The 57,671-nt window shown below is 38.7% G+C and carries 41 protein-coding genes, 2 tRNA genes and 1 pseudogene (2 of these 44 cut by a window edge); 13 read left to right on the top strand and 31 right to left on the bottom strand.

The features are described 5' to 3' along the window. Both H8Z77_RS11285 and H8Z77_RS11280 read right to left on the bottom strand, forming a co-directional pair. Positions 1–87, bottom strand: the start of a protein-coding gene (locus H8Z77_RS11285) for a fumarate hydratase (protein ID WP_186997059.1). The gene continues 756 nt to the left of window position 1, outside the view; the window shows 87 of its 843 coding nt (coding positions 1–87); the start codon lies at positions 85–87; its stop codon lies beyond the left edge, outside the window. A gap of 2 nt (positions 88–89) precedes the next feature. Then, positions 90–1,256 (bottom strand): amidohydrolase, encoded by a 1,167-nt coding sequence (locus H8Z77_RS11280; RefSeq protein WP_186997058.1) that lies wholly within the window; start codon positions 1,254–1,256, stop codon positions 90–92. A 146-nt stretch (positions 1,257–1,402) separates the two neighbouring features. Here H8Z77_RS11280 and cysK point away from each other — a divergent pair, with 146 nt between their 5' ends. The 3 genes from cysK to H8Z77_RS11265 are packed head-to-tail and all read left to right on the top strand — an operon-like array spanning position 1,403 to position 3,652. Next, positions 1,403–2,335, top strand: coding sequence for a cysteine synthase A (gene cysK, locus H8Z77_RS11275; protein WP_069987108.1), 933 nt, complete (start codon positions 1,403–1,405; stop codon positions 2,333–2,335). 23 nt (positions 2,336–2,358) lie between these two features. Further along, entirely contained in the window at positions 2,359–3,435 is a 1,077-nt protein-coding gene (gene mnmA, locus H8Z77_RS11270; protein ID WP_286165607.1) for a tRNA 2-thiouridine(34) synthase MnmA, read from the top strand. Next, positions 3,428–3,652 (top strand): Z-ring associated ZapG family protein, encoded by a 225-nt coding sequence (locus tag H8Z77_RS11265; RefSeq protein WP_186997057.1) that lies wholly within the window; start codon positions 3,428–3,430, stop codon positions 3,650–3,652. Before mnmA ends, H8Z77_RS11265 begins: the two co-directional genes overlap by 8 nt. A gap of 60 nt (positions 3,653–3,712) precedes the next feature. On the opposite strand, the gene H8Z77_RS11260 is transcribed toward H8Z77_RS11265, so the two are convergent. Further along, on the bottom strand, positions 3,713–4,828 hold the full coding sequence (locus tag H8Z77_RS11260; RefSeq protein WP_186997056.1) for an AraC family transcriptional regulator: 1,116 nt from the start codon (positions 4,826–4,828) through the stop codon (positions 3,713–3,715). Between the two features lie 171 nt (positions 4,829–4,999). Between H8Z77_RS11260 and H8Z77_RS11255 the strand changes: the two genes are divergently transcribed. Further along, the gene (locus H8Z77_RS11255; RefSeq protein WP_186997055.1) at positions 5,000–8,896 is read left to right on the top strand and encodes a glycosyl hydrolase; all 3,897 of its coding nucleotides are present in this window, start codon (positions 5,000–5,002) and stop codon (positions 8,894–8,896) included. An 82-nt stretch (positions 8,897–8,978) separates the two neighbouring features. On the opposite strand, the gene H8Z77_RS11250 is transcribed toward H8Z77_RS11255, so the two are convergent. The 15 genes from H8Z77_RS11250 to H8Z77_RS11180 form a co-directional block, all read right to left on the bottom strand. Next, positions 8,979–9,203 (bottom strand): helix-turn-helix domain-containing protein, encoded by a 225-nt coding sequence (locus H8Z77_RS11250; protein WP_186997054.1) that lies wholly within the window; start codon positions 9,201–9,203, stop codon positions 8,979–8,981. Positions 9,204–9,530: 327 nt separating this feature from the next. Beyond that, positions 9,531–10,838, bottom strand: coding sequence for a uracil permease (gene uraA, locus H8Z77_RS11245; protein WP_069987152.1), 1,308 nt, complete (start codon positions 10,836–10,838; stop codon positions 9,531–9,533). A 385-nt stretch (positions 10,839–11,223) separates the two neighbouring features. Further along, positions 11,224–12,720, bottom strand: coding sequence for a lysine--tRNA ligase (lysS, locus tag H8Z77_RS11240; protein ID WP_186997053.1), 1,497 nt, complete (start codon positions 12,718–12,720; stop codon positions 11,224–11,226). Positions 12,721–12,803: 83 nt separating this feature from the next. Beyond that, on the bottom strand, positions 12,804–13,283 hold the full coding sequence (gene greA, locus H8Z77_RS11235; protein ID WP_069987151.1) for a transcription elongation factor GreA: 480 nt from the start codon (positions 13,281–13,283) through the stop codon (positions 12,804–12,806). A gap of 112 nt (positions 13,284–13,395) precedes the next feature. Continuing rightward, positions 13,396–14,256 (bottom strand): DNA-3-methyladenine glycosylase family protein, encoded by an 861-nt coding sequence (locus H8Z77_RS11230; protein WP_186997052.1) that lies wholly within the window; start codon positions 14,254–14,256, stop codon positions 13,396–13,398. A gap of 63 nt (positions 14,257–14,319) precedes the next feature. Continuing rightward, the gene (locus tag H8Z77_RS11225) at positions 14,320–14,820 is read right to left on the bottom strand and encodes a GNAT family N-acetyltransferase (RefSeq protein WP_083256328.1); all 501 of its coding nucleotides are present in this window, start codon (positions 14,818–14,820) and stop codon (positions 14,320–14,322) included. Positions 14,821–14,843: 23 nt separating this feature from the next. Continuing rightward, positions 14,844–16,571: a glycosyltransferase family 2 protein gene (locus tag H8Z77_RS11220; RefSeq protein ID WP_286165604.1), complete on the bottom strand. Its 1,728-nt coding sequence runs from the start codon at positions 16,569–16,571 to the stop codon at positions 14,844–14,846. A gap of 189 nt (positions 16,572–16,760) precedes the next feature. Further along, entirely contained in the window at positions 16,761–17,456 is a 696-nt protein-coding gene (locus H8Z77_RS11215) for an ABC transporter ATP-binding protein (RefSeq protein WP_069987149.1), read from the bottom strand. Positions 17,457–17,512: 56 nt separating this feature from the next. Continuing rightward, a complete protein-coding gene (locus H8Z77_RS11210; RefSeq protein WP_186997050.1) occupies positions 17,513–18,331 on the bottom strand; it encodes an ABC transporter permease in 819 nt (272 codons plus the stop codon). Between the two features lie 18 nt (positions 18,332–18,349). Further along, positions 18,350–18,898, bottom strand: a complete 549-nt coding sequence (gene rfbC, locus H8Z77_RS11205; protein ID WP_069987100.1) for a dTDP-4-dehydrorhamnose 3,5-epimerase — start codon at positions 18,896–18,898, stop codon at positions 18,350–18,352. A gap of 59 nt (positions 18,899–18,957) precedes the next feature. Further along, the gene (gene rfbB / locus H8Z77_RS11200; protein ID WP_069987099.1) at positions 18,958–20,016 is read right to left on the bottom strand and encodes a dTDP-glucose 4,6-dehydratase; all 1,059 of its coding nucleotides are present in this window, start codon (positions 20,014–20,016) and stop codon (positions 18,958–18,960) included. A gap of 6 nt (positions 20,017–20,022) precedes the next feature. Further along, positions 20,023–20,910, bottom strand: a complete 888-nt coding sequence (rfbD, locus tag H8Z77_RS11195; protein WP_069987098.1) for a dTDP-4-dehydrorhamnose reductase — start codon at positions 20,908–20,910, stop codon at positions 20,023–20,025. Between the two features lie 12 nt (positions 20,911–20,922). Further along, positions 20,923–21,807: a glucose-1-phosphate thymidylyltransferase RfbA gene (rfbA, locus tag H8Z77_RS11190; protein ID WP_069987097.1), complete on the bottom strand. Its 885-nt coding sequence runs from the start codon at positions 21,805–21,807 to the stop codon at positions 20,923–20,925. Between the two features lie 50 nt (positions 21,808–21,857). Then, on the bottom strand, positions 21,858–22,784 hold the full coding sequence (locus H8Z77_RS11185) for a glycosyltransferase family 2 protein (RefSeq protein WP_186997049.1): 927 nt from the start codon (positions 22,782–22,784) through the stop codon (positions 21,858–21,860). Next, positions 22,777–23,643: a glycosyltransferase family 2 protein gene (locus H8Z77_RS11180; protein ID WP_186997048.1), complete on the bottom strand. Its 867-nt coding sequence runs from the start codon at positions 23,641–23,643 to the stop codon at positions 22,777–22,779. Before H8Z77_RS11180 ends, H8Z77_RS11185 begins: the two co-directional genes overlap by 8 nt. Before the next feature lie 509 nt (positions 23,644–24,152). Here H8Z77_RS11180 and gltX point away from each other — a divergent pair. Then, positions 24,153–25,601: a glutamate--tRNA ligase gene (gltX, locus tag H8Z77_RS11175; RefSeq protein WP_186997047.1), complete on the top strand. Its 1,449-nt coding sequence runs from the start codon at positions 24,153–24,155 to the stop codon at positions 25,599–25,601. 12 nt (positions 25,602–25,613) lie between these two features. Beyond that, positions 25,614–26,570, top strand: coding sequence for a D-2-hydroxyacid dehydrogenase (locus tag H8Z77_RS11170; RefSeq protein WP_186997046.1), 957 nt, complete (start codon positions 25,614–25,616; stop codon positions 26,568–26,570). 705 nt (positions 26,571–27,275) lie between these two features. Here the strand turns inward: H8Z77_RS11170 and H8Z77_RS11165 are convergent. The 8 genes from H8Z77_RS11165 to H8Z77_RS11130 all read right to left on the bottom strand — a co-directional run bounded on the left by H8Z77_RS11165 (position 27,276) and on the right by H8Z77_RS11130 (position 36,997). After that, positions 27,276–27,734, bottom strand: a complete 459-nt coding sequence (locus H8Z77_RS11165; protein ID WP_186997045.1) for an Hsp20/alpha crystallin family protein — start codon at positions 27,732–27,734, stop codon at positions 27,276–27,278. Positions 27,735–27,952: 218 nt separating this feature from the next. Then, positions 27,953–30,571 carry a cation-translocating P-type ATPase gene (locus tag H8Z77_RS11160; protein ID WP_186997044.1) on the bottom strand — a complete coding sequence of 873 codons (2,619 nt, stop codon included), beginning with the start codon at positions 30,569–30,571 and terminating at the stop codon, positions 27,953–27,955. 328 nt (positions 30,572–30,899) lie between these two features. Further along, a complete protein-coding gene (locus H8Z77_RS11155) occupies positions 30,900–31,505 on the bottom strand; it encodes a TIGR04100 family radical SAM protein (RefSeq protein ID WP_069987091.1) in 606 nt (201 codons plus the stop codon). Positions 31,506–31,516: 11 nt separating this feature from the next. Then, a complete protein-coding gene (locus H8Z77_RS11150; protein WP_069987090.1) occupies positions 31,517–32,041 on the bottom strand; it encodes a TIGR04002 family protein in 525 nt (174 codons plus the stop codon). Positions 32,042–32,052: 11 nt separating this feature from the next. Then, positions 32,053–32,883 carry a pyridoxamine kinase gene (locus H8Z77_RS11145; protein WP_186997043.1) on the bottom strand — a complete coding sequence of 277 codons (831 nt, stop codon included), beginning with the start codon at positions 32,881–32,883 and terminating at the stop codon, positions 32,053–32,055. Positions 32,884–33,383: 500 nt separating this feature from the next. Continuing rightward, positions 33,384–34,292, bottom strand: coding sequence for an ornithine carbamoyltransferase (gene argF, locus H8Z77_RS11140; RefSeq protein WP_186997042.1), 909 nt, complete (start codon positions 34,290–34,292; stop codon positions 33,384–33,386). Positions 34,293–34,294: 2 nt separating this feature from the next. Then, positions 34,295–35,686 carry an argininosuccinate lyase gene (argH, locus tag H8Z77_RS11135; protein ID WP_069987087.1) on the bottom strand — a complete coding sequence of 464 codons (1,392 nt, stop codon included), beginning with the start codon at positions 35,684–35,686 and terminating at the stop codon, positions 34,295–34,297. A gap of 87 nt (positions 35,687–35,773) precedes the next feature. After that, complete coding sequence (locus H8Z77_RS11130) at positions 35,774–36,997, bottom strand: argininosuccinate synthase (RefSeq protein ID WP_069987086.1); 1,224 nt, start codon at positions 36,995–36,997, stop codon at positions 35,774–35,776. 250 nt (positions 36,998–37,247) lie between these two features. On the opposite strand from H8Z77_RS11130, the gene H8Z77_RS11125 reads away from it, so the two are divergent. The 3 genes from H8Z77_RS11125 to H8Z77_RS11115 all read left to right on the top strand — a co-directional run bounded on the left by H8Z77_RS11125 (position 37,248) and on the right by H8Z77_RS11115 (position 40,164). Then, complete coding sequence (locus H8Z77_RS11125) at positions 37,248–37,742, top strand: flavin reductase family protein (protein ID WP_186997041.1); 495 nt, start codon at positions 37,248–37,250, stop codon at positions 37,740–37,742. A 436-nt stretch (positions 37,743–38,178) separates the two neighbouring features. Then, positions 38,179–39,342, top strand: a complete 1,164-nt coding sequence (locus H8Z77_RS11120; protein ID WP_069987084.1) for an iron-containing alcohol dehydrogenase — start codon at positions 38,179–38,181, stop codon at positions 39,340–39,342. 219 nt (positions 39,343–39,561) lie between these two features. Next, complete coding sequence (locus tag H8Z77_RS11115) at positions 39,562–40,164, top strand: NUDIX hydrolase (protein WP_186997040.1); 603 nt, start codon at positions 39,562–39,564, stop codon at positions 40,162–40,164. Between the two features lie 469 nt (positions 40,165–40,633). On the opposite strand, the gene H8Z77_RS11110 is transcribed toward H8Z77_RS11115, so the two are convergent. Continuing rightward, entirely contained in the window at positions 40,634–45,547 is a 4,914-nt protein-coding gene (locus tag H8Z77_RS11110) for an alpha/beta hydrolase fold domain-containing protein (RefSeq protein ID WP_186997039.1), read from the bottom strand. 292 nt (positions 45,548–45,839) lie between these two features. Between H8Z77_RS11110 and H8Z77_RS11105 the strand changes: the two are divergent. Together H8Z77_RS11105 and H8Z77_RS11100 are read left to right on the top strand one after the other, a co-directional pair. Continuing rightward, a pseudogene (locus H8Z77_RS11105) lies at positions 45,840–47,156 on the top strand (MATE family efflux transporter). Between the two features lie 157 nt (positions 47,157–47,313). After that, on the top strand, positions 47,314–48,879 hold the full coding sequence (locus H8Z77_RS11100) for a putative polysaccharide biosynthesis protein (protein ID WP_069987080.1): 1,566 nt from the start codon (positions 47,314–47,316) through the stop codon (positions 48,877–48,879). A gap of 126 nt (positions 48,880–49,005) precedes the next feature. Here H8Z77_RS11100 and H8Z77_RS11095 read toward each other — a convergent pair whose 3' ends face one another. From H8Z77_RS11095 to H8Z77_RS11080, 4 genes are all read right to left on the bottom strand, one after another. Continuing rightward, positions 49,006–54,261: a phosphodiester glycosidase family protein gene (locus H8Z77_RS11095; RefSeq protein WP_186997038.1), complete on the bottom strand. Its 5,256-nt coding sequence runs from the start codon at positions 54,259–54,261 to the stop codon at positions 49,006–49,008. Between the two features lie 258 nt (positions 54,262–54,519). After that, positions 54,520–54,595: transfer RNA gene (locus tag H8Z77_RS11090), tRNA-Val, on the bottom strand. Positions 54,596–54,633: 38 nt separating this feature from the next. After that, positions 54,634–54,709, bottom strand: a tRNA-Ala gene (locus H8Z77_RS11085). A gap of 373 nt (positions 54,710–55,082) precedes the next feature. Then, positions 55,083–55,802, bottom strand: coding sequence for a M23 family metallopeptidase (locus tag H8Z77_RS11080; protein ID WP_069987078.1), 720 nt, complete (start codon positions 55,800–55,802; stop codon positions 55,083–55,085). A gap of 377 nt (positions 55,803–56,179) precedes the next feature. Here H8Z77_RS11080 and serC point away from each other — a divergent pair, with 377 nt between their 5' ends. Further along, complete coding sequence (gene serC / locus H8Z77_RS11075) at positions 56,180–57,265, top strand: 3-phosphoserine/phosphohydroxythreonine transaminase (protein WP_069987077.1); 1,086 nt, start codon at positions 56,180–56,182, stop codon at positions 57,263–57,265. Positions 57,266–57,294: 29 nt separating this feature from the next. Beyond that, positions 57,295–57,671, top strand: partial view of a 3-phosphoglycerate dehydrogenase family protein gene (locus H8Z77_RS11070; protein ID WP_186997037.1) — the 5' end (the start) only. It continues 787 nt past the right edge of the window; 377 of the gene's 1,164 nt are visible here — the first part of the coding sequence; it begins with the start codon at positions 57,295–57,297; its stop codon lies beyond the right edge, outside the window.

Below are 57,671 nucleotides of genomic sequence, written 5' to 3'. Positions count from 1 at the left end.
TTTAACACTGCAAGGCAGTTCTTTATTTGCCTTAATACACAATTGTTTAATACAGGAAGTTAATTCCTTTACATCTATCTCTCTCATTGCTATTTCGTCTCCTCATAAACAAACTTTCCATCAATCATCACTTGAAATGGGCTAGAATAAACCGAAAATGGATCTGTATCGTTTGGATAAACCACAATATCCGCGTCTTTTCCTACCTGTAGAGAACCCAATCTTTGTTCCAGTCCACAAATTCGGGCGGGTTCTATGGTAATTGCCTGCAATGCTTTTTCTCTGGACAATCCTCCCTTTATGGCAATCCCACAACTCAAAGGAAGATATTGGATAGGAACCTCTGGATGGTCGGTACATATGGCGGTTGGTATCTGATATTTTGCTAAAATGGCTGGATTTTGAATTTTCTGGTTTCTCAGCTCTGGCTTAGAACGGTCAGTTATCATCGGGCCTGTAATCACTGGAAGATGTTCTTCTTCCAACAAGTCCGCAATTAAATGGCCATCCGTACCATGGACTAAAACACCATCCAATTGATATTCCCGAATCAAACGGATGGCAGTAAAAATGTCATCCGCCCGATGAGCATGAAAAAACGCCTTTTCTTTTCGTTCTAGTACTGGCAACAGTGCCTCGCATTTGGCGTCATATTCTGGTTGATCTAGTTCCTCATCTTCTAAAGCCCGCTGGCAATCCATCTGATACCGCTTTGCCTTCTGCAACTGCTCCCGAATCAACGCCGCTGTCGCCATACGAGTAACAGGGGTTTGATTTTTGTCATTGTAGGTTGCTTTTGGGTTTTCCCCCAAAGCAAACTTCATTCCAATATTCCGTTTTACCACCATAGTATCTACTCTGCGGCCCACTGTTTTCAAGGCAATCCAATGCCCTCCAATGGGGTTGGCACTACCAGGGCCGGTTACTACTGTTGTAACCCCTGCAGATACTGCCTCCTGAAAGCAGCTATCCATTGGGTTAATAGCGTCCAACGCATCCAATTGAGGGGTAATTGGGTCGGTATCCTCATTTCCATCCTCCCCTTCAAATCCCAGGGAGTCCTCCCACATACCTAAATGGCAATGGCAATCAATAAAACCTGGATAGAGGGTATAGCCGGAATAATCCAAGCCATCTAGTTTTGGACAATCCTCCATGTTTCCCATCGCAACAATTTTACCTGATTCTATCTGAAGAAATCCACGCGGAATCCTGCCATGTTCGACTGTTTCAAGCACAGCATTTTTGATCAGCATAGCAACGCTCCTTTATCTTATAAAATACTTTACTCTTATTAAACCACAAAACGCTGGAAAACTCAAACCTTTTCTGCTTGACTTTTCCCTAAGCCAATGCTATGATGGAAACAAATGAAATCCTATTAAAACTGGAGGAATTCCCTATGGCGAATATTCACAATCATCTTTCTGATTTAATTGGCAATACGCCAATGGTGCGATTGCAACATTACTGCGAAAAGCATCAGTTAAAAGCGGAAATTATTGCAAAACTGGAATATTTTAATCCATTGGGTTCCGCAAAAGACCGTGTTGCGAAATATATGATTGATGACGCGCAAAAAAAAGGCCTCATTCAAAAAGATACCCTGATTATTGAGCCAACCAGCGGAAACACTGGCGTAGGACTGGCGTTTATCTGTGCTGAAAAAGGATTGCGCCTGATTTTAACCATGCCAGAAACCATGAGCATCGAACGCCGTAATTTATTAAAGGCACTGGGTGCGGAACTGGTTTTGACAGAAGGCGCAAAAGGGATGAAAGGGGCAATCGAAAAAGCCAACCAGCTGGCAAAAGAAAACCCAAATTCTTTTATTCCTTCCCAATTTGACAATCCAATTAATCCAGAAGCCCACCGCCAAACAACAGCAAAGGAAATCCTGCAGGATACCGATGGTAAAATCGACGCCTTTGTGGCTGGTGTAGGAACAGGTGGAACGATCACCGGTGTTGGAGAAATCTTAAAACAGGAACTGCCCAATATCAAAATTGTGGCAACCGAGCCAGCAGATTCCCCCGTATTATCCGGCGGAAAAGCTGGTCCCCATAAATTGCAGGGGATTGGAGCTGGATTTGTCCCATCCGTAATGAACACGGGCATCATTGATGAAATTATCACCATCACTACAGAACAGGCATATCAAACCACACGGGAACTGGCACAATCACAAGGAATTTTAGTTGGTATTTCCAGTGGGGCTGCTCTAGCTGCTGCAACACAGCTGGCACAAAAACCTGAATTAGAAGGAAAAACCATTGTGGTATTCTTTCCAGATACTGGAGAGCGTTACCTTTCTACTCCAGGACTGTTTGATTAAACTAGGAAAGGAGCCATAGAATATTGAAACAAAAAGTAATGATCGGAATGAGCGGTGGTGTAGATAGCTCAGCCGCTGCCGGCCTCTTATTAGAGCAGGGCTATGATGTTGTGGGAGTTACCTTTCGATTATGGAAACCCCAGGACGAATGGCCGGATTTATTCGCGAACAAGGTAAAAGATGATATTGCAGACGCCAGAAAAGTATGCGACCATTTGGGTATCCCCCATCATGTAATTGATATGAGGGAAGAATTCAAACGGGATGTCATTGAAAATTTTGTATCTGAATATCAAGCAGGTCGTACCCCTAGCCCATGTATTGTATGTAACCAAAAAATCAAGTTTGGATTATTTTACGAGAAAGCAAAAGAATTAGGCGCTGACTTTATTTCTACTGGTCATTACGCCAGAATCGACCAGGATAAAACCGGGATTTGGCAGTTAAAAACCTCTTTTTATCCTGAAAAAGACCAAAGTTATTTTTTGTATCACATTCCTTATGACCGCCTGCCCCATATCCTGTTCCCATTGGGGAATTATACAAAACCACAGGTACGGGAAATTGCTGAAAAATTCGGATTTGAACATGTTTCCCGAAAAAAAGATAGTCAGGAAATCTGCTTTATAGACGCAAAAGAAGGCTATGGAAAGTTCCTGGAACGTTATGTAGGAACAGTTCCTCCAAAAGGCAATTTTGTGGACAGTAAAGGGAATCCATTAGGGCAGCACAAAGGAATTTGGTATTATACAGTGGGGCAGCGGAAAGGCCTTGGAATGGCATTTGGAAAACCGATGTATGTAGCTAGTATTGATCCTTCTTCCAATACGGTATGTTTGAAGGACGACCAAGAAATTTATCATGACCAGCTCACGATCTCGGATATCTGTTACCTTTTGCCAGAACCGCTTACCAGCCCTACAAAAGTAATGGTAAAAATCAGAAACCGCGCCCCTTATGCGGCGGCAACATTGATTCCATTGGAGAATGGCAATGCAAACATACAGTTTGACCAGCCCCAACGTGCAATCACAAAAGGGCAATCCGCTGTTTGTTATCAAGGGGAAGCTGTCATTGCAGGAGGTGTTATTATTGAATAGGAAAATGGATATGATCAAAAAAGAGTGGTATCTCATTGGCGGCATTTGTTTGGCGGTTGGAGGTATTATCGGCTTTTTAGCAGGAAGGCTATCTTATCATAAACCAAAACAATTACAGCAGGATAGCTGCGATTGTGGTTGTGGATGCGACTGCTGCTCTCCAGAGGATTTAGAAGAAACCAACTGGGATGAAGTGGATGAAGAATCCTATTATTAACCGAGGATTTTTCATAAAACAGGTGGACAAGTACTGTCCACCTGTTTCTTTTTCCATGATCTATGATAAATGGTTATATTTTTTCTTGTATTTTACCATACTGACACCAAATTGTTGATGGAACAGTTTGTCCAGATAACTCCGGTCATTATATCCAACCTGTTCCGTAATCTGTTCTGGCGTCAGGTTTGTTTTGGTAAGCAGTTCGCAGGCTTTTTTGATTTTGCTTTCCCGTATCAATTCGGAAAAAGTTTTATTTGTATATTTTTTGATGTAGTAAATCATATTTCGGGGTGTATAGTGGAACTGTTCCGACAAAGTTTCCAGGGTTAAGTCCATGCAGTGCTGTTCTATATATTGTAGTATTTTTACAATAGTAATGTTGTTTTCTTGATCCAAGCTTTGCTCCATCATTTCCTGGCGATACTGTCTTTCAATCTCATATAATAAACAGATCAATAAAGACTTTAAATACTCCTGATTGTTCTCATAAAAAAAACAAATCACCATTTTTTTCAGGTAAAACTCTATTGTAGTTTTTTGAATTTGCTGGATTGTTAGATAATTTTTTGTGGTTGGTTTTTGTAAGGAATCAATAAAAAACTGAGAAAACAAATCGGAACCTTGGATAATAGAATGGGAAGTTTTAACAATTAAATTTTTTCGGATTAAAACATTAAATACCAGGTCTTGGTCATGAGGGACGTACATACTGTGGATAGCGTTCCGGTTATATAAGCAGATATCACCCGCAAAAAAGGAAACATCCTGGTTTTCAATGGTAGAAATACATCCACCATGATAGACATAAAACAGCTCAAAAAAATCATGTTTATGGACTAATGGCTTGATTTTATCCCGATCAATGATAGGATACTCCATTCCCATTTGGGATAAAGCTTCCCTAGTAAACTGGTCGTTCCTCTTATTCAACGCCTTGCACTCTACTGAAACTACAATATCATCCTGCCCAAAAATTTTTCCTTCTGTTAAAACCACATAATTTTGTTTTTTTGGTTCCTCATCGGAGGCTTGTACCTGTTTTGGAAATTTTAATCCTCCTTGTATCCGTCCATTGAACTCACGGGAAAAAACAGGATTATTCTGGGAGGGGTTCTCAAACAATCGGCTAATAATTTCCTCAATTTTTTGATCGATCTGAGCTATCTGTTCCATTATTTTTCCTCCTTTTATCCTTATTATAGAAAAACCAATTTGTCCTGTCAATGGAAACATCCTGGTAACTAGATACATTGCTTTATGGTTGGTTTTCATTTCATTACCTAGAAATCATCATAAAATATTACTATAATGTAATCAAAATTTAGTAAAAGGAGAGAGCAAAAAATGAAATCTATTAAAAAGTACAGCTATAAGTTGGCTGCTATCTGTATGGCTGCTACTGTCACAGCAACCGGTTTTGGATTTAGCAACTATGTCAGCGCAGCACCTGACTCTTCAGGTAATACCTTTGCGGAACAGTTTGCAAACCCATCTTTTGAAAACAAGCCAAAAATCAGATGGTGGTTTCCAAGTGGAGCTGTCGACATCGAACAAGTAAAACATGAAATCGATGAATTTGTTAAACAAGGATTTGGTGGGGCAGAAATCCTTTGTAAAGAAGTTGTAGAAGAAGCTGGTTGGAACTCTGAAGCGTATATTCATGTAATCGAACAAGCTCTACAATATATTGATGAAAACTATCCTGGATTTCAATTGGATATTACCCAGCCTTTGGGGTCCGGTACTTCCTGCATCAATTCCATTACTTCTGACCAAAACGAACTGGTATCGCAACAACTCAGCTATGATAAAATCATTGTGTCCGCTGGGGAAACCGCACAACTTACCTTAAACACCAAAGAAAATACAAAATTATTATCCGTCAATGCTTATCCAGTGGATGAGGAAACGGAATATATCAGCCATCCTGGTATGCTGGGAAATTCTCCATCACCAACCTACGTTTATCAAGAGGGTTCTTATTGGCTAACGGATACAGAAGGAGTAGTAGACCGACAGAATAACACCATCACTTGGACTACCCCTGCTGATACTGAGGGAAAATGGGTACTGGTAGCATGTTATCAATCCCCAACAGGCCAAACCAATGGAAAATATGCTTCTATAAATCCAATTAGTACCGCTGCTGTAAATGAGCTGCTCCGTTATTACGAAGAAACCGTTGTGCCTTCCTGGCTACCATATGCAGAGCACATCAACGCTATGTTTATTGACTCTTATGAATATCAATTTGGGGATGGATACATGGCTGCTTTAGGATATGGAAACTATGGCGTGTTGTGGAGCGATGATTTCCTAGAAGAATTCCAAACCAGAAGAGGCTATGATGTTACCCCTTATTTAGCCTATTTACCTGCCCCTACTGGGCTTTCCAATTTTGTGGATTTGATTGGTGGAGCGTATGGGGAAGATGGCGCTTTTCAAACAGCAGATGGCACATCTGTGAAAATCCGGAATGACTATTATCAAACCTTAACTGAATTGTTTGTAGAACGGTACCTCAATCCAATCCAACAGTGGTGTGAACAACATGGATGGAATGCAAGGGTTCAAAACTACGGTTTATCTGTGGATATGACTGCCGCAAACCTTGCTACTGGAATCCCAGAAACAGAATCCATGTATTATACTGATCAGCCAGATGGATATCGCCTATTCTCCGGTACTGTTCATATGGGGGATAAAAAGATTTTATCCACTGAAGTTGGGGTAGAAGGAAACGGAAACTATGCTCAAAAACTGACCGACTTAACTGACCAAATCAATATTTCCTTTGCAAGCGGTATCAATCAAATGGTATTGCATGGTTCCTCTTATAGTGGGGAATATCATGGATCAGGAAATGAAAACGGATATGTGCCAGGTATTAGCTGGCCAGGATACGAAGGTTTTGGGCTTACCTCCTATGCAAACTCTTGGGGAGAGCGTCAGGTACAGTGGGATATGATGGGTGACTCTATGGATTATGTTGCCCGCAACCAATATGTCATGCGCCAAGGGGAAGCTAAAGTGGATGTTGCATTCTTCCGCAATACCTATTTTGAAAGCCAGATGTACCAGCCATTGTTTGTATCCAACTTGGAACAATACGGCTATTCTTACGATTTTATCAGCCCAGCTTTAATGGATTTGGATTCTGCAAAAGTTTCCATGCAAAATGGTAAACCAGTATTGGATGCAGATGGCCCAGCCTATAAAGCGCTGGTTGTCAACCACGAAAATCACAAAGGCAATCAACAGCATCCAGATGAAATGCAAAATTTAGTTCCGTTAGACCTCTCTTTGGATGCTGCAAATCAATTGTTGGAATACGCAAAAGCAGGGCTGCCAATTGTATTTGTAGGGGAGCTACCTTCTACAGCTAAGTTTTTCACCGAATCTGATGAAGATATTACCAAAATTGTAGAACAAATCATTTCGTTTGAGAATGTATATCAGGTTACTACAGAGCGTGACCTTCCTGCACTACTACAGCAGATTGATATTACCCCAGACACTTCTTATGCCCAACCATCCTCTTTGTTGAGTCAGCATAGGCAGGATACCAATGCAGACTACTATTATTTCTATAATCAAGGAGATAAACAAACAGTAACCACAATCACATTGGATAGCGAAGGCATTCCATATTTATTGGACGCATGGACAGGGGAAATTACTCCTATTGCCCAATATCAAATCAAGGATGGAACTACTACAGTCTCCCTTTCTTTCGATGCCAAAGAAACTGCTTTACTTGCCATAGCACAGGATGGCTGGAATGAAACCACACCTTCTTCCCATGCAGTTGCATCAGATACAGAATTACGGTATAACAGCCAAAACCAGTTGGTTGCACGAATTTCTGAGCCAGGTAATTATCAAATTACATTGCAGGATGGAACTACAAAACAAATTTCTGTAAACGATGAACTAACTCCAATCACATTGGATAACTGGACATTATCGATTGAAAGCTGGACAAAACCAGATGACCCAACCTTGCTAACCACTATTAAAAAGACAAAATTGGAACCAATCCAGTTGGATAAATTAGTTCCATGGAGAGAAATCCAAGGATTCGAAGATGTATCTGGCATTGGCACTTATACCACAACCTTCCAGCTTGATAGCTGGAACCAGCAAAAAGGCGCTACCATTCAATTAGGGGATATTTCAGATGTTTACCAGATTACAGTGAATGGACATACCCTACAGGCTGCAAATCAGATAGATACCAATGTAGATATTGGAGCATATTTACAACAGGGAGAAAACACTATCTCTATAAAAGTTTCTTCTACTTTTATTAATTATATTAACTCAATTACTCCACAAACCAGAAGTGGTAAAGTGAATAGCCGTGAAAATCAGGATTATGGTATGATGGGTGTAGACGGTGTTGTTTCATTGCTTCCTTATGAAGATGTTATGGTTTCTGAAACCGCGGATAAATCCATCTTAAATAAAGTGATTGATTATGCGGATAATGCAGCAAACAGCGATGAGTTTGATAACGTAATCGCAGATGTACAAACATCCTTTACCGAAGCATTAAACAACGCAAAAGCAGTAGCATCAGATAGCAATGCTAATCAAATAGCCGTAGATGAAGCATGGCAAACTTTGCTGAACGAAATCCATAAACTGGGCTTTGTAAAAGGGGATATCCACTCACTTGAACAACTGGTAGCATTGGCAGAAAGCTATGACTTAAACAACTATATCGAAGCTGGTCAGGCAAAATTCAAAGAAGCACTGGCAGCAGCACAGAGGTTGATTGCGGATAAAGACAATGCCATGCAGACAGAAATTGAAGCAGCAGAAACAAACTTGTTAAACGCAATGTTAGATTTACGTTTCAAAGCAGATAAATCCATACTAGAAGCTGTAATAGTGGAAGCAAACGAAAAAGATGCCACCTCATACACAATGGAAAGCTACGCAGCATTGACAGAAGCAGTAAAGGAAGCACAAGATGTATTGGTAGATGATAACGCCACCCAGGATGAAGTAAACACGGCAGTAGCAAAAGTACAATCCGCAATGGATGGACTGGTAACAGTTGATGGGGAAGTAAATGAAACACCAACTACAAACAACAATGTTACACAAACAGGCCAAACATCAACGACAACAAAAGCAAACGCAGCAAAAACTGGAGATTTTACTCCAATCGTAGGTGCAGCAATGCTAGCAATAGCAGGTACGGTAATACTGATTGTCCGTAAGAGAAAATAATGATATTATTTTCTCTTACAAATACCTTCCAATTCATCCGTTGAAAGGTCTAATACTCATAAAAGCCACCATATGGTGGCTTTTATTTTTTGTATGGATAAGGTGTAATCAGCGTTGTCCGCCCCAAAATATAATCCGTACTGGTATGGTAAAACTCCGCAAGTTGGATCACAAACCGAGTTGGGATTTCCCTTTTCCCTGTTTCATAATTGCTGTATACCCTTTGGTCAATCCCCAAAATTGCCGCAACTTCCTTTTGTTTTAAATCATGGTCTTCCCTTAAATCTTTTAATCGTGGATAGTACATATTACCTCCATTATTGCCAATCTTATAAATTTCTAAATGACACTTCTTTGAAATACTTAAACAACCAGTTAAGTAGATATCACTCAAGTTTCTGTTAACAAAACAACCATCAATAAATTAGTTGTTTTTGAAAATTCTAAAAGAAGTACTCTATTTCTTCTGCAAATAAATCTCATTGCTAAATTATAAGTACTCAATTTAGAACCTTTATCATTATATAAAACCTGCTCTATGAATGTTTCGTTTCATAGCAGGTTTTATCTTGTTAAAATAATATTGAACACCTACTAATAGAATAGCAGGTGTTCAATAATTTTATAAAGATATTTATTTCTCTGGATTTTCAGCGGACTGTTCTTCCTCTCTATCGTTGGTCAATTTTAATTTATCAAAAATATAGAACAGCAGGGATAATATCATACCAACAATACATGCTAGCACCATACCTTTCAACTCCACATTGCCGAGCTGAACCGCAGCGCCAGATAAACCTGTCACAAATACAACCGATGTCAAGGTAAGGTTTCTGCTCTTTCCGTAGTCCACTTTAGAGTCCACTAAAATACGGATACCGGAAGTACCAATCATTCCGTACAGCAAGAAAGAAATCCCACCAATTACTGGCCCTGGAATAGTATTGATTAAAGCGGACATAGGGCCAATAAAGGAACATAAAATGGATAATACTGCTGCCCCACCAATAACACGGACAGAATACACTTTAGTCATCGCCATAACACCGATATTTTCTCCATATGTGGTAGTAGGAACAGACCCCACCAAACCGGACAACATGGTAGAAAAATTATCTGCAAATAATGAACGATGTAATCCTGGATTTTTTAACAAATCACGCCCAACAATCTTGCTGGTTACAACCTGATGGCCAATATGTTCTGACGCAATAACCAGAATAACTGGTAAAATAATCAAAATTGCCTGTGGATCAAAATGAGGTAGTTGGAATTCGGGTAATGTAAAAATTGGAGTTGCGATTGCTTCCTGAATCGTTGCCATATCAATTACCCCAAAAATGATAGCGGCAATATAGCCTACCACAATTGCAATTAAAATTGGGATAACAGCAAAAAATTTGCGGAACAACACATTTCCAAATACTGCAACACCCAAAGTAATTAAGAATACAATCATGTTATTCATTGCTACGGGGGTTACAACCTGCTCATATAGCCCTTTTGCCTGATCTACAATGTTATAAGATGTCGTCGCCAAAATTCCCGCATTAGATGCCGCACTTCCTGCCAATTCTAATCCGATTAAAGCAACGACCGGCCCCATAGCAGCTGGAGGGAGTACAATATCAATCCATTTCGTTCCAAATTTATAAATGATAAAAGCTAATAGACATCCACACAGCCCCACAACCACAAATCCACCAAGGGCGTAGGAATATCCCCATTTATCAATTACCAACCCCGCTGGAGCTAAAAAGGCAAAACTAGATCCTAAATAAGCTGGAGCTTTCCCTTTGGTAATTAGAATAAACAGCAATGTACCGATACCGTTGGTAAGTAGTACAATTGCCGGATTAATCCCAAACATAAATGGAACCAGCACTGAAGCGCCAAACATGGCAAACATGTGCTGAATACTCAGCGGAACCATCAACTTCATCGGGACTTTGTCTTCTACCTGAATAATCTTTCTTTCAGCCAATCAAATTCCTCCTTATTCGCACAATTATAATAAAAATTGCACTTTTTCATTTTATTTTCCTTTTTTCAGCCAGCCTTAGTGACCGTTCTTTTTATTATAACATAACAAGATGCAACAAAAAACCTCAATTCATGATTTATTCTAATTTATAGCGATAAAAAATTTCACCTTTTCTTGTATAAAATGACAAGATTCTTTTTATTTAAATCCGATCTTTTCAACTTTTATGGGAGAATGATTCTATAACACAAAAAAGTCCCCTATGGTAATATAAAAACCATAAGGGGCTTTTTTCATTATCTGTTTTTTCTATAATTGCTTATTTGCAATAAGGCTCATGTCATTATTCGCTTAATGGCTTCATAGTCGGGAATAACAATACATCACGGATGCTTTCACTATTGGTCAACAGCATTACCAAACGGTCAATTCCAATTCCCAAGCCGCCTGTTGGTGGCATACCATATTCCAAAGCAGTGATATAGTCAGTGTCCATATCGCCAGCTTCATCATCTCCAGCTTTTTTCAATTCCACCTGATGCTCAAAACGTTCTTTCTGGTCGATTGGGTCATTCAATTCAGAGAATGCATTTGCATGTTCCCTACCCAAAATAAACAGCTCAAAACGTTCAGTTAATTTTGGATTTGATGGCTTTTTCTTCGCCAGTGGGGAAATTTCAACTGGATAATCGGTTACAAAGGTTGGCTGTACCAGATTCTTTTCCGCATATTCATCAAAGAACAGGTTTAAAATATCTCCAATCATATGGCGTTCTTCATATTCAATATGATGTTCTTTCGCCACCGCACGGGCTTGTTCCAAAGTAGTAATTTCGTTAAAGTCAACTCCACTATATTTTTTGACCACATCAGTCATGGAGATACGTTCAAATGGCTTGCCTAAATCAATCTCCTGGTCGCCGTATACCAAAGTGGTTGTCCCCAATACATTTTGTGCCACTGTGCGGATCAGATTTTCTGTCAGGTTCATCATACCTTCATAATCTGTATATGCCTGATATAATTCTAACAGAGTGAATTCTGGATTGTGCTTTGTATCCATCCCTTCATTGCGGAATACACGGCCCAATTCATAAACACGTTCAAAACCACCGACAATCAAACGTTTTAAATGGAGCTCTAACGCGATACGCATATACATATCCATGTTCTGTGCGTTGTGGTGGGTGATAAATGGACGTGCTGTAGCGCCTCCGGCAATCGTATGTAATACTGGAGTTTCTACTTCCAAGAATTGTTCCCCATCCAGGAATCTTCTGATTTCTGTAATGATTTTACTGCGTTTTACAAAAGTATCTTTTACTTCTGGGTTTACAATTAAATCAACATAGCGTTGGCGGTATCTTGTATCCATATCCTTTAAACCATGGAATTTTTCTGGCAAAGGAAGCAGGCTTTTAGACAGCAGCACCAATTTCTGTGCACGAATGGAAACTTCCCCATGCTGTGTGCGGAAAACAGTACCTTCAATTCCTACAATATCCCCGATATCCATTTTCTTAAAGCCCAGGTAAACGTCCTCGCCTACTTCATCTTTCCGGATATAGGATTGGATTAAACCGTCATTATCCCGAAAGTGGGCAAAGCTTGCTTTCCCCATGACACGTTTGGACATCATCCTACCTGCAATCGAAACAGTTTTTCCTTCAAAGCAATCAAAATTTTCAATAATTTCTTTCGAATGTGCTGTCACATCGTATTTGGTAATTTCAAAAGGATTTTGTCCATTTTCCTGCAATTCTGTCAGCTTGTCACGTCGAATCTGCAACAGTTCGTTTAAATCCTGTACTTGTTCAGTACGATTCTCGTTGTTCGCCATAATTACCTCCATATTATTTTTCTGTTATTCCTGAATAAAAGGTGGTTAGCAGTATTATAGCTAACCACCGGACGTTCTTCACCCTATTTTGAAATTTCCAAAATCTCAAATTCAATCATTCCGGATGGAACCTCAATCTCTACAACATCCCCAACACTACGGCCCATTAAGCCTTTTCCGATTGGAGATTCATCCGAGATTTTTCCTTCATCCGGATTGGCTTCGGTAGAACCAACAATAGAGTACTCTACTTCTTCGTCAAATTCAATATCTTTTAATCTGATTTTAGAACCAACGCTTACTTTATCTGTAGTTACTTCATCATCGTCCAGAACTTTCGCATTTTTTAGCATTGCATCCAGCTGGGCAATTCTTGCTTCAATAATCGCCTGCTCATTTTTTGCTTCATCATATTCACTATTTTCAGAAAGGTCGCCAAAAGAAAGTGCAACTTTAATTTTATCCGCTACATCTTTACGTTTGACCGTTTTCAGCTCTTCTAATTCTTCTTCCAGTCTCGCCAAACCCTCACTGGTCAAAATCGTCTGTTTCGTTTCCAAAATGACTACCTCCAATAAATCTATTTTATATTAAAAATTAACTTGTTGACAATACCCTATATTATATAAAATTCAAGGGGTTCTGTCAAGCGAACAAATCACAAAAAACACCTGATTATCCGGCATTTTTCTGCTTTTTCCGTATTTCATCTGGGATCTGATCTGGACAAGTACGGATATAATGGAACAAATACTGTTGGGCAATTCCACCATACGGTTTTGCGTATTCTGGAAACCCATCAGGGTAAAAATGTTCCATTACACGTTTCATCCACACATCAATTGGAAAAGACTCTAAACGGTAAAATCCAAACAGCAACGCACAATCCGCAACTTTTGTTCCAACGCCGCAAATTTTCAACAATTCCTCTTTCGCTTGTGGAAAATCCGCAGTGCGTACCCGTTCCAAATCCACTTCGCCAGAATTGATTTTTTGAATGGCATCCAACAAATATTTTGCGCGGAAACCAGCCCGTAATACAGATAAATCCTCCAAATTACACTGAGAAAGCTGTTGTAATGTGGGAAAGGCATAGCCATATTCTGTTTTCTCCCCAAAATTCTCACATAACCGCGAAATAATTCCTTTAATCCTTGGAATATTATTGTTTTGAGAGAGGATAAAACTGCACAGCGCTTCCCAACTATCCTGCCTTAAAATGTGGATACCACCCGCATATTCGCAAGCAGCAGCAATGGTTTTGTCTTGGCAAATCACCTTTTGGATTGCTGGATAATCCGTATCTAAATCCAGATAATCCTTCCAAAAGGACTCAAACTCCTGCTTTTCCATATGTTCAAAGGTAATTTGATCTCCTTGCTGGAAAGCAGATAAAAAATGGTTTCCCGCCATACCGCAAACCCTGCCATCAGGCAACTGCTCAAACCGGAAACACTGACCGCAATCCAAGCTGTCAACCAGAGAAAAACCCGGGATATGTAAGATTAAATTTCCATCTTTTACTTGATATTCCATCAATTCCTCCATAACGCAAAAGGCAATGGAACATCCACTGCCTTTTATATCTCATCTACGTGTTTATTGTAAACGCAGACGCATAATATAGTCATCCATTACAAAGCCGTTTCCAATATCAGTTACAATGGATTCATCATTGGTAAACCCCATTTTTAAATATGCTGCGATAGGACCATTATTTCCTTTATTAACAGTGAGGTAAATAGACGGTTTTCCCAACTCTTTCGCATATATTTTTGCCTGTTCCAGTAAACTTTTTGCGATGCCACGCTTTCTATAAGCCTGATCCATATATAATTTACTTAAAAACAGCTCTTTTTCCTGGGGTTGTACACCGCAGTACCCTACCAAACGGTCTCCGTCAAATGCCATAAAATAACGGTAATTTTGATGGTTGACAGCATCTCCAATTGCCTGCTCACTTTGGAATTTTTCTACCATATACTCCACTTGTTCTTTACCAATCAACGGAGTAAAATGTTCGTGCCAAATTTTATCCGCTAAAGCAGCAATTAATTTTACATCCTCTTGTGTACTACAAATCTTGATTTGAATTGACATGGAATACGCCTTCTTTCTAATACTTAACGGTCTCTCAAAGAAAAATCTTCCCGGTCCAAGGTAAAGTTAGGGTTATAGTAAGGGTCCCCTTCTTCCAGGATTTTCGCCCAGCGTTTCCGTAGGCGAGTTCTTTCCCTGTCAAAACGTTTTTGTTTTTCTGGAGTATCCTCATAACCACGGCTCTTGGATTCATAGTGGTAAAGTTCTGCATAAGGGGTAAATACCACTAAATATCCTGCTTCGCGGACACGTAAGCAGAAATCAACATCGTTAAAAGCAACCACAAAGTTTTCTTCATCCAATCCACCAACTTCATCCCAAACGGAACGTTTGGTCATTAGGCAAGCACCTGTAACCCCACTTAAATCCTGAGCAATGGTCAAACGATGGATATAACCGCCATCACTGCGAGGGAACCCTTTATGGGCATGACCTGCGCTGCCACCAATACCGACAATAATTCCAGCGTGTTGGATGGTATTGTCAGGATAATATAGTTTTGCTCCAGCAATTCCAACATCTTTTCTCTGGACAAACATCAACATTTCTTCCAGCCAATTTTCTGTGATGACTTCCATATCATTGTTCAGTAACAATATGTAATCACCTTCACTGTGTTTTACACCAAAATTGTTAATGGCAGAGTAGTTAAAAATACCATCCCATTTTACAACATGTACACAGTCATGCTCCCGTTCCATTCGTTCGTAATAGCTGAAGGTTTCTTTTACTTCGCTATTGTTTTCCACAATGATAATTTCATAGTTTGGATAAGTTGTTTTCTCAAAAATAGATTTCAGACATTTATCCAAATCATCAATATGGTCTTTATTCGCAATAATAATGGAAATCAAAGGTGTCCCTTCAATTTCATAATTAATTTTATAGGTAGAGAGGATACTGGAATCCACTACTTCCCCTTTCAGCCCCTCACGTTCCAGGTGGTCTGCCAACGCTTTTTTCGCGGAAACCATACAGTAAGGTTTTACACTGACATCGCTTGCCACAGAGCCAGAATGCCTTCTCCAAAAATACATTACTTTTGGAATATGCACAATTTTCTGAGCCTGTTCTGTCAAACGCAAGATCATATCATAGTCCTGGCTCCCATTATAATCTTCAGAGAAGTACCCTACTTTTTCCTGCAACTCTTTGCTAAAGGAAGTTAAGTGGCAAATATAGTTATGTCCACGCAAGGTATCAATGGAAAAGTCAGGTTTAAAGTGAATTAAAACGGTATTGGCAATACTACCTTCAAATACCATTTCATCGGTATAAATAAAATCCGCGCCTTGTTCTGTAATTGCCTTCATATTTTCAAATAAAGCAGAAGGATGCAACATATCATCATGGTCAAATAAGGTAATAAAATTACCAGTTGCCATTTTCAAACAAGCATTGGTATTACCAGGAATTCCATAGTTTTTCTCTAATTTCTGATAGCGAATCCTGGAATCATTAGCAGCAAACCGCTCACAAACCTGGCGTACTTCTGGGTGTTGGTCATCACTGCCATCCGCTAAACAAAGTTCCCATTTGGAATAGGTTTGAGCCTGCACTGACTGAATCATTTCCCTTAAAAATCCAACAGGAGTATTATATAATGGCACAATAATACTAAATGTAATATCTTTGTCAAATACTGTCCTGCGTTCTTTCTCCAATTGTTCTTTGGAAGGAAGATAGTTTTTCATATATTCTTTTTCATTTAAAATTCTGTGTTTCCGCATTCTCATACGTGCTAATGTCATCCGGATGCCATCATTTTTCCAGCTCGCCAAACCTGTATACAATAGTTTGGTATGCCTATTATTTTTTAAAAAACTCTTTAAACTCATAATACACCATACAGGTTATTTTCCAAAAATACCTGTCCCAATCCTCCTATGATCTCAGTTTGGTAAAACAGGCTCGGAAAAAACACCGAACCTATTTTTATTTTAACAATTTTTATAGGCTTCGCACACTTCATCTACGTCGCCGATCATCTTTACATTACCATGATCCAGCCACATAACATGTTTACAAAGACGTTCAATCTGGTCTAATGAGTGGGAAACAATAATAACTGTTGTACCACCGCTCATCATTTCAGCAATACGTTTTTCACATTTTTCTTGGAAATGGAAATCCCCTACTGCCAAAATCTCGTCCACAATTAAAATATCTGGTTTTGTCATAGTAGCAATGGCAAATGCCACCCTTGCCACCATACCGGAAGAATAGTTTTTCATAGGAGCATCCAAAAAATCATGCATTTCAGAGAAATCAACAATTTCGTCGAAATGTTCTTTCATAAATTTTTTGGAATACCCTAATACAGAACCGTTTAAGAATATATTTTCCCGCGCGGTTAATTCCATATCAAAACCAGCGCCTAACTCAATCAATGGTGCAATACTGCCATGGATGGATACAGATCCTTTTGTTGGTTTTAAAATACCAGAAATAATCTTTAACAAGGTACTTTTACCGGAACCATTTAAACCCACAATTCCAAACACATCCCCTTTTGGGATATCTACTGTTACACCATTTAATGCAATAAAATCTTTAAAATGCAGCTCACGTTTTACTAATTTGATAAAGTATTCTTTTAAGCTTTCCAACCGTTCGCTGCTCATGTTAAAATGCATTTCTACATCTCGAATTTCTACTGCGTTATTTGACAAAACTGCCAGCTCCTTTTCGGTTAAATATGCAGGATAAAACGATCCTGCGCTTTTTTGAATACTAACGCGCCAACAACCAATACAAACAATGCGCTGCCTGCACAAATTAAATTCTCACGTAATCCAGGAATAAACCCATAATCCGCGTTATTCATAACGACCGCACGGAAGTATTCGACGTAGTGGTACATTGGGTTTAAGTTTACAACAGTCCACAGGGTATTCCCGGCAATGCCGCCCACTTCACTTGCGCTTTTTAACAACGAAACTGGATAAATGATTGGTGTCAAATAGGTCCACAAGGTAATAATAACCCCATACAGGTGGAGAATATCCCGGAAAAATACGGTTAAAGCACTTAAAATAAAGCTCATTCCAATTGCGAACACCAAGGTATATAAAATTGGAACAAAGAATAAGATTACCCGCCAGGTTGGCACCATACCCTGGAAGAACATAACAATGACAACCGCAATCAAGGAGAATAATAGGTTTACCAAACTAAATAGACATTTTTCCAGCGGGAAAATATACTTTGGAATATATACTTTTTTGATCAGAGAAGATGCTCCTATAATGGAAGACATAGAAGCACTGGTCGCTTCTGAAAAAAAGTTGAACAAAGATGACCCTACAATATAAAATACAGGGAAATCCGGCACTTGAATTTTTAACAAATAGCCGAATACCTGTGTCAATACAATCATGGTTAACAATGGATTTAAAATACTCCACGCCAGCCCTAGAACGGAACGGCGGTATTTCACCTTGATATCACGGCCTGTTAAATCCATCAGCAATGGGGTATAACGTTTAAAATCAGCTAAGTATCCTCTCAAACCGATACTCCTTTCCAACTACTGGATGTCTTTTAACAATGGGTTTTTCTTATCTTTTTCACTCAGTAATACTTCTACCCCATCAATCAAAGGCCATTTAATTCCTACTTCTGGGTCATTCCAGAACAGAGCGCCTTCATCTTCCGGATGATATAAATTTGTTACTTGGTATACAAATTCAGCCACATCGCTCAATACATAAAACCCATGGGCAAAACCTTCTGGAACATAAAATTGGCGTTTGTTTTCCTCAGAGAGGTTTACACCGTACCATTTTCCGTAAGTTTTGGAATCTTTTCTTAAGTCAACTGCAACATCATAAACTTCCCCTTTTGTGCAGCGAACCAATTTTCCCTGTGGGAAGTTCTTTTGGAAGTGCATTCCACGCAATACGCCCTTACAGGAACGGGATTCATTTGCCTGTACAAAACGCATGGTCAAGCCAGCGTCATGGAAGTCTTTTTCGTTGTAGGTTTCCATAAAATAGCCGCGGGCATCCCCAAAACGTTGGGATTCAATAATAAATAAGTCATCAATTCCGGTTTCAATAAATTTAAATTTACCCATTTTGTATTCTCCTCATAAATCCATATAGGGGCAGTGATGATTAACTGCCCCTTTGGTCATTATTTATTTGCGTACATTTTTTCGTAGTACTGTTGGTATTGACCACTGGTTACATTATCCATCCATTCTTTGTTGTCCAAGTACCATTGGATTGTTTTTACGATACCAACTTCAAAGGTGGTTTCTGGATACCAACCCAAATCCTCTTTAATTTTATCTGGAGCGATTCCATAACGTCTGTCGTGGCCTTTTCTGTCCTCTACATACTTGATGAGGTGCTCGCCAACTTCGCTGTCAATATTTTTCTGAATATAATCGATAATGGTTTTTACAATGACAATATTAGGACGTTCGTTGTGGCCGCCTACATTGTAAACTTCGCCAATTTTACCATCGCGGATTACCATATCAATTGCTTTGCAGTGGTCTTCTACAAACAACCAGTCGCGCACCTGCATGCCATCTCCATATACTGGCAGTTGTTTATGCTGCAATACATTGTTGATCATCAATGGGATCAGTTTTTCAGGGAACTGATATGGGCCGTAGTTATTGGAACATCTAGTAATATTCACTGGGAATTTGTAAGTATCATGATAAGCTTTTACAAACAAATCAGCGGAAGCTTTACTGGAAGAATATGGGCTGTGAGGATCCAATGGAGTGGTTTCCATAAAATAGCCTGTTTCGCCCAAAGAGCCGTATACTTCATCAGTAGAAACCTGTAAATATTTCACGCCTTCTTTGTATTGGTCATCGCCAATCTGCCATGCCTTTTTGGCGCATTTCAGCATATTTACGGTACCCATAACATTGCTTTCCACAAAGATTTCTGGGTTTGTGATGCTGCGGTCTACGTGGCTTTCTGCCGCGAAGTTTACCACATAGTCAATTTCGTTTTCCTCAAAAATTTTAGAAATTGCAGCTTCATCACAGATGTCAGCCTGTACAAATACATGGCGTGGATTGTTTTCCACATCTTTTAAGTTCTCCAAGTTACCTGCATAGGTTAGTTTATCTACATTGATGATTTTGACATCATCATATTTGTTCAGCATATAAATGACAAAGTTAGAGCCGATAAATCCAGCGCCGCCGGTTACTAAATAAGTTTTCATGTTTTATTATCCTTCTTCCTTATAGTTTTTTGCGTAACTTTCCAGGGCTTCTTCCCAAGAACGCATATGGTCGCCAATAGTACAACGCAACATCATATTATCCAAAGAGGAATACGCTGGGCGTTTTGTTGGGCTTGGGAATTCTTCTGATGTGCAAGGGCTTACTTTTGCGTCTACATGGAATACTTCCATGATTTTACAAGCAAACTCATACCAACTGCATTCACCATTACAGGTACAATGATAAACACCATATTCATTGGTAACAGCTAATTGCAACAGATGATAGGCCAGGTCAGCCGCATTGGTTGGGTTTCCACGTTGATCATCTACTACAGTTACCGCTCCATTGGTTCTTCCAAGGCGCAGCATTGTTTTGATAAAGTTTTTGCCTACATAACCATATAACCAGGATGTTCTAGCAATAAAGTATTTATCACAAAACTCCCGTACATATTGTTCTCCCAGGTTTTTGGAAGCACCATAAACGCTTTGCGGATTGGTAATATCCCATTCCACATAAGGGCGGTTTCCATCTCCGGCAAACACATAGTCAGTTGATACATGCACCAGTTTTGCATCCAGCTTTTTACACATAACAGCCAGATTCCTTGGACCAATGGCATTTGCTTTCATCGCAACTTCTTGGTTAGTTTCACAGCCATCTACATTGGTCATTGCCGCACAGTTAAAAACAACATCTGGTTTATGCTGTTCCATAAAGGCGGATACAGCATCAAAGTCTCCGATATCCAAATCTTCAATATCAACGGCTACTACAGTCGCATTTTTGTATACTTCTGAAATAGGACCCAATTCGGATATTCCTGTTTTTAAAACTTTTTGTAATTCAGTACCTAACTGTCCATGACAGCCTGTAATGACAATATTCATATTCAATTCCTCTTATTTCACAACAACTGTTTCTGCTACCTGATATAAATACTGGCCATATTCTGTGGTTTTCATACGGTCAGCTTGTTGTAACAGCTGTTCTTTGGTAATAAATTTATTGCGGTAAGCAATTTCTTCCAAACAGGATACATACAATCCCTGGCGGGTCTGTACCGCTTCAATAAAGTTAGCAGCTGCCAGCATCGCACGGTGGGTACCAGTATCCAGCCAAGCCATGCCACGGCCAAACAATTCTACTTTTAATTTTCCAGCTTCCAGATAAGCGTTGTTCACAGAAGTGATTTCCAACTCTCCACGTGCGGAAGGTTTTACATTCTTCGCAATTTCCACAACTTTGTTATCATAGAAATACAATCCTGGAACCGCATAGTTGGATTTTGGATGTTCCGGTTTTTCCTCAATAGAAAGTACATTTCCGTCTTCATCAAAATCTACAACGCCAAATGCTTTTGGATTGCTTACATGGTAGCCAAAAATAGTAGCGCCATCTTTACGGTTTACAGCAGCCTGTAAGCGCTCTGTAAAACGGTAGCCATAGAAGATATTATCCCCTAATACCAAGCAAACATTATCATCCCCAATAAATTCTTCTCCTAAAATGAAGGCTTCTGCTAATCCCCTTGGAGCGGTTTGTACTACATAGGAAAAACGAACACCGAATTGGCTTCCATCCCCCAGTAATTCTTTAAATACTTCGGTATCACGTGGAGTGGAAATAATCAAAATATCCTGGATACCAGCCAGCATTAAAGTAGAAATTGGATAATAAATCATAGGTTTGTCATAAACGGTTAAAATCTGCTTAGAACAAGCAATCGTGGAAGGATACAGCCGTGTTCCAGCTCCTCCTGCCAATACAATCCCTTTTGTAGCCATAAAAAAATCCTCCTCATCAATATTGATAGCTGAATAACAATGAATGTTCTTTATACATAAAATATCTGTCCCAATTTTCGGATCACTCCATATTTCCACAGCCGGTAACGGAATAACAAAAATATCCGCTTCCCTTTCCAATACTTTGGCAAGGTAGCATATGCTTGTACAATCCGTTTTTGTTTTGGGGTAAGGCAATGGCTATAACAATACCAAAAGGCAGCAGCCTGTTGATAGGTATCCTGTACCATTTGCTTGTTATCCCCATTGCTTTTGAAACGGTGCAGTAGGTATTTGATATCCTTTACATTTTTTGCCCCTACCTGGTTCCCGCTGTGTTGGCGGTATAAAATGGTGGCACGATCTACAAATCCAATTTTGCCAAACGCAGAAGCCACCAACGCCAGCCACCAGTCGTGCATAATCGCATCATCTGGAAATTTCGGACATAAATCCAACAAGTAACGGTTTACCATCATGGTACAGCCTGTTACAATATTTTGCGCCAGTAAATAATGGAGCTGTGTCCTCTCATAATCCATCTGCTGAGATTCAAACATGGAAGAAGAATATTCATACAAACGTTCATCTACAATTTTTAAATCTGTATGCACTAAAATCGGAGTTGTCGCTCCATAGCGGCTTTCCAATTCTTTCATTTTATACATAGTCCATTCCACTTTTGCGGGCAGCCATACATCATCATGGTCACATGTCATAACATAGTCCGCTGTAGAATGGGCAAGCAGGTTAAAAAACGTATACTTGGCGTTTCCTGAATTGGTTTCGTTTACGTAATATTCAATTTTATTTGGATAACGCTGCTGATAGCGCTCCACAATTTCAGGGGTTTGGTCGGTGGAACAATCGTCCAAAATGATCAAACGCCAATTGGTAAATGTTTGTTTTATAATGGAGTCCAACTGTTCAGAAAGATAAGCAGCACCATTATAAACAGCCAACAAAATATCAACCATCGGTTTGCTTCCTCTTTTTCATTTGGCGTAAGGCCAATGCTTTTTTCAAGCGGATCCCTGTTAAAACAATCCCATTGGTCAAACAATTATACTTTTTTCGGTAATGCTTGTTATAAAACAGGACCATCGCCTGGTAAAAGTGGTTTACAATTGCAGGATTTGTATTCAAACCGCTCTGCCCTTTTAGGTGGGTCATACTCGCCTGCCCATAATATACTACTTGATACCCATTCTGTTTGACACGGTAGCACAGGTCCAAATCTTCGCCATACATAAAATAATCGTCATCAAATCCATCTATTTGTTCAAATATCTGTTTTGGCATCAACAAATAGGAGCCAGAAACACTATCCACTTGTGTAATCGTATCCTCTTTCACAAAGGTCTGTCGGTAAGCGCCATATTTCTTAGATTCCGGATGGCGTCTGTCCATACCGGAAAAATAGTAGAGAGAACTCATTGGCGTAGGAAATCCTCGTTTACAGCCATGATCCAATGTACCATCCGCCAACAATGTACGAACGCCCAAGGCGCCAATCTCTGGGTGCTGTTTACAATACGCTACAGTCGTATCCAGTGTGCCCTCATGTAAAATGGTATCGTTATTTAAAAATAAAAGATAATCCCCATTGGAATAACTAGCACCTAAGTTACAGGCATTGCCAAACCCTTTATTTTGTACATTTAAATAGGTTTTAATCAACGGATGTTCCCTTGTATATTGCTGTTCTTTGCAACTGGAATTATCTATCACGATAATTTCGTATTCAATATGTTTTACTGTGGAAAAAACAGATTGTATCGTTTGTTCGGTCAATTCTTTTTTATTGTAATTGATTAAAATAATCGACAAATCCATTCTATCGCTCCAAATATCGTTTGCTTTCTGCTGCCGTTTTTTAACCGAAAAACAACATAAAAAGCGCATATCTATTACATTTTATCATTCCTTATTATACCGTTTTCTATTTTTGATGTCAATAGAATTACCGGATTATCGGCTGTTTCTAAAAAATCTGTCAAAATATAAAATTGCACAATTTACAATTCTATTTTTCTGTAATATTTACCAGTCATTTCTCTACAATTTGTATATTAAAACACTATTATTTTTTCAATTCCCATTTTCACACTAATATTTCTAAAATTATCTTGTTCCAAATAAGCGAAACCATACCCAAAAACTTTATTTTATTTCAAACATTTCAGGAATGGGACGATCTCCTATTTTCACTTGACTTTTTTCTTGTTCAACGGTAGTATATATATGATAGGATTGTATTGTTATGGCCACTTACAAACTTTGATTATAATAAGGTGGCTTGCTATCTGTAAATCCATAAATTTTTGAAAGAACAGGTGAAAAAAATGGCTAAAGTGAGAACCCGTTTTGCGCCATCTCCAACTGGCTATATGCATGTAGGTAACCTAAGAACTGCATTGTACGCATATTTGCTGGCAAAAAAATACGATGGCGATTTTATTTTGCGTATTGAAGACACAGACCGTGAACGTTATGTAGAAGGTGCTGTAGATATTATTTACGATACCCTGCGCAAAGCTGGATTAATCTGGGATGAAGGTCCAGATATTGGAGGGGATTATGGCCCCTATATTCAGAGCGAACGTATGGGTATGTTTAAAGGGTATGCGGAACAGCTAGTAGAAAGCGGACATGCCTATTACTGCTTCTGTGATAAAGACCGTTTGGAAGAGCTGCGTAAAATCCAGCAAGCTTCCGGTATCGCCCCAAAATATGACGGGCATTGCAAACATTTGAGCAAAGAAGAAATCCAGGAAAAATTGGATGCGGGCATTCCATATGTAATCCGCCAGAAATGTCCAACAGAAGGGACAACTACCTTCCATGATGAGGTGTTCGGCGATATTACTGTGGATAATTCCGTTTTAGATGACCAGATTTTAATCAAAGCGGATGGTATGCCAACTTACAATTTCGCCAACGTAGTAGATGACCACCTAATGGGGATTACCCATGTCATCCGTGGGAACGAATACCTGTCTTCTACTCCAAAATACAATTTATTATATGAGGCGTTTGGATGGGAACCTCCAGTTTATATCCACTGTTCCCCTGTTATGAAAAATGCAACCGAAAAATTATCCAAACGGAACGGCGACGCCTCTTTTGAGGACTTAATCAAAAAAGGATATTTAACCGAAGCAGTTGTAAACTACATTGCTTTGTTGGGATGGGCTCCAAAAGGGGAAGAAGAAATCTTTACCCTGCCAGAATTAATCCAAGAATTTGATGTTTCCGGTATTTCCAAATCCCCTGCTATTTTTGACACTCAAAAATTAAAGGCAATTAACGCAGAATATATTCGTCGGATGTCTTTGGATGAATTTGAGGAAATGGCAACCCCATATATCCGTCAAACCTGTAAAAAAGAAGATGTTGATTTACGCCTATTGGCAGAAATGCTTCATCCCCGTTGTGAACTATTCACCGATATTCCAGAACAAGTGGATTTTATCGATAAACTTCCAGATTATGATATTGCAATGTACACCCATAAAAAAATGAAAACCAATGCGGAAACCGCTTTGGTTGCGTTAAAAGAAACTTTGCCAGTATTAGAAGGGTTAAATGAGTGGAACATGGACAGCATCCATAACGCTTTATTTGAACTGATTGGCAAATTAGGTGTAAAAAACGGTTATATTTTATGGCCAGTACGTGTGGCTGTTTCTGGAAAACAGTTTACTCCTGGCGGTGGAATTGAAATTTGCGACCTATTAGGCAAAGAAGAAACCCTGCGCAGAATCCAAATTGGCATTGAAAAACTCTCTTAAGGACACATTATAATGAAACTAGTTTTATTGGATACCGCTGCCCTTGCTTCTAACGATTTGAGCCTGGATGTTTTCCAACAGTTTGGTGAAGTGGATTGTTATGACCGTACCCCACCAGAATTGGTAGCAGAACGAATTGGAACTGCGGAAATCGCATTTACCAACAAATCACTGATTTCCAACCAGGTACTGGATGCTTGTCCCAACTTAACATACATTGGCGTATTCGCAACAGGCTATAATGTCATTGAAGATATCCACTACGCAGCCCAAAAAGGGATTACTATCTGTAATGTACCTGAATATTCCACCGCTGCTGTCGCTCAAAACGCATTTGCCCATATCCTTTCCTTTTACAATAAAATCGATGAGCACAGCCAATCCGTCCATCAAGGAGATTGGCAAAACTGCAAAGATTTTTCTTACTATTTTCCAACCTTCGAACTGCTTGGAAAAACATTAGGAATTATTGGTTGTGGCAGCATTGGACGGCAAATGGCAGCAATTGCAACTGCATTTGGGATGAAGGTATTGGCATATACCAGAACACCAAAACCAGAATTAGAACAACAGGGAATCCATTTTGTCAACTTAGATAATCTGTTACAACAAAGTGATATTGTTAGCATCCACTGTCCATTAACGGAACAAACAGAACATCTTATCAACAGGGAACGGCTTTCTAAAATGAAGCCAACCGCCCTATTAATCAATACGGCACGAGGACCAATTGTTGAAGAACAAGCTTTGACAGATGCGCTAAATAGCGGTAAAATTGCAGGTGCTGGAATAGATGTGGTTTCCCAAGAACCAATTCTTGCAACCAATCCATTACTAACAGCAAAAAACTGCCATATTACTCCTCATATTGCTTGGGCGGGTTATGAAACACGTTCTCGATTATTACAAATCGCTGTGGATAACCTAACAGCCTTTTTAAATGGCAGTCCACAAAATCAAATTAATTAATATCTGAATAAAAATATCCTTTCTGTATGATATTGTAATGCAATGCACTGATACACCAGAAAGGATATTTTTTATTTTATGATAATAGGATCACTATAAAATCAATCCCGTAGATTGTTTTATAAACACGGAAAATGGGACAACAAAAATATTACATCGCACTACCTTACCAAATGGATATAAATCTGTAAGGAATACTGCCAAATATAAAAACCGCTTAAAAAATACGACTGACAAAAACATTACTAGAAACAATAAAATCTTTATGCTCTTATTCCATAAATAACTGTTGTATCCTTTTCGATAAAATGATTTTTGCAGTGTTATAATTTCAACATAATATTCTTTTTCAATTACAATCCATCAAAATAGGTCAATAATAAAAATGTTTATTTAGGCTATCCTTCTGGAAATTTGCTAAAATCTTATCTAACTTAAATAAAATTGAAAAAGTTTTTCACACTTAGTCAGATAGTCAAGAGCATCTCTTGCACAATCCTACTATAAGAGATGCTGATTTCTATTATTGCACGCTGCCACCTGTAAACGAGTCAAAAACAGTACTATTTTATTCGCTATTTAATCATTCTTTCACTTTTCGGCTTGGATAAAGCTCTCCATTATGATTGTTGCACTACTCTTTTTTCCACATCTAAAAGATACCATGTAAAAAGCCTGATAGGAAAATTTCCCATCAGGCTCCTACTATTCAATCTGTAATCGCTTTGATGTTTTTACTTCTTCTTTCTTTTTTGGAAGAGTTAGTTTCAAAACACCATTATCATATTTCGCTTTAATATGGTCTGTATCTACCTCTGACACATCAAACTGTCTGGAATAAGATCCATAAGAACGTTCACAGCGAACGTAATCATTTTTCTTATCCTTTTCTTCATGTTCAGAGTGACGTTCCGCTTTAATAGTCAATACATCACCATCAATATCCAAGCTAATGTCATCTTTGTTAAATCCTGGAAGATCCGCTTCCAAAACATATTCATTACCATGGTCTATAATATCTGTTTTAAACTCTGACAACATATGGTCATCAAAGAAATCAAATGGCCTGTCAAAGAAATTTCTTTCTAGCTCTTCCATCTCGCGGAATGGATTATAAGAGGACAGATTGTGTCTACGATTGTTATAAGGTCTCATGGCAAACATATAAATTACCTCCGATTAAAAAGTATTGATTATTTAATCCGATTCAATTTACATGCGTTCGGTTTGGATTAACAGGTCAACGAACGTTTATTATTTTTCCCATTGGAATCACCTTCTGTTAGTAGATGTTTGTTTTTCTTTCCTTTTACAATTATTATTGTAGGATTCAAAATCGCATGGTGTGTTATAAAAATGTGAACTTTTTATTTCACTGCAAATTATCTGTTTTTTCTATTGAAAACAGCTTCCCGGATACTCTTGTAAAGCTGGATAATAAAGGTTGGACAAAATGCCAGCAAATAAATAAAACCAATATTAGCACCACTTAATGGAGCAACTGAGAATAAACCATGCAAGAATGGGATATACATCACTGCGCTTAATAGCAACACACCCACTACAAAAGCAAGTACACTGTAAATATTGCTAAACAGCCCTACTTTTCCAATAGAGTGTTTGCTTCTACAGTTGAACCCATGGAACAATCGTGCCAAAGATAAAGTACAAAAAGCCATGGTACTTGCAACAGCAGCGGAAGTCTGCAATCCGATGTAGAAAGCAATTAAAGTGAAAATTCCAATAATACAACCTTCTACACAGATCCGCATTAAAAAGTCCCCTGTTAAAATACCTTCTTTTGGATCACGCGGAGGGTCTTTTAAAACATCCTTACTGGCTGGTTCCATACCAATTGCAATTGCAGGAAGGCTATCCGTTAGCAAGTTGATAAACAACAAATGTACAGGGACAAATGGAACTGGCAACGCTGCAATAGAAGTATACAGTACCACTAAAATTCCTGCCATATTGCCACCTAACAGGAATTTAATTGCGTTTTTAATATTGCGGTATACATTTCTACCATTGGCAACCGCTTTTACAATGGTTGCAAAGTTATCATCCGTTAAAATCATCGAAGCGGCATCTTTGGATACTTCAGTACCAGTAATACCCATTGCAATTCCGATATCCGCCTTTTTCAGAGCTGGTGCATCGTTTACCCCATCTCCAGTCATAGAAACAATTTTGCCTTTTCTTTGCCATGCGTCTACAATACGGATTTTATGCTCCGGAGATACTCTTGCGTAAACAGAAACTTTTTCCAACACTTCATCCAACTGCTGGTCGGTAAACGCATCCAATTCCAATCCAGTTAACGCCATATCCCCTTCCTGCATAATGCCGATTTGTTTGGCAATAGCGGAAGCAGTTACTTTATGGTCGCCAGTAATCATAATTGGTTTAATGCCAGCACGGCGGGCATCGGCTACCGCCTGCTTGGATTCTTCCCTTGGAGGGTCTATCATCGAAATTAATCCTACAAAGGTATATCCCTGCTCATCTTCTAATGTAATATTATTTTCTGTATTCAGTTCTTTGCAAGCGAAAGCAAGAACACGCAGCCCATTTTCAGATAAGTGTTGGTTGGCATCCAAAATTTTCTGTTTATCTTCTGGCGTAATTGGACAGACACCCTTTGCCGTGTAAATTTGGGTGACCCGTTCCATTAGCACGTCCAATGCACCCTTTGTGAGCATCATGCGTTTTCCATTTAGCATATGGACAGTACTCATCAGTTTCCGATCAGAATCAAATGGAATTTCCGATAATCGAGGGTACTGTTCTCTATAAGAGACTTCCTCTACTTCAAAATGATGCGCTAAATCAATCAAAGCAAATTCAGTGGGGTCTCCAATGGGGTTTCCATCAATAATAGTAGCGTCATTTGCCAATACAGCTGTGTCCAATAATAGTTGATGGACTGGATTGGAACGATCTAACTTTTTGCAATCAAATAATTGATGGTCTGTATAAATTTGCTGTACGGTCATTTTATTTTGGGTTAATGTCCCTGTTTTATCCGAACAGATAATGGATACAGAACCCAAACTTTCTACTGCTTTTAATTGTTTGATAATGGCGTTTTCTTTTACCATCTTCTGTGTTCCCATTGCCAATACAATGGTAACAATACTGCTCAAAGCCTCTGGAATTGCCGCTACAGCTAAGGCAACCGCAAACATCAAAGCATCCAGGAAAGGCATATTACGATATAATCCTAGCCCAAATACCACAATACAGATAGCAATGATTACAAGAGCTAATTTTTTGCTAAATTCATCCAAACTCACTTGTAATGGGGTTGCCTTTTGCTGTGTCTGGTTCATTAAGGTAGCAATCTTACCAATTTCGGTATTCATTCCTGTAGATGTAACTACCATAACTGCTCTGCCATAGGTAATAAACGACCCAGAAAATACCATATTCTTCTGGTCCCCCAAAGGCAATTTATCTTGGTTGATCTTTTCCGCTATTTTGGTTACATTCTCCGATTCTCCCGTTAAAGAGCTTTCATTCACCTGTAGGGAATAGTTCTCCAAAATCCTGCCATCTGCCACAACCATATCGCCAGCTTCTAAAAATACGATATCCCCTGGTACTACTTCAGCAGAAGGGATTTCAATTTTCACACCATTCCGCAGTACTTTGGCTGTAGGAGAAGAAAGAGATTTTAAACTAGCTAAGGACTTTTCCGCTTTAAAATGCTGTACAGTGCCTAAAATCGCGTTCAGGATAATCACCGCAAAAATAACAATGGTACTTTCTATTTCTCCTGAAAACATTGAAATAATTGCGGCTACAATTAGGATACCAACCAATAAATCTTTAAATTGCTCTAAAAAAACCACAATTGGCGATTTTCGTTTGGTCTCTGTCAATGTATTATCGCCATATTTTTGCCGGCGTTCTGTTACTTGGGAATCCTGCAGCCCCTCCATTTGGGTATCCAATGCCTTTAATACGGATTCCGCAGACTGGTTAAAATATGCTGCCATTGGCAATCCACTCCTTTTGTATTTCCTTTTTGATTCCACTATTCCATTGTAAAGTAACAAAAAAGACTTTTAATGTAATCCCTCTCATCGGAATTACATTAAAAGTCTTGTTACCAACTGGTTTGGTATACACCACCAGATTACACTAGCGTAATCGAGGTTGTTGATGATGTATTTCAACTACTCCCTTTTAATGGATATACAATATCATAAAACGAAATATAGAATCTATTGCTAGTATAACATCTATTCCGGCAGGATGCAACCATAGTATACCCTAAATAAACAAAATTTACACAATCGCTAAATGTTCATATTTTATTTAAAATTATTCTTCATAAGGACGAACCCGTAAAGTAACACCAATGCTATCACAAATTTCTTTGCTCTTTTGCTGTTCTTCCAGGGTCGTCACCTGGTCTACAACCGTCATAACCACATTTGGTACATACTTGGTGCAATCTTTTGCATATTGTAACATCGCGTCAAAAGATTTGAAACCAAATTTGCTCCTGGTCAATCGGTAATATTCTTCCGCATCTGGTGCATTTAAACTGATCGAAACAGTGTCAATCAATCCTTTTAATTGTTGCGCAGTAGGCTTTTTCCATATTAAATCCGCCAGCCCATTGGTATTGATACGGATGAGCAAAGAAGGACATGCTCTCTTACAGTAGGCAGCAACCTGTAACAAAACATCCAAACGCTCAGTAGGTTCCCCATATCCGCAAAATACCAGTTCGTTATATTGGGTAAGATTCTGTTTTTTCAGCTCTTCTAAAATTTCTTCAAAACTGGGCTCATGTTCCAACCACAAGGAATCCGAGCCATATACCCCATCCTGGTTCTGTCTTAAACAAAAAGTACAGGAACATGGGCATCGGTTGGTTAAATTCACATATAGCCCATCTTTCGCTGGATATAAAATTGTCATATCATTTCCTCCTATGCGTTGTTTTGGCTAAAAATACGATTGCGCTGTTTAAACCCCATTCGATCCAAAGCAAACCCTAAAACCAGATATAATCCACCGCTGAACCCAATTTGAACAAAATAACCGGTAATTCCCGCCAAAGGCGAAATCCAGTTTTGCACGATAATTACTTCAGCCAGATAATATCCCCCTACGCAAAGAGCAAACGCAGGTATTAAGCCAAATAAGTTCCGTTTACACAATATCGTTTTTGCCTTATTGGTAAAACAAAATACTGTAAGCGCCTTAATAATAATAGTAGGTACTACCCAAATAACATAGCCGGACAAAGCATCTGCCATCGCTGCACCAACTACACTGGCGCCTATCGCATAAGGGGTAGGTAATAAGCTAGCTGCCATATAAATAAACGCATCACCAACATGGGTGTATCCGGTATGGCTGGGAATGTGTAGATAAGCGGTTAAAACAAAAATTAACGCGGCGAACATCGCTGATAATACCAGGTATTTTACTTTTGTTGTGTTCTGTTGCATAAGAACTCCCCCTAAACTATTAAGTCTGTTAAAAATTCTTCAAAACAGATTCCATCTGTATCCGGAATCCCCATTTCAGTTGTTTTTAAAACTGATTTTGAGATAAAATCAGTTGCCAACTGAACAGATTGGTAAAAATCTATTCCATTGACAGCGGCACCTGCAATAATAGAAGAAAAAACATCCCCTGTTCCAGAACGGGTAGCACCAATTTTTAGGGAGCGGATTATTTTGCTTTCCTTGCCTTGTTCATACACAAAATTTCCAATATACTCTCCATCTTGAATGCCAGAAATCACAATCTTTTTTGGCCCTTGCTGAGATAATAGATGACACATTTTCTCTAATTCAGGCATACTATAATTTTCCCGATAACCTTTTCCTGTTAAAATACATGCTTCGGTTAGATTTGGTGTTAAAATATCGGCGTATTCTACTAACCAGTGCATTTTTGATGCCAGCTTTGGACTGTAAGTCGGGTACAGCTTACCATTGTCCCCCATAACAGGGTCTACAATTCCAATCGTATGGCTGGATTTGAATTGTTGAAAAAAATCAATTACAATTTCAATTTGTTCTTCCGATCCCAAAAATCCAGTATCAATTCCTTCAAACTGCAATCCAAGTTTTTTCCATTCTGCAATATACGGCTTCATGGATTGGGTATAGTCTTTGTAGTAAAAACTTTGAAAACCTGTGTGGTTGGAAAAAATCGCTGTGGGGATAGGACAGCACTGAATTTTCATAGCAGAAATAATCGGCAACGCCACCGCGATAGAACATCGCCCAAATCCGGAAAAATCATTGATTACCGCAATTTTCTTCTGATTGTTGTGTGACATGGGGTGATTCTCTCCTCGCATCAAAAATAGGATAAATTTAGTATACGTCAACATAAAGCAAAATCCAATTTTATAAAACTCTGTCATCAAATATTTACATTTATAAATATTTCATATATTTACTCTGTTATATTCCTTTATTTATTGTAAAATAGTAATTAAAAAAATCATTTTATATTTTTATGTTAAAAGAGTTTATTGTAAAAACAAACAATTTTTTCAGGTCTATCAATGCAATATCCGATTATTTGGTAGAAATTAAAAAAGTGAAATTACTTTGAATCACTTCTTACTGGGTATAGCCATAACCATTATTTCATCATTGACAAATACAATTCCAAAAAGTATTGAATTGGTTTTTCTCTGATAAAACAGGATAGAATTTACTCTATTTTTCTCTAGCGTAACCCTATTTTAGAATCACAGGGCCATTTTCGGCAAAGTTATAATAAAAAATAGGGGATTCTGAAAATCCCCTATTCGATATCAAACAAATCTGATTAATCTGCCATCAATTTTACCAAAACTGCTTTTTGGGCATGTAGGCGATTTTCCGCTTCATCAAAAATTTCATTCGCATGTGCTTCCAACACAGCTTCTGTAATTTCTTCTCCACGGTGGGCTGGCAAACAATGCTGCACCATTGCGTCCGGTTTTGCCACTGCCATAATTTCATCGTTGATTTGATAAACTCCCTGGAATACAGTACGGCGTTTTACGGATTCTTCCTCCTGTCCCATAGAAGCCCATACATCTGTAAATAAGATATCCGCATCTTTTGCAGCCTGTTTTGGATCGGTGGTCAGTTCAAAGCAATCATATTGTTTTGCGAAATCCAACACTTCTTTTGCTGGTTCATACTCCTCTGGGCAAGCAACAGATACTTTCATCCCCACTTTTAGACCACCTACGATTAAAGAGTTGGCCATGTTATTTCCATCGCCAATATAGCACATCTTCAAGCCGTCAAACCCAGTTTTATATTCCCGGATTGTCTGTAAATCCGCCAACACCTGGCATGGATGACAAAAATCGGTCAGTCCATTGATGATTGGAATACTACCATATTCTGCTAAGTCTTCTACCTCTTTTTGTTCAAAAGTGCGGATCATAATCCCATCAATATAGCGGGAAAGAACACGAGCAGTATCTTGAACGGGTTCCCCACGACCAATTTGCAAATCGTTGGAAGATAAAAACAATGGGTAGCCACCCAATTGGTACATTCCAGTTTCAAAGGAAACACGAGTTCTAGTAGAGGATTTTTGGAAAATCATACCTAATGTTTTTCCTTTTAAAATAGGATGTTCAATCCCGTTTTTACTTTCATATTTCAATTTATCCGCTAAATCCAGCAGTTCAATAATTTCTTCTTTGGTCAAATCCAGTAATTTTAATAAATGTTTCATGGTTATTTCCCCTCCATTAACGTTTTTAATGTTTGTTTTGCGTTGGCAATTTGGACAGATACACTTTTAGAGGATGGGCCTCCTTTTGTGTTGCGCCCATTCACGCAGGTTAACAGGTCAATTGCCTGGTATACGTCCTGTTCAAAAGTTTCACAAACAGATTGATACGTGGATAATTCCAGTGTTTCCAAAGTCTTGTTCTGGTCAATACAGATTGCCACCAATTCCCCTGTAATTTTATATGCGTCGCGGAAAGGCAACCCTTTTTTCACAAGGTAATCCGCGCAATCTGTAGCATTGATGAAACCCTTTGCCGCAGCGTGGCGCATATTTTCTTTTAACACTTTCATCGTTCGAATCATTGGGATAAAGGTAGAAATACAAAGTTTTACAGTATCGATAGCATCAAAAGTAGCTTCCTTATCCTCTTGCATATCTTTATTATATGCCAGTGGAAGCCCCTTCATCATGGTCAGCAAAGTGGTCAAATCCCCGTTAACCCTACCTGTTTTTCCACGGATTAATTCCGTAATATCTGGATTTTTCTTTTGTGGCATAATGCTAGAACCGGTTGCGTAGGCATCATCCAATTCGATAAACTTAAACTCCCAGGAACACCACAAAATAATTTCCTCTGAAAAACGAGAAAGATGGGTCATAAGCAAGCTGATGTCGCTGGTTAATTCGATACAGTAATCACGGTCTGAAACCCCATCTAAACTGTTTTCAGTTGGAGATTGAAACCCCAACAATTCGGTTACCATGTCCCGATCAATGGGGTAGGTTGTTGCTGCTAGGGCACAGCTGCCCAAAGGCATGGTGTCCATCCGTTTGTAACAGTCGTTTAACCGGCCAATATCCCGCAGAAACATCTGAACATACGCCATTAAATGATGGGCAAAAGTAACCGGTTGTGCCCGCTGTAAATGGGTATACCCTGGCATAATGGTGTCCAAATGCTGCTCTGCCAAGGTGTATAAAGTTTCCACCAGTTCTGCTACCATCCCACGGATTTCGATGATTTCATCCTTCAGGTACATTTTAAAATCCAAAGCAACCTGGTCGTTCCTACTACGGGAGGTATGCAACCGCTTTCCAGTATCCCCTAACCGCTTTGTTAGTTCCGCTTCTACAAACATATGGATATCTTCCGCGGTAGGATCAAACTCCAATTTTCCCTGTTCAATATCTTCTAAAATACCTTTTAACCCTTCTACCAGCGCCTGGGATTCGGATAACTCGATAATTCCTGTTTTCCCCAGCATGGTTGCATGGGCAATACTACCTGTAATATCTTGGCGGTACATCCTGGCATCAAAAGAAATCGAGGAGTTAAAATCGTTTACTTTTTCATCCACTTCTTTTTTGAACCGGCCAGCCCACATTTTTGCCATAAATCATTCTCCTATCTTATACCAATAATAGAAATGCCATAATGCAAGGGCATTACGGCATTTTCGTTCTTATTCCACCGAACAGTTTTATTTTACACGACCCTCATCCAGCATAGCTTTTACTTTGATTGGCAAACCAAACAGGTTGATAAATCCAGCGGAATCTGCTTGGTTGTATACATCATCTTCCCCAAAGGAAGCAAATTCTTCACTATATAAAGTGTATGGAGAGGTAACGCCTGCATTGATAATATTTCCTTTGTAAAGTTTCAACTTCACATCACCAGTACAGGTTTCCTGAGTAGAATCCACAAATGCGGATAAAGCCTCCCGCAAAGGTGTGTACCACTGGCCGTTGTATACGATATCAGCAAATTTCAGAGCAACCTGCTGTTTATAATGTTGTGTTTCTTTATCCAGGCAAATGGTTTCCAATACTTCATGGGCATGGTACAAGATGGTTCCACCTGGGGTTTCATATACGCCACGGGATTTCATACCAACCAGACGGTTTTCCACAATATCAGCTAGACCAACACCATTTTCCCCGCCGATTTTATTCAGTGTTTGAATCAAGGTAACACCATCCATTTCAACGCCGTCTACAGCGGTTGGGATACCTTTTTCAAAATGGATCGTTACATAGGTTGGTTTGTCAGGAGCCTGTTCAGGGGAAACGCCCATTTCCAGAAATCCTTCTTTGTTATACATCGGTTCATTTGCTGGGTCTTCCAAATCCAAACCTTCATGGGAAAGATGCCATAAGTTTTTGTCTTTGGAGTAGTTGGTTTCACGGGTAATTTTTAATGGAATGTTATGAGCTTCTGCATATTCAATCTCATCGTCACGAGATTTCAGATCCCATGTCCGCCAAGGCGCGATAATTGGCATGGTTGGCGCAAATGCTTTGATTGCCAGTTCAAACCGAACCTGGTCATTTCCTTTTCCAGTACAACCATGGCAGATTGCGTCAGCACCTTCCGCCTTCGCGATTTCAACCAAACGTTTCCCAATAATAGGACGTGCAAAGGAAGTACCCAATAAATATTTATTCTCATATACCGCACCAGCTTTAATGGTTGGGAATACATAGTCATTCACAAATTCTTCTTTTAAATCTTCAATATACAATTTGGATGCCCCAGTTTTAATCGCTTTTTCTTCCAGTCCTTCCAGTTCGGATTCCTGTCCAACGTCAGCGGATACCGCAACTACTTCGCAGTTGTTATAGTTTTCTTTTAACCAAGGGATAATAATAGAGGTGTCCAAGCCACCAGAATATGCTAAAATTACTTTTTTAATGTCAGCCATTTGTAAAACTCCTTTTCATTTGAATTGATGTTGTCCTTATTATAATACAGTAATCTGAAAAAAACAACCCCAAATTCGAAAAAATATTCATTTTTCTGCATATTCATCAATATTTTATGCATAATATAGCAAATCGATTGCATATTTATGCAATTTGCTTAAAATTATATTCCATATTTGACCACTGTGCTATAATAAAAGAAAAATCATTGTTTTCTATTATGGATGAAATCAATAAGGAGCTGTTTTTATGAAAGAATTTGATATTTCACAATTAGCCTTTTCTCCTTTTCAAAAAATCGGCACACAATGGATGCTGGTAACCGCTGGGGATCAAAACGGATATAATACCATGACTGCCAGTTGGGGTGGTGTTGGTGTCCTGTGGGGAAAAAATGTAGCGTTTGTGTTTATCCGTCCAGAACGTTATACGAAAGCTTTTGTAGAACAAAATGATTATTTTACACTAAGTTTTTATCCAGAAAATTGGAAGGACGCTTTAAGGTTTTGTGGCAGCCACTCCGGAAAAGAGTTCGATAAAGCCAAAGAAACTGGCTTAACCCCTGTATTTGTGGATGGTACCACTACATTTGAACAAGCGGAACTCACTCTTGTTTGTAGAAAAATGTACCAGCAAGACCTACTGGAAAGCTGTGCATTGGATGACTCCATCCAAAAATGGTATCAAAAGGAAGGCCACCATACCATGTATGTAGCGGAAATCTGTCACGCATACCAAAAATAATTTTCTATTTTGGTTTAAAATGAATATGCTAATAGGTCTCCAAAATAGTTGTACTCATTTAAGATTATACTTGTACCTATATTCAAGCTGTATTTATCCGATAAATCTTATTTATTAAATTTAAGTATTTTCTTTTAAGCCATTTGTTTTGGTTTAAGTTTGCTGTTTATTACATTATTTTTTAATTAAATCATCAAGCTTATTGTTATACTGTATAAAAAGCAACTAGTAAAATTGTACTGGTTGCTTTTTCTGTTGTGAAACTGTCAAAATTTTTGTAAATATATTGTTAAAGTTATAACAATATTGTTTTTTTATCCGTTTACCTCTTGCATTATTTGTGCAAAAGGTTTAAAATATGAGTAGTACAGAAAAAATAAATATTCAACTGTACATATTAATTGTTTTTAGAACAATCGACAGGAGGATGATTCCCATGGCTAGATTTACATTGCCAAGAGATATTTATTTCGGTAAAGGTACCTTAGATGAATTGAAAAATTTAAAAGGCAAAAAAGCAATTATTGTTGTAGGCGGCGGCTCCATGAAACGCTTTGGTTTTTTGGATAAAGTTGTTGCAAACTTAAACGAAGCTGGTATTGAAACGCAGTTGTTTGAAGGCGTTGAGCCAGATCCCTCCGTTGAAACTGTTATGAAAGGCGCTGCTGCAATGCGCGATTTTGAACCAGACTGGATTGTTGCAATCGGTGGCGGTTCCCCAATCGACGCAGCAAAAGCTATGTGGGCTTTCTATGAATACCCAGATACTAAATTTGAAGACCTGATTACTCCATTTGCTTTCCCAACTTTAAGAACAAAAGCAAAATTCTTGGCAATTCCGTCTACTTCCGGTACAGCTACTGAAGTTACTGCTTTCTCTGTAATTACTGATTATGAAAAAGGCATTAAATATCCTTTGGCTGACTTTAATATTACACCAGATGTTGCAATCGTTGACCCTGATTTGGCTGAAACAATGCCACCTAAACTGGTTGCCCATACTGGTATGGACGCATTGACCCATGCAATTGAAGCATATGTTTCCACTTTAAATTCACCATTCACAGATCCTCTGGCAATCAAAGCAATCCAAATGGTTATGGAATATCTCCCAACCTCTTATGAAGGATGTACTGTTTCCAGAGAACAAATGCACTATGCACAGTGCTTGGCTGGTATGGCATTCTCCAATGCTCTGTTGGGTATTGTTCACTCCATGGCACATAAAACAGGCGCCGCATTCAGCACAGGACATATTCCTCATGGCTGTGCAAACGCAATTTATTTGCCATATGTCATCAAGTACAACAGCAAAAATCCTGTTGCTGCTCAAAGATACCAGACAATTGCAAATTCTATTGGTTTGGATACTGTTGAAGCTCTCTGCCACAAAATTGATGACTTCAACAAACGGATGAGCATTCCTAAAACCTTAAAAGAATTTGGCATTAATGAAGCTGAATTTAAAGAAAAACTGCCTGAAATTGCGAAGAATGCAATTGGTGATGCTTGTACAGGTTCTAATCCAAGAATTCCTACCCAGGAAGAAATGGAAAAACTGTTTACAGCAATCTACTATGGCGAAGACGTTGATTTTTAATTCCAAATAAGTTTATAATAACAGCGGGATTCTATTGGAATTCCGCTGTTTTCTATTGCCCTTTTCCTTTCCATCACTTCATCCCCCTTTTATAGATTTTTCCGTTTTAATATGTTATAATTAAAAGTAACTTTTGATTGAACTACAAGAATAATCTTTTCCATATGGAATTCATCAAACAATAATAAAAATAGTGGCCTTTTTACAAGGAGATGTATCATGAAAGAAATGCTAACCATTGTGGATGACCAGCTGCATCCTATCCAAACAATGAGCCGTGAAATGGCACATAAAACAGGGGCTCTCCACCAGGTAATTCATTGTTGGGTAATCGACCCTTACCAGTCTGAAATACAAATTTATTTGCAGCAGCGTTCCAAAAACAAAGCAGATTTTCCAGGATTATACGACCTGACTTCTACCGGCCATATTGACGCTGGTGAAACAAGGGTACAAGCTGTGTGCCGGGAAGTGATGGAAGAAATCGGTTTGATTTTAAACCCTAGTTATCTAAAGTACCTTGGGCATGTAAAAGAAGAAATTCAAATAGCAGAATTTTTTGATCGTGAAATTGCCCATGTATTTGTTTATCCAATTCAAAACCCTATTTTCTATCCAGGAGAAGAAATAGATAGTATCGTAAAACTTCCTATTTCAGAGTTTAAAAAATGGCTTCAATCTCCAAATCAACAATTAACTGGAGTTCAATACGGCTCCAATCAAGTGATTAATATTCCTGATAACCAAATGTGTATCCATCCTAAAAAATATCTTTGTTGGGCTTTAAAGCAAATAGAAAATCTCGTTACTACAATTGGTTAATTTTTTATTCTATCAAACAAACGCTTAGAGTATCATTTCATGTTACATATTAAGCTATCAAATAGCATTCGTACGATTCTTTCAATGAAACATGAACATTTTTTATAAACAAAATATTATTTTACTCTACCACGTCTAATTTTCATTCAAATTTTGTACTATTATTAAGCTGGTATTTCATGTTCTAAAGGGGCTTTTATCTGCTCAATAACACTATTTAATATACTATAAAGCATATAATTTCAAGTTATATATTTTATCATGAGACGCTAAAATATATCGAATATAAAATATTCCGTTTACAAACCTGTTGAGATTGTCCCTTAAATTAAACACTATTTACTGATTTTTTTAATATCTAAATTAAGTAATACACTTGTTTCCGGCATAAATATAAAATTTTTCAGATATAGAAAGCCTCCTATGGTTCTCATAGGAGGCTTTTACTATTAAGTTCAATCATTACAATTTATTTTTTTCTACGGCTAAGGATGGCTGCAGTTCCTGCTAATGCAAGAATAATAACGCCAGCAATTGGAGCAAAGTCGCCTGTTTTCGTTGCATTTGCTTTTGTGGTTGTACTTTCTTGCCCTGTTTGTGTACCGTCTGCTTTGCTGTCATCTGGTGTTTCGGTAGATGGTTTTTCTACTGCTACCAGACCTTTCATTGCTTCTTGTACACTTGTTACTGCTGCGTCTACTTCTTCCTGGGTTGCATCTTCGTTCGCCATTACTGCGTTTGCTTCTGCTACTGCTGCTTCCAGTACTGCGTAGCTTTCCGCTGTATATGCACTAGCATCTTTGCCGTTGGCTTCCGCAATTACTTTTTCCAGGATGGATTTATCCGCTTTGTATCTCAGGTTCAGCATCGCGTTCAACAGATTGCTTTCTGCTGTTTCGATTTCTGTTTGCATTGCATTATCTTTATTCGCTAATAAATCTTGCGCTGCTTTCAATGCTTCTAAGAATTCTGCCTGACCTGCTTCTACATAGTCATTCATGTCATAGCCTTCTGCCAAGGATACCAGAGCTTCTAAGGAAGTAATATCTCCTTTGACAAAGCCTAGTTTATGAATTTCTGTCATTAATGCTTTCCATGCTGCATCTACTGCATCCTGACTTGCTGCTGGATCTGCCGCAATTTCTTTTGCTGCATCCAATGCTGCGTTGAAGGATTCCTGTACATCTGCGATAACATTGTTAAAGTCATCAGATGCTTTTTGTTCTTCTGCGTATACGATTACTTTGTTTAGGATATCTTTATTGGTTTCCACTGGTTCTACTGGTTTCTTTTCCAGTGCGTCATAAGCATTCTGCAGTGCTGTTACTGCTTCGTTAACTTGTTCCTGGGTTGCTTCTTCATTCGCAATCAGGTTTTTCGCTTTTTCCAGTTCTGCTACAAAGGTATCTTTTGCTTCTCCATCTACATACTGGTTCAAATCAGTATCTTTTACCTGGTTGTAGAGGGTCTCCAGTGCTGTTTTATCTACTTGGGTATCACCGGAGAATATCAGTACTTCATCCAACCAATCCACAATCTTAGATACATTGTTTGGCTGCAAGAATTTTTTCACTGCATGGGTAATACCAGGGAATAGTTCTAATGTTGTATTTGGATTTCCAGTTGCTTCTACCAGAGATTCATACAGTCTTACACTATCCTGATAGTCCACTTCATTATCTGCCATACCATGCTGCAAATAAAATGCTGGGGCATCTTTTGTTACATGGTTAATTGGACTGGAATCTTTAATAACATCCATATTGCCAGCGTTGGAACCTAACCACGCTGCACGGTACTGAGCATTTCGATCAGTTGCTAAATCAGTAATTGCATACCAAGAAACAACTGCTTGTACTTCACTAGAATATTCCGCATTTCCCATAGATAAATCTTCATAAGCTGGGTTACCGTTGGTGGTACCAACAAAGTCAACAATACATCCACCAGCGGATTCACCCCAAATTGCAAAGTTTGCGGAATCCAAATGATAATTTTCTGCATTTGCTCTTAAATAGCGGATTGCTGCTTTCACATCATAAATTGGTTCTGGGAAATAACCTTCTGGACTATAACGGTAGTCTACCATCGCAACCGCATATCCACGATCCAATGCCTGTAGTGCGCCTTCCGCCGTATACAATACCGAACTTCCAGTAGAGTTACCACCTGCGAATCCACCGCCATGTACAAATACCACTACTGGGAATGGACCTTCTCCTTCATCAGGAAGAACAAGGTGTAATTTTTGTGTTGGGGATTGGTCCGCATATTGTAAACCAAGATATTTATTTTGGTATCCTGCCAAATCTACATTCCAATATCCTGGACGGGTATTTTCGTCAGAATCAAGGTTTTGTTCTGGGAAGAAACGTTTTTGCAGGAAATTCAAGGTTACTTTTATTGTTTCTGCATTATTCCAAGCATCGTGTTGAGCATGAGCTGCATTTTCAGGGAAATAAGTATCTACCAATTCTGGGTCAATGTTTTCTTTTACTTTCTCTGCTAAATTAAAGGATTGTTCTACATCTACTAACGTATCATTTTTACCGTGCCCAATAAACATAGGAGCTGTATTGGAAGATACATAAGTAATTGGACTAACTGCCAAAGCCTGCTCTGTTGTATAGTTATCTCCAATTAACATAGAAATTGGGTCTTTTCCATTACCAATAATATTTCCTAATTGTTCTTCAGACTGATGCCATGTACTTACATCAGAAATACCATACATGGAAACAACTGCCTGAACATCACTAGAAACATCCGCGTTACCCACGGAGAGATCTTCAAATTCTGGATTTCCATTGGTAACACCCATCATTTGAACCAAATGTCCGCCAGCGGAGCATCCCATAACAGCAATCTGATCTGGATTTAAATGATAGGTTTCCGCATTTGCACGGATAAAACGAATAGCGGCTTTACAGTCATAGATCTGTGCTGGCCATTGTGCATTTTGTGCTAAACGGTAGTTCACACGTACTGTAGCGTATCCTTCTGCCAAAGCGGCATCTAGTATACCACCAAGTTCTTCATCTGTTTTATCACCAATTACCCATGCTCCACCATGGATAAATACCAATACTGGCACTGGGCCAGACATATTTTCTGGCAATTCAATATCTAATGTTTGATAAGGGTCATTACTGCCCTCTACGTAGGATACATCATTTAAATCACCAATATCATCGTGATGTTCCCCAAATGCGGTTTGATAAATCACCTGTGCATAAACACGTGCCAAATAATCATTTGGATGGTTTACGTTATTCCCAGTCATATTTTCAAAAGATTTTTTCTCAATTAACGCTTTGTGCATTGCTGTCATATTTGCGACAACAACACCTTCTTGTTCCATAGCCAACATTGGCTGTTCATATGCTTCGTGCTCACCTTGGAATCCTGGTGCATTTGGATTTGGCAATGTAGTGGAAACAAGAACAATTTCACAATCCGGATTTTTTGCGTGAATTGCGTCAATCATTGCCTGAAGGTTTGCCACATATTCTTGTGGAGAGCGATGTTGTCCAGCATCATTCATACCGAATGCAAGAACTACCAAGTCAGGGTCATAATTGGTAACACGTTCGGTAATATTCTGAACACCCCAAGGGGTTTCCTGACCAGATAAACCGGTGTTCACTTCTGTAATATTAGATAATGGATAAGCCTTTTTCAAAGATTCGGTCACTAAAGTAGACCATTTTGGCATATATGGGGCTGTATTGACAAAACTGGAGGTATTATATCCTTCGGTAATGCTATCCCCATAGAATACAATGTTTAAGTCTTCCCTATTTTCCAAACGTTGGATGGTTTTTGGAAGCAAGTTCGATTTATCAGCAGGTTTCTCCTCTTGCCATGTATCAGAATGTTGATAAGTAACATAAATCTGCCTTGTTACAATCCCTGTGCCTTCTTCCCAATAAACATATCCACCATCCCCATCTGGAAATGCACCAGTGGAAGGATGATAAGTATCACAGGAAGTAACTGGAATACTAGAACCTTCTGGAATATGCAGTTTCCCATCCACAAGAGTATAGTCTTTTCCTTCTTGGTAGGTGATTGTCCGAGCTAAATTCTGTACAGTTAAAATTTTATCTGCATGATACAATAATGGAATATCTTTTACTGTTCCATCCTGTTCCGCAATGGGCCAAACGCTTTCTTCATAAGCAGTAGTACCCTCCCATATTGGTTCCATATAGGATTCTGGAACATCACTGGCAACATCGTCTGCTGGAGGGACAAAGTCCCATTTTGTTGTATCAATAAATTCAAATTCATCTTGCCATGTAATCTGTCCGTTCTGGGTTACACGAACGTAATCGATATCAGCGGATTCTGTTGCGGCAAAACGCAGTTTTAATGGGCCGGAAGTTGTAGCTTGGTCCATCTGGCACTCATGTACTTTTTGGTTGTTCAGATAAGTAGTAACCGTAGTACCTTTGATATCAATTTTCATAGTAACAGGAGTATCTGTTTTCACCTGGTCAGACGCAACCTTATCAATTACTGTCCAGTTTCCAGGTTGATGCGCCCACAAACCATATGGGTCCACCAAAGCTAAAATCCAAAGTGGTGGATTAGGGCTTCCAGACCCAAAACACAAACCAGCTGCCTGGTTATGTACTGTTGCCTTCATTTCAATAGTATAATCCCCACTAAAATTCTGTTTGGATGTATAAGTAACATCTCCGCCACTTGGAACAACTAGCTGCCCGTTATCAATCCATACTCGTCCATCTCCAGTTGTACCGGATTGTGGAGCAGGGAAGTCCCATTTATTTGAGTCAATTTTATTAAAACTATCTTCCCAAATCGTTTTTCCATCTTGATATACCTTTAAATAATCAAGGTCAGCAGATTCTGTAGTGGAAAAACGCAGACCAATAGGACCATCTGTAGAACCTTCTGGTACAGTGTATTGATGTACTTGTTGGTCATTTAAATAGGTGGTCGCAGTTGTGCCTTGGATTGCCACTTTTAATGTAACCCATCTTCCGTTTTGAACCTGGTCAAATGGCACTTTTACAACGCCAGCCCAGTTGTTCATTGGATGGACCCATACGCCAAGTGGATTTACTGTAGCCAAACTCCACATTGCCGCATTGTTACCACCTTGCCCAAGCAACAGTCCAACCGCTTGATTGTTTACTCTAGCGCGCATTTCTACAGTATAGTCGCCACTAAACACCTGATCGGTATGGTAAAAAGTTTCCTGTTGAATATTGGAAACTACCAATTTGCCATCTTCGATTTTTAATGTGCCGTCAGCTGTTGCAACATTATTTGCAAAACTTTGCACAAAAGTACTACATATCACAGTTAGTACCATGGCAATTGCCAACAGCAAACTAACGCCTCTTTTTTTCATTTTGTCTCTTCACCTCATTTTTCTTTACACCATTGTTTGTCATACAAATATTTTTTAATGAAAAAAATATTTGTATGGATTAAACAATTTTAAGTGTAACAATTTTCCAGGAAGATGTCAATTCTTAAATCCACTAAAAAACAAGGCAAAACTTTATACAATTTTTCTTTGGTTTGACGTGTACTATGTTATTTAGTATACTAATGAAGTACATAAAAGATAGAAAAATAATGAGGAGGATATTATTTTGCAAAAAGAAGAACGGTTGGGAAAAGCTCCAGTTGGAAAATTAATGGTATCCCTAGCAATTCCCGCTGTTATCGCACAGCTAATCAATGTACTATATAATATTGTAGACCGCATTTATATTGGACATATCCCAGAAATCGGGGATATCGCTTTAACAGGGGTAGGTGTTACTTTCCCTATTGTTCTACTAATTGCTGCATTTAGCTACTTTGTTGGAATGGGTGGAGCCCCATTAGCTTCGATTAAATTAGGACAACAAAACCATAAAGCGGCAGAAAAAATCCTCTCCAATGGGTTTACTATTTTGTTATTTTTTTCGATAGTATTAACAGTAATATTTCTCATGTTCAAACAGCCTTTGCTATATCTGTTTGGAGCCAGTAATGCCAGTTACCCTTATGCGAACCAATATATTACTATATATGTATTAGGAACCGTCTTTGTCCAAATGGCATTAGGACTAAATTCCTTTATCAGTGCCCAAGGCTTTGCGAAAACTGCAATGTTATCGGTATTGATTGGTGCAGTTACGAATATTGTTTTAGATCCAATTTTTATATTTATATTCCAAATGGGAATACAGGGTGCAGCCTTGGCAACTATCATTTCCCAAGCTCTTAGTGCAATTTGGGTAATTGCTTTTTTAACCAGTTCGAAAAGCCAGTTAAAAATCCGATTTTGTTTGATGAAACCAGATAAAACCATACTAAAAGCAATCACTGGATTAGGAATATCCCCGTTTATCATGCAAAGCACCGAAAGTTTGATCAGTTTAGTGTTTAATGCAGGTCTTCAACATTATGGGAACGACCTTTATGTTGGTTCTATGACAATTATGCTCAGTATTATGCAGTTGATTGTAATTCCACTCAATGGGATTACTCAGGGAGCTCAACCAGTTATCAGTTATAACTATGGTGCAAAACAATACAAACGTGTACGAAAGGCCTCTAAGTTGATGGTAATTAGTACATTTTGTTTTGCCACTGTTACCTGTACCATAGCAATTCTTTTTCCACAGCTTTTTGCTCAAATGTTTACGCAAGAACCAGAGCTATTACATTTAACCCAAAAATTGATGCCAATCTATCTAGCAGGCATCTGGATTTTTGGGGCATAGCAAGGATGTCAGGGGGTTTTTTTGGCCCTAGGACAAGCTAAAACTTCTGTATTTATCGCATTGCTCAGAAAAGTAATTTTGTTAGTTCCACTTGCATTCATTCTACCAGTATTCTTTGGAGTAAACGGAATCATTTTTGCAGAACCCATTGCGGATATTATTGCTGCATGTACCACACTGGTTTTATTTGCCATCACTTATAAAAAGCTGCTTTACCCAAAAGAAGAAATTCCGCAATAGCAGTATCCCATTTTCATTTTGAAATAAAAATATTGCTACTATAATAAAAAACATACCATAATACAAAACTTATGGTATGTTTTTTTATGGTTTCCCATATAATTCACTGAGTATTTATTGTAAAAATGATTCAATTTAGAATGGGAAGCGGTGCTAGATGAGTAAAAAAACTGTTGTACAAGGGGCAATCATTGTATTAGCCGCCTCTATTTTAACACGAATTTTAGGGTTTGTCTTCCGCATTTATATTTCCAATCAATTAGGAGCCGAAGGGATGGGGCTTTACCAACTGGTCCTTTCTCTATATATGCTAGTGGTTACCTTCGCTACCTCTGGGATCAGTATCGCTGTTTCCCGCATGGTCGCGGAACAATTGGAGGTCAACCGCTATGGAAGCAAAAAAACTGTGCTTCGTATGTCGGTTACTTATTCTTTACTGGTTAGCTTAGGCGTTGCCTTTCTGTTATTCTGGTGTGCCGAACCCTTAGGCAATTACATATTAAAAGACCCTCGTACTGTACTTTCCCTCAAATATCTTGCGCCAAGTATTCCATTTATGGCAGTTGCAGCCTGTATCAAAGGATATTATTACGCATTGCGGAAGTCTTTTATGCCTTCCTCTGCACAGGTTATCGAACAAATTGTAAAAATGGCATTTATAATGGTAGTCATCCAATTATGGCTCCCTTATGGAGATGAATATGCCTGTGCAGCGGCTGTCTTAGGGATGACTGTTGGTGAAATTTCTTCTTGTGTATATGCCGTATGTATGTATTTTGCAGGTAAAACCAAAGAAAAAAAGCAGGTTTATAAACGTCGTGTTGCCATGAAAACAATCCTGCAAATTTCTTTACCCATCCAGTTTAGTTCTACTTTTCATTCTTTACTACGTTTGGCTGAAAACTTGATGATTATCGCAGGATTAAAAGTATTTTCTGGTGGAGATAGCAGTCAGGCAATTGGATTATATGGAATTTTAAAAGGGATGGTATTACCGTTACTTGCCTTTCCAACCTCATTATTATCTGCTTTAGTTACCACACTGATTCCTGAAGTAGCTGGAGCTAATGCGGGAGGAAAATGCCAAACCGTCAGCCGTGCTGTGCGTAAAGTGCTACAATTAACTTTGTTAATGAGTGTTGTCATTGTGGCATTATTTATGATTTTCCCCAATGAAATTGGAGTTCTCCTTTATGGAGAACAGCAAGTAGGGCAAATGCTGCAAATGCTTTGTTTTATCTGTCCATTGATGTATTTGGAAATGGTAACTGTGGGCATCTTAAATGCGATTGGAGAACAGATGAAGCCAATGCAGTACAATATTATTGACGCCGTTCTGAGAATTGGGCTTATTTGGCTGTTTGTTCCATTGGGAGGGATTCAAGCATTCCTATGGATTATGATCGGAAGTAATCTATTTACTTCTATATTAAATTTGAGAAGGTTATTAAAAGTAACAGGAGTAAAGCCAGATTATAAAAATTGGATGGTAAAGCCTGCTATTGCTGCCGCTGCTACTGGATTGTTGGTACGTCTGGGTTGCCAGTTACTTTCCGGCTACGGATTCCAAGGTTGGTTAATGATTGGCGCAGGATGTTGTATTACAATTGTAATTTATATTGTTCTATTGTTCGCATTGGGTTGTGTTAAGAAAAAAGACCTTTTATGGTTAAAAGACTGTTTCCGTTCCAAAAAAAGTGCTGTTTCCTCAACGAAACACTAATTCCTTATGGGTTAATCTTACCTTTCTCTAAAATTCAAAAATATAGGATAATAAAACCGGGAAACCAAATTGGCTCCCCGGTTTTATTTTTTATTAGAGAAAAACTTTTATGGTATTTATCTTATATTATTTCTTTTTTTGCAATAACAGTACTGCTACGCCCGCTACTACCAATGCTGCGGCTCCTGCAATTGGGGTAACATCCCCTGTTTTTGCTGCTTTTGATTTTGTTGTTGTAGATTTCTGTCCGGTTTGAATTGCTACGTCATCAGTGGATGATATTGTTTCTTCTGAAGCTGTTCCATCTACTGCTACCAGACCATCCAATGCTGTTTGTACCGATTGCACTGCCGTATCTACTTCTTTCTGGGTTGCATTTTCATTTTTCATGACTGCATTTGCTTCCGCTACTGCTGCTGTCAATACTGCATAACTTTCCGCTGTGTATGTGCTAGCATCAACTTCATTCGCTTCCGAAATTACTTTTTCCAAGATGGATTTATCCGCTTTGTATCTCAGGTTCAACATTGCATTCAATAGATTGGTTTCTGCTGTTTCAATTTCACCAGCCATTGCATTGTCTTTGTCCGCAATAATCGCCTGTGCTGCATTCAATGCGTCTTGGAATTCTTTTTGGCCAGCTTCTACAAAATCATTCATATCATAAGTTTCTGCCAGTTTTACCAAAGTTTCTAAAGAAGTAATATCCCCCTTGACAAAGCCTAGTTTATGGATTTCGGTCAACAATGCCTGCCATGCTGCATCCACTTCTGTTTGTACCGCAGTATCATCTGCTGCCACTGCTTTTGCGTTTTCCAAAGCTAAGGTAAAGCTTTTTTGAACATCTGCAATTACATTATCAAATTCAGGGCTATCGGCTGCGTCTTCTGCATAGTCAATTACAGAATTTAAAATTGTTTTATCTACCTGTTTTAAACTATGGCTTTGAATTTCAACACTGTCAATCATTTTGGTTTCGCCGTTTTCCATAGCATATGCTTCAAAATAAAGTTTTCCGTCCCGCTGTTTTAACACAGAAAATACAGGGTTGTTCTCATCATATACAACATCTTGCCAAGGCCTTCCATTGCTATCTGCATCATAGAATTTAGAACCAGAGGAGCAGCCACCTACAATATACATTGTGCCTTGCTGACCATCTGTTACTTTCTCTCCATTGTACATTTCTGTTCTGCTGTAAATATGGTCGTGTCCGGAAAGAACCAGGTCAACCCCTAATTCATCAAAAGTAGTATGGAGTTCACGTACATCCGCTTCATCGTAATTTAACGGATAGGAAGAACGGTGCATCAATACAACTTTGTATGTTTTATCGGAATTGTTGAATACTTCTTTCATTTTAGCGATTTGACCGGAAAAGTCAGGGTCATAACTATATACCGCTTCGGTGTCCAAATTGTAGATTACCATATCGCCCACTGTAAACCAGTAGTTTCTAGGGGTGGAGTAGGTTCCGTTGGATGGCCCATTAAAGAATGAGGTAAAGGTTTGAGCGTCAAAGTAAGAATCGTGATTTCCGATTGTTGCCGCCCAAATGCCACTGGAAAGATAACTTCCAAAGTTACTGTCAATCGAGGACCAATCTGTATAAATGTGTCCATTATCAGATACATCCCCAGCAATCAAGCTCATATCAATATCTGGATAGAGGCTCTTTAGAGATTCAATTGCATCTGGGAAACGGTTATATGCACCTTGGATATCTCCATAAAACCCAATTGTTACATCGTTTCCTGCCGCTGGAGTTGTGGTGAAACTTTTCACTTCGCTGTAATGTTCCCCTTGTCCTACTTTATAGTAATAAGTGGTATCGGGTTCCAAATCGTTTACAGACACATCCCATGCCTGATAGTTACGGTCGTAAGAATTTAAAGTCGTTAAGATTGTTTTATTGGTTGCTGCGATTGTTCTGCCATCGGATAAATCACTTTGTTTGCCAATTACAATATTGCCTTGGGTAATATCCAAACTGGTTTCCCAGCTGATTCCAACACTTGTAGATGGGTCTTCCCCTGTTGTTACCACAATTTTAGAAGGATCTGGGCTGCCCAAGCTTTCAAATACCGGGATTTCAACACGGTTACTCAAAGCGCCATCTTGGTCTTTTACCCAAACTTCAAAATTGCTCCCTGCTGGATAACTGCCAAATAAACTGGTTTCCAACTGACCGTTTTCGTTTGTAACGCCTTCCAAAGCAACTTCCTGCCCATCTTTGGTTACCTGGAATCCAATATTCGGTACTGGATTACCTTCGCTGTCTTTTACTGTCAGTGTAGTTTGTCCACCTACTGTGGAACCGTTCCAGCTAAGGGTATATTTAAACGCAATTTCTTTGTCATACCCTTCCAAAACTAAGTCTGTCCCTTCTACTTCTCCAGTTTCACGTACTACAGCTTTGTTTACTGTTATTCCAGTTAAACCGCCAGCATTTTGTTGTACCTGGAAACGAAGCTTTACCAAAGGATTATTTTCATCTTTTGCTAAATCCTTCATTCCGGTTAAGGTATATTTGATAGAGCCGGTTTCTTCATCAATCTCCTGGTTCTGTACTGTCACACGGCTATCTGGAGTAGCAGAAACCAGGGTTACATATTCAGGATTATAGCTTAAGTCAAGGTCAAACTGTTCAAAGTTTTTATAATCGTTTGCGTTGATAATATAATCAAACGTACTTCCCGCAGAGGCTTTTTCTCCTTCCGGCTTGATTTCCTCCAGGTTTACATTATATCCTTCTACGGTAAAAGACCATTCCTTAAAAAATTTATTTCCTGCATTGTCTTCTACACGGTATTTGATTTTATTTAGTCCAGAACGAAGCGATGTCAAGGCGGATGGAATATAATTTATTTTTACAGAACCATCTGGCTGGACTTCATGTAACACATTGTCCATTACCTTGCCATTAATCCAAAGTTTTGTACGTTCTGTATTAATGCCAGTATATGGTTCCCCTTCCGCAGCTGGATCATATACCGTCATAGAAATATCTGGTTGATGCCCTACGTTTGTAGCGCCATCAGCTGGTGTCACTTCTGTACCAGGAACTAGCTCTGGCGCTTTGGTATCGTCATTTTTAAAATCGTAAACAGCACGTAAGCCATCTACATAAATAGTGCCTTTTTTATTTTGAACTGGTGTAGTTGGAGTACACAGTAAACGTACGCCATAAACTAATTGATAAGGGAAAGAAGCAGTAGATGGAATCTCTGTTTCAATGTACTTCCAGCCAACCCAGTCTACATAGGTATCGCCTACATAGGCAGCAGGTGCCAACTGGATACGCAGCCATGCGCCATTGCCATCGCCATATACCCAACATCCAATTGCTTTTGGTTGGCCTTCCAAATAAAAGGTATCTTTTGGACCAGCCTCAATGGCAATAGTCCCTGTTACAGGTTTTGTTGCAAAGTCATAGTCAATTCTCAGAGAGCCATCCCCAGTACGAACAAAGCGTTCATCATAGTTGATGGACATTTTCCCACTACCGCCATTTTGTGGGTTTGTATATCTCCACATCCAGCCTGTTTCTTCTAATGGCTGTTCAAAATCATTTAGTAATACTGGTAATTTACCGATCTCTACAGGAATGACTAAGGAATAATCTTTATAAGAAACACGCAGTTCTCCTGTTCCTTGGGTATCAGCAGCAATAAAAGTACCGTCTGACTGGATAGAACCTAAGGAAGAATCGGATAATTCAAAGCTCAATGCCTCACTGGTCAGTTCCACTGGAATACCATTGTATTCCGCTGTGAAAGAAAGCTGTGTTGTTCCAGAAGGGGCAACGGATAAAATGGAACGGTCAGCAGTTAATTTTGTAATGCTATCTACTGTGCTAACCTCGATTTCTCCTTTTGCGGAACCATCTTTTGTACTTACAATTACTTTACCTTCATGGGTACCGGATGCCGCTGTTAAAACACCATCTTGTTCAATTGTTCCAATATCCCCTTCTGTTGTATAAACAAGGTTTTCCGGGTCTACTGTTGTATAATGATAATTATTGTCGGTTGCTCCTACACGGAACCCTAATTTACCGTTTTCCAGCAATAAAGTTTTTGTGCCATAGCCTTCTGTTGTATCTGGATAAACATGCAGTTTTTGTACTGGGTTGCCCTCTACAGGCTCAGAAGTCGCAACAAATAATAAAGCATTGCAATTTGCACGTTCATTGCCGTCAGAAGGACGGTTTAAAATTGTAGCCTCTTCATCCCCTGGCAGTGTAACAGCAATTGTAGAACTTCCGCCTCCATCAAAGTTAAAGATGTTGACGCAATCTAGACTTTTCATATAATCTACAATCTCAGTAAATGTCATACCATCTGCAAAACCTGGCTGGCGTCCATCACATTGGAATAGAACAACAGTACCATCCGCTTTTGTGCCAAATACGGTACGCGGGTGAACTGCTGTATCAGACAGAGCACTTTCGTTTATAACACCATCTTTCATCAGCACATGAAAAATCCCTAATGCCTGTTGTGCCTGACTCCAGTCTACATCAGCATTATTATTTTGCACATCAATGGTAAGCTCTTGCCCTTTTGACAATCCACTTAGTGTGGCATATTGACTGCTGTCAGAATGGACGGAAAGAACTATTTGCCCTTTCCCAATCGGTGTATTATTTTTATCTGGGTTAGCAGCTACCTGGTTTACACTCTCTACAGTGGCTGTAATAGATTTACCAATTTGAACCCCCTGATAGCCATCGGTTGTTACATTTAAAACAACCTCAACTCCTGGCTGTGTAGAACGTGTGGCCTTATCAAACTGTTCTGTTAATAAGTATACATTACTGGTATCCAGTTTTCTTTCCTTATTGACATGGGCAATTGGGATGGTGGTATCACCTGTTGTTGCTTTGATATTTAAATTAGTAGAACCATAAATAACAGTACCATCTTGTTTAAATCCAACTGCTTCGCTTCCGTTTGAAGTAGAAATCAACAGCCCATTTTTAATCATCAAACCATTAGATACACCATTGGAAGTATCGTAAGCATCGCCATTAATGGCAAATACTACTTTATCACCATTTTGCTCTACCTGTGAGATCATATCGGACATAATATCCCCACCCATAACATAATCACCATAATTTAATACTGGTTTTACTTCACAGGTTGTTGGATTAAATTCTGTGGTATATGCTTTTTGTATGCCACTTTCATTTTCACTCATGATATGAGAGAGAGAAACATCGTTATAGATTTCTCTACTCCAGGAAAAGTTAATATCTCCCATACCGATTTTTTCGCTGGTAGCACTAGCTATTAAACCGATATTAAGAGAAGATACCAGAATAGCGGCTGACATAACAACCACGCTAAACTTCTTCACTACTTCTTTTACCTTCATAACTACCTCCTGTTAATTTTACTACATACGATTGTATCGCAATCCTATTGTAAAGTAATGAAGCGGTATCTTCTATCATATTTAAACAAATTGTATCTTAAATCTTAGTAAAATCAAAATAACGATTTCAAAAATTTGATTTCATCATTATGTTAAAAAGAAAAAACATCTGGAAGGTATCTACCAGATGTTTTTTCAAATATTAATATTTAACATAATAAAAAAGTGGAACTACTGATTGGTAATTCCACTTTTGATTGGTGGGAACAATAGGGCTCGAACCTATGACCCTCTGCTTGTAAGGCAGATGCTCTCCCAGCTGAGCTATGCTCCCATTTAGAATCACACATCTCCACACTGTCAATGTGTGATTGGTGGAGACGATGGGGATCGAACCCACGACCTTCTGAATGCCATTCAGACACGCTCCCAGCTGCGCTACGCCCCCATAAGTTACTCAATTAGTATACCACAATTGAAATTGATTTGCAAGTGTTTTTTTACCATATTAATTTATAAAAAATAAGAGTTGATTTTTATTCCAGCCTAGAGATTGCTTTAACTGGAACTATTTTATCTTGCTTATATGCACTTTCGGTGCAATACAATAAAAATAAATTCTAACCTATAGATCTGATATAATGGAAACAATTATTCTATTTCAATTACAATTTATCCTCTATGCAAATAATAGCGTTAAAATTTTATTTTTTACTATATAATAATAATATAGAGATATAAAATGAAAAAGCTTTCCTTCATCACGGCGTACAGTTGCCACAAGAAAAGCTTTTTGAAAAAATATTATTTTTTATAATCAACTACTTGATTACACTAGTAGGGTCAATCCATTTTCCATCTTTTTTCATGCCAAAATGGAGATGGGAAGGTTCTGCTATTTCCAACTGGTTGGTGGTTCCAATGGTACCAATTACATCTCCAACCGCAACTGTTTGGTCTTGTTTTACCTGGGCAGTTTCAGATAACCCATAATAATAACTAGTATATCCATCGGCATGTTCTAATGTAATACAGGTTCCCCACATAGGGTCATTTTTGATTTCTTTAACTGTACCATCGCAACAGGCTTTCACTGGTGTATTGGCATCCCCTTTGATGTCAATCCCATCATGAGTTCGCCAATCCCCCATAGTTTCGGATTTTACTAATTCTCCATTGGAATATTCCTTGGTAATTTCTCCAGTAACAGGCATCGCATAGGTATTTGACTTTGCCTGTTTTGCTTGGGTAGCAGCGGAAGACACAGGTTCTTGAGAAGAAGCCGGCGCAGAAGAAGGAGCAGCAGAACTTACCTTTGGAATATCGCTTTTGGTATTATCTACATCTTTTGTTACATCGGAATATCCCCACTCACTGACACTGCTTGTAGAAGGAAGATTGAGGGAATCACCAGATAAATCCCCAATTGTTTTTGAAATTGCTACAGTAGTAGCGGTACCTACTGCAACTAAACTGATTGCCAATGCTATATAAAATCCTTTTCCGGAAAATTTTGATTTTCCGAACCTTAACTTTTTCATGCAATAATTCCTCCATTATTTTAAATTCACAAAACACCCCCTCAAAACAAAATTGTTTTAAAGTGGAACATTAGTATTATGGAACATTGGGATAATTTTTATACAAAGGAATTTTAGTTTTTTGCATATAATAAAGAAACAAAAATCTTTGGTTAAATTAACTAATAAAAACTGTTGATAATTGGTAGGTTTAAACTGTGTTTCAAAAATTATGTTAGATATTTAACATACCCATTGACGTACTATACTATTTAGGTCTATAATAGATTTAATATGTAATCTAACCTTATTCGTTAGATCACCATTATTCAGGGAACCTAACAATTGAATGGATTTCCTTATCATTATTACATTAAAATTTATTTGGAGGAATTACAATGAGCAGAGTCTACAATTTTAGCGCAGGACCGTCTATGATGCCGGAATGGGTGCTGAAAAAAGCTTCTAATGAGATGCTGGAATATGGAGCTACCGGGCAATCCGTTATGGAAATGTCACACCGTTCTAAAGAATATGAGGCAATTATTCGATCTTGTGAGTCTTTGCTTCGTGAATTGATGAATATTCCTGATAACTATAAAGTATTATTCTTACAGGGTGGGGCATCTTCTCAATTTGCTATGATTCCATTGAACTTGATGACCAAAAACCATAAAGCAGATTATGTGACAACAGGACAATGGTCTAAAAAAGCAATGGCAGAAGCAAAACGTTATGGTACTGTAAATGAGGTTGCTTCTTCTGCTGATAAAACATTTAGCTATATCCCGGATGTAGATGCAATGAAATTTGATCCAGAAGCTGATTACGTACATATTACATTAAACAACACTATTTATGGTACAAAGTGGCCAAAACTACCTGAAACAGGAAACGTTCCACTGGTAGCGGACATCAGCTCTATGGCTTTATCCGAGCCTTTGGATGTATCCAAATTTGGCGTGTTATATGCAGGAGCACAGAAAAACATGGGTCCAGCAGGTTTAACCGTTGTGATTATCCGAGAAGATTTAATTGGGGAACCACAAGAAGGCACTCCTACCATGTTCCAGTATAAAATCCATGCGGACAATGGTTCCATGTATAATACACCACCAACCTATTCCATCTATATGTGTGGTCTTGTTTGCCAATGGTTAAAAGAAGAAATTGGCGGCCTGGAAAATATGAAAAAAATCAACGAGGAAAAAGCAGCTATTTTATATGATTTCCTAGATCACTCTAAATTATTTAAAGGTACTGTAGAGCCAGGTTCCCGTTCTTTGATGAATGTTCCATTTGTTACTGGGGATGAAGAACTGGATAAAAAATTTGTAGCAGAAAGTAAAGCTGCTGGTTTTGTCAACTTAAAAGGGCACCGTACTGTAGGCGGTATGCGGGCTTCTATTTACAACGCAATGCCTGTAGAAGGAGTAAAAGCGTTGGTAGCATTTATGAAAAAATTTGAAGAAGAAAACGCCTAATCTTTGGTTTTACCATTGGAGGATTATTTATGTATAATATTAAAACTTTAAATAAGATTTCCCCAGTTGGATTAGAAAAGTTCCCTGCTACAGGGTACAACTATGGGGATGAAATCACCAATCCTGATGCTATTATGGTCCGTTCTGCTTCCATGCATGAATACGAATTTGAAAAATCCTTAAAATGTATTGCAAGAGCTGGAGCTGGCGTCAATAATATTCCACTAGATAAATGCGCAGAACAGGGCATCGTTGTATTCAACACCCCTGGTGCAAACGCAAATGCTGTAAAAGAACTAGTTATTTTAGCATTGCTGATGTCTTCCCGCCGGATTGTATCCGCAATTGAATGGGTAAAAGGCTTAGAAGGAACTGATGCTGAAATCACCAAACAATGCGAAAAAGG

This window comes from Clostridium facile (assembly GCF_014297275.1).
GTDB lineage: Bacteria > Bacillota > Clostridia > Oscillospirales > Ruminococcaceae > Massilioclostridium > Massilioclostridium facile.
Note: the sequence above shows the minus strand (reverse complement) of the source record. Positions and strands in the feature narration are given on the sequence as shown.

Coding starts and splice junctions, on each gene's coding strand:
- rfbB (WP_069987099.1), bottom strand. CDS start 20,016: ATGAAAACTTATTTAGTAACCGGCGGCGCTGGATTTATCGGCTCTAAC.
- H8Z77_RS11250 (WP_186997054.1), bottom strand. CDS start 9,203: ATGTACTATCCACGATTAAAAGATTTAAGGGAAGACCATGATTTAAAA.
- H8Z77_RS11110 (WP_186997039.1), bottom strand. CDS start 45,547: ATGAAAAAAAGAGGCGTTAGTTTGCTGTTGGCAATTGCCATGGTACTA.
- H8Z77_RS11180 (WP_186997048.1), bottom strand. CDS start 23,643: ATGGATTTGTCGATTATTTTAATCAATTACAATAAAAAAGAATTGACC.
- rfbC (WP_069987100.1), bottom strand. CDS start 18,898: ATGGGTAAATTTAAATTTATTGAAACCGGAATTGATGACTTATTTATT.
- serC (WP_069987077.1), top strand. CDS start 56,180: ATGAGCAGAGTCTACAATTTTAGCGCAGGACCGTCTATGATGCCGGAA.
- H8Z77_RS11230 (WP_186997052.1), bottom strand. CDS start 14,256: ATGGAATATCAAGTAAAAGATGGAAATTTAATCTTACATATCCCGGGT.
- cysK (WP_069987108.1), top strand. CDS start 1,403: ATGGCGAATATTCACAATCATCTTTCTGATTTAATTGGCAATACGCCA.
- H8Z77_RS11260 (WP_186997056.1), bottom strand. CDS start 4,828: ATGGAACAGATAGCTCAGATCGATCAAAAAATTGAGGAAATTATTAGC.
- uraA (WP_069987152.1), bottom strand. CDS start 10,838: ATGAAGTTGATGGTTCCGCTGAGTATTCAGCACATGTTTGCCATGTTT.
- H8Z77_RS11255 (WP_186997055.1), top strand. CDS start 5,000: ATGAAATCTATTAAAAAGTACAGCTATAAGTTGGCTGCTATCTGTATG.
- argF (WP_186997042.1), bottom strand. CDS start 34,292: ATGAAACATTTATTAAAATTACTGGATTTGACCAAAGAAGAAATTATT.
- H8Z77_RS11100 (WP_069987080.1), top strand. CDS start 47,314: ATGAGTAAAAAAACTGTTGTACAAGGGGCAATCATTGTATTAGCCGCC.
- rfbD (WP_069987098.1), bottom strand. CDS start 20,910: ATGAATATTGTCATTACAGGCTGTCATGGACAGTTAGGTACTGAATTA.
- H8Z77_RS11225 (WP_083256328.1), bottom strand. CDS start 14,820: ATGTCAATTCAAATCAAGATTTGTAGTACACAAGAGGATGTAAAATTA.
- H8Z77_RS11220 (WP_286165604.1), bottom strand. CDS start 16,571: ATGACATTAGCACGTATGAGAATGCGGAAACACAGAATTTTAAATGAA.
- gltX (WP_186997047.1), top strand. CDS start 24,153: ATGGCTAAAGTGAGAACCCGTTTTGCGCCATCTCCAACTGGCTATATG.
- H8Z77_RS11145 (WP_186997043.1), bottom strand. CDS start 32,883: ATGTCACACAACAATCAGAAGAAAATTGCGGTAATCAATGATTTTTCC.
- H8Z77_RS11125 (WP_186997041.1), top strand. CDS start 37,248: ATGAAAGAATTTGATATTTCACAATTAGCCTTTTCTCCTTTTCAAAAA.
- H8Z77_RS11150 (WP_069987090.1), bottom strand. CDS start 32,041: ATGCAACAGAACACAACAAAAGTAAAATACCTGGTATTATCAGCGATG.
- H8Z77_RS11170 (WP_186997046.1), top strand. CDS start 25,614: ATGAAACTAGTTTTATTGGATACCGCTGCCCTTGCTTCTAACGATTTG.
- rfbA (WP_069987097.1), bottom strand. CDS start 21,807: ATGGCTACAAAAGGGATTGTATTGGCAGGAGGAGCTGGAACACGGCTG.
- H8Z77_RS11130 (WP_069987086.1), bottom strand. CDS start 36,997: ATGGCTGACATTAAAAAAGTAATTTTAGCATATTCTGGTGGCTTGGAC.
- argH (WP_069987087.1), bottom strand. CDS start 35,686: ATGGCAAAAATGTGGGCTGGCCGGTTCAAAAAAGAAGTGGATGAAAAA.
- H8Z77_RS11095 (WP_186997038.1), bottom strand. CDS start 54,261: ATGAAGGTAAAAGAAGTAGTGAAGAAGTTTAGCGTGGTTGTTATGTCA.
- H8Z77_RS11120 (WP_069987084.1), top strand. CDS start 38,179: ATGGCTAGATTTACATTGCCAAGAGATATTTATTTCGGTAAAGGTACC.
- H8Z77_RS11280 (WP_186997058.1), bottom strand. CDS start 1,256: ATGCTGATCAAAAATGCTGTGCTTGAAACAGTCGAACATGGCAGGATT.
- H8Z77_RS11185 (WP_186997049.1), bottom strand. CDS start 22,784: ATGGTTGATATTTTGTTGGCTGTTTATAATGGTGCTGCTTATCTTTCT.
- lysS (WP_186997053.1), bottom strand. CDS start 12,720: ATGGCGAACAACGAGAATCGTACTGAACAAGTACAGGATTTAAACGAA.
- H8Z77_RS11155 (WP_069987091.1), bottom strand. CDS start 31,505: ATGACAATTTTATATCCAGCGAAAGATGGGCTATATGTGAATTTAACC.
- H8Z77_RS11080 (WP_069987078.1), bottom strand. CDS start 55,802: ATGAAAAAGTTAAGGTTCGGAAAATCAAAATTTTCCGGAAAAGGATTT.
- H8Z77_RS11165 (WP_186997045.1), bottom strand. CDS start 27,734: ATGTTTGCCATGAGACCTTATAACAATCGTAGACACAATCTGTCCTCT.
- H8Z77_RS11215 (WP_069987149.1), bottom strand. CDS start 17,456: ATGCATTTTAACATGAGCAGCGAACGGTTGGAAAGCTTAAAAGAATAC.
- H8Z77_RS11160 (WP_186997044.1), bottom strand. CDS start 30,571: ATGGCAGCATATTTTAACCAGTCTGCGGAATCCGTATTAAAGGCATTG.
- H8Z77_RS11115 (WP_186997040.1), top strand. CDS start 39,562: ATGAAAGAAATGCTAACCATTGTGGATGACCAGCTGCATCCTATCCAA.